This is a genomic window from Lachnobacterium bovis, from assembly GCF_900111325.1.
In the GTDB taxonomy this organism is placed as follows: Bacteria; Bacillota; Clostridia; order Lachnospirales; family Lachnospiraceae; genus Roseburia; species Roseburia bovis_A.
In genome coordinates this window covers 57,672-115,342 of record NZ_FOGW01000009.1, presented here as the reverse complement: position 1 = coordinate 115,342, position 57,671 = coordinate 57,672, and the positions used below count along the sequence as shown (strand labels likewise).

The 57,671-nt window shown below is 31.4% G+C and carries 64 protein-coding genes (2 of these 64 cut by a window edge); 58 read left to right on the top strand and 6 right to left on the bottom strand.

Annotated features, from left to right (window positions below; translation table 11 throughout):
• Both BMY79_RS05065 and BMY79_RS05060 read left to right on the top strand, forming a co-directional pair.
• Positions 1-680: the 3' portion of a cation diffusion facilitator family transporter gene (locus tag BMY79_RS05065; RefSeq protein ID WP_034226329.1), read on the top strand. 496 nt of this gene lie to the left of the window's left edge; the window shows 680 of its 1,176 coding nt (coding positions 497-1,176); its start codon lies off the left edge, out of view; the stop codon is at positions 678-680.
• 26 nt (positions 681-706) lie between these two features.
• On the top strand, positions 707-1,594 hold the full coding sequence (locus BMY79_RS05060; RefSeq protein ID WP_022749261.1) for an Mrp/NBP35 family ATP-binding protein: 888 nt from the start codon (positions 707-709) through the stop codon (positions 1,592-1,594).
• 160 nt (positions 1,595-1,754) lie between these two features.
• On the opposite strand, the gene BMY79_RS05055 is transcribed toward BMY79_RS05060, so the two are convergent.
• From BMY79_RS05055 to BMY79_RS05045, 3 genes are all read right to left on the bottom strand, one after another.
• Positions 1,755-3,851, bottom strand: coding sequence for an LTA synthase family protein (locus BMY79_RS05055; RefSeq protein ID WP_074730504.1), 2,097 nt, complete (start codon positions 3,849-3,851; stop codon positions 1,755-1,757).
• A gap of 276 nt (positions 3,852-4,127) precedes the next feature.
• Entirely contained in the window at positions 4,128-5,471 is a 1,344-nt protein-coding gene (locus BMY79_RS05050) for a butyryl-CoA:acetate CoA-transferase (RefSeq protein ID WP_022749259.1), read from the bottom strand.
• Positions 5,472-5,636: 165 nt separating this feature from the next.
• Positions 5,637-6,656, bottom strand: coding sequence for a glycosyltransferase family 2 protein (locus tag BMY79_RS05045; protein WP_081777979.1), 1,020 nt, complete (start codon positions 6,654-6,656; stop codon positions 5,637-5,639).
• A 163-nt stretch (positions 6,657-6,819) separates the two neighbouring features.
• Here BMY79_RS05045 and BMY79_RS05040 point away from each other — a divergent pair, with 163 nt between their 5' ends.
• Positions 6,820-7,749 (top strand): DMT family transporter, encoded by a 930-nt coding sequence (locus BMY79_RS05040; protein WP_022749256.1) that lies wholly within the window; start codon positions 6,820-6,822, stop codon positions 7,747-7,749.
• A 52-nt stretch (positions 7,750-7,801) separates the two neighbouring features.
• Positions 7,802-9,007 (top strand): class I SAM-dependent rRNA methyltransferase, encoded by a 1,206-nt coding sequence (locus BMY79_RS05035; protein WP_074730503.1) that lies wholly within the window; start codon positions 7,802-7,804, stop codon positions 9,005-9,007.
• Between the two features lie 135 nt (positions 9,008-9,142).
• On the opposite strand, the gene BMY79_RS05030 is transcribed toward BMY79_RS05035, so the two are convergent.
• Positions 9,143-9,526 carry a C-GCAxxG-C-C family protein gene (locus tag BMY79_RS05030; RefSeq protein ID WP_022749253.1) on the bottom strand — a complete coding sequence of 128 codons (384 nt, stop codon included), beginning with the start codon at positions 9,524-9,526 and terminating at the stop codon, positions 9,143-9,145.
• 155 nt (positions 9,527-9,681) lie between these two features.
• Between BMY79_RS05030 and rlmD the strand changes: the two genes are divergently transcribed.
• From rlmD to BMY79_RS04815, 43 genes are all read left to right on the top strand, one after another.
• A complete protein-coding gene (gene rlmD, locus BMY79_RS05025) occupies positions 9,682-10,821 on the top strand; it encodes a 23S rRNA (uracil(1939)-C(5))-methyltransferase RlmD (protein ID WP_074730502.1) in 1,140 nt (379 codons plus the stop codon).
• Positions 10,822-11,189: 368 nt separating this feature from the next.
• Positions 11,190-11,507, top strand: a complete 318-nt coding sequence (rpsJ, locus tag BMY79_RS05020; RefSeq protein ID WP_022749251.1) for a 30S ribosomal protein S10 — start codon at positions 11,190-11,192, stop codon at positions 11,505-11,507.
• 136 nt (positions 11,508-11,643) lie between these two features.
• Entirely contained in the window at positions 11,644-12,324 is a 681-nt protein-coding gene (gene rplC / locus BMY79_RS05015; protein WP_022749249.1) for a 50S ribosomal protein L3, read from the top strand.
• Positions 12,325-12,355: 31 nt separating this feature from the next.
• Positions 12,356-12,976 (top strand): 50S ribosomal protein L4, encoded by a 621-nt coding sequence (gene rplD / locus BMY79_RS05010; RefSeq protein ID WP_022749248.1) that lies wholly within the window; start codon positions 12,356-12,358, stop codon positions 12,974-12,976.
• Positions 12,976-13,275, top strand: coding sequence for a 50S ribosomal protein L23 (rplW, locus tag BMY79_RS05005; RefSeq protein ID WP_022749247.1), 300 nt, complete (start codon positions 12,976-12,978; stop codon positions 13,273-13,275). The genes rplD and rplW overlap by 1 nt, the downstream gene beginning before the upstream one ends.
• Positions 13,276-13,334: 59 nt before the next feature.
• Entirely contained in the window at positions 13,335-14,177 is an 843-nt protein-coding gene (gene rplB, locus BMY79_RS05000) for a 50S ribosomal protein L2 (protein ID WP_022749245.1), read from the top strand.
• Between the two features lie 16 nt (positions 14,178-14,193).
• On the top strand, positions 14,194-14,478 hold the full coding sequence (rpsS, locus tag BMY79_RS04995) for a 30S ribosomal protein S19 (protein WP_022749244.1): 285 nt from the start codon (positions 14,194-14,196) through the stop codon (positions 14,476-14,478).
• Between the two features lie 27 nt (positions 14,479-14,505).
• The gene (gene rplV / locus BMY79_RS04990; RefSeq protein WP_022749243.1) at positions 14,506-14,892 is read left to right on the top strand and encodes a 50S ribosomal protein L22; all 387 of its coding nucleotides are present in this window, start codon (positions 14,506-14,508) and stop codon (positions 14,890-14,892) included.
• Positions 14,893-14,903: 11 nt separating this feature from the next.
• Positions 14,904-15,560 carry a 30S ribosomal protein S3 gene (rpsC, locus tag BMY79_RS04985; protein ID WP_022749241.1) on the top strand — a complete coding sequence of 219 codons (657 nt, stop codon included), beginning with the start codon at positions 14,904-14,906 and terminating at the stop codon, positions 15,558-15,560.
• 2 nt (positions 15,561-15,562) lie between these two features.
• The gene (gene rplP, locus BMY79_RS04980) at positions 15,563-16,000 is read left to right on the top strand and encodes a 50S ribosomal protein L16 (protein ID WP_022749240.1); all 438 of its coding nucleotides are present in this window, start codon (positions 15,563-15,565) and stop codon (positions 15,998-16,000) included.
• Positions 15,990-16,196: a 50S ribosomal protein L29 gene (gene rpmC / locus BMY79_RS04975; protein ID WP_022749239.1), complete on the top strand. Its 207-nt coding sequence runs from the start codon at positions 15,990-15,992 to the stop codon at positions 16,194-16,196. Before rplP ends, rpmC begins: the two co-directional genes overlap by 11 nt.
• A gap of 30 nt (positions 16,197-16,226) precedes the next feature.
• Positions 16,227-16,484: a 30S ribosomal protein S17 gene (rpsQ, locus tag BMY79_RS04970; protein ID WP_022749237.1), complete on the top strand. Its 258-nt coding sequence runs from the start codon at positions 16,227-16,229 to the stop codon at positions 16,482-16,484.
• Between the two features lie 18 nt (positions 16,485-16,502).
• Positions 16,503-16,871, top strand: coding sequence for a 50S ribosomal protein L14 (gene rplN, locus BMY79_RS04965; protein WP_022749236.1), 369 nt, complete (start codon positions 16,503-16,505; stop codon positions 16,869-16,871).
• Between the two features lie 13 nt (positions 16,872-16,884).
• On the top strand, positions 16,885-17,232 hold the full coding sequence (gene rplX / locus BMY79_RS04960) for a 50S ribosomal protein L24 (RefSeq protein ID WP_022749234.1): 348 nt from the start codon (positions 16,885-16,887) through the stop codon (positions 17,230-17,232).
• Between the two features lie 26 nt (positions 17,233-17,258).
• Positions 17,259-17,798, top strand: a complete 540-nt coding sequence (gene rplE / locus BMY79_RS04955) for a 50S ribosomal protein L5 (protein WP_022749233.1) — start codon at positions 17,259-17,261, stop codon at positions 17,796-17,798.
• A gap of 16 nt (positions 17,799-17,814) precedes the next feature.
• Positions 17,815-18,000 carry a type Z 30S ribosomal protein S14 gene (locus BMY79_RS04950; protein WP_022749232.1) on the top strand — a complete coding sequence of 62 codons (186 nt, stop codon included), beginning with the start codon at positions 17,815-17,817 and terminating at the stop codon, positions 17,998-18,000.
• A gap of 115 nt (positions 18,001-18,115) precedes the next feature.
• Positions 18,116-18,517 carry a 30S ribosomal protein S8 gene (gene rpsH, locus BMY79_RS04945; RefSeq protein ID WP_022749230.1) on the top strand — a complete coding sequence of 134 codons (402 nt, stop codon included), beginning with the start codon at positions 18,116-18,118 and terminating at the stop codon, positions 18,515-18,517.
• Positions 18,518-18,693: 176 nt separating this feature from the next.
• Positions 18,694-19,233, top strand: coding sequence for a 50S ribosomal protein L6 (gene rplF / locus BMY79_RS04940; RefSeq protein WP_027422272.1), 540 nt, complete (start codon positions 18,694-18,696; stop codon positions 19,231-19,233).
• Between the two features lie 20 nt (positions 19,234-19,253).
• On the top strand, positions 19,254-19,622 hold the full coding sequence (gene rplR / locus BMY79_RS04935; protein WP_022749227.1) for a 50S ribosomal protein L18: 369 nt from the start codon (positions 19,254-19,256) through the stop codon (positions 19,620-19,622).
• Between the two features lie 68 nt (positions 19,623-19,690).
• Positions 19,691-20,200 (top strand): 30S ribosomal protein S5, encoded by a 510-nt coding sequence (gene rpsE, locus BMY79_RS04930; protein WP_022749226.1) that lies wholly within the window; start codon positions 19,691-19,693, stop codon positions 20,198-20,200.
• A gap of 14 nt (positions 20,201-20,214) precedes the next feature.
• Complete coding sequence (gene rpmD / locus BMY79_RS04925) at positions 20,215-20,400, top strand: 50S ribosomal protein L30 (RefSeq protein ID WP_022749225.1); 186 nt, start codon at positions 20,215-20,217, stop codon at positions 20,398-20,400.
• Between the two features lie 28 nt (positions 20,401-20,428).
• Positions 20,429-20,869, top strand: coding sequence for a 50S ribosomal protein L15 (gene rplO / locus BMY79_RS04920; RefSeq protein WP_022749223.1), 441 nt, complete (start codon positions 20,429-20,431; stop codon positions 20,867-20,869).
• Positions 20,869-22,191, top strand: coding sequence for a preprotein translocase subunit SecY (gene secY / locus BMY79_RS04915; RefSeq protein WP_022749222.1), 1,323 nt, complete (start codon positions 20,869-20,871; stop codon positions 22,189-22,191). The genes rplO and secY overlap by 1 nt, the downstream gene beginning before the upstream one ends.
• Positions 22,192-22,300: 109 nt before the next feature.
• Positions 22,301-22,948, top strand: coding sequence for an adenylate kinase (locus tag BMY79_RS04910; RefSeq protein WP_022749221.1), 648 nt, complete (start codon positions 22,301-22,303; stop codon positions 22,946-22,948).
• Positions 22,948-23,736 carry a type I methionyl aminopeptidase gene (gene map, locus BMY79_RS04905; protein ID WP_027422271.1) on the top strand — a complete coding sequence of 263 codons (789 nt, stop codon included), beginning with the start codon at positions 22,948-22,950 and terminating at the stop codon, positions 23,734-23,736. The genes BMY79_RS04910 and map overlap by 1 nt, the downstream gene beginning before the upstream one ends.
• A gap of 47 nt (positions 23,737-23,783) precedes the next feature.
• Positions 23,784-24,002, top strand: a complete 219-nt coding sequence (gene infA, locus BMY79_RS04900; protein WP_012741348.1) for a translation initiation factor IF-1 — start codon at positions 23,784-23,786, stop codon at positions 24,000-24,002.
• A 108-nt stretch (positions 24,003-24,110) separates the two neighbouring features.
• Positions 24,111-24,224, top strand: coding sequence for a 50S ribosomal protein L36 (rpmJ, locus tag BMY79_RS04895; protein ID WP_022749217.1), 114 nt, complete (start codon positions 24,111-24,113; stop codon positions 24,222-24,224).
• Positions 24,225-24,571: 347 nt separating this feature from the next.
• On the top strand, positions 24,572-24,940 hold the full coding sequence (gene rpsM, locus BMY79_RS04890) for a 30S ribosomal protein S13 (protein WP_022749215.1): 369 nt from the start codon (positions 24,572-24,574) through the stop codon (positions 24,938-24,940).
• 80 nt (positions 24,941-25,020) lie between these two features.
• A complete protein-coding gene (rpsK, locus tag BMY79_RS04885) occupies positions 25,021-25,416 on the top strand; it encodes a 30S ribosomal protein S11 (protein ID WP_022749214.1) in 396 nt (131 codons plus the stop codon).
• Between the two features lie 18 nt (positions 25,417-25,434).
• Positions 25,435-26,025, top strand: coding sequence for a 30S ribosomal protein S4 (gene rpsD / locus BMY79_RS04880; protein ID WP_022749213.1), 591 nt, complete (start codon positions 25,435-25,437; stop codon positions 26,023-26,025).
• A gap of 52 nt (positions 26,026-26,077) precedes the next feature.
• Complete coding sequence (locus BMY79_RS04875; protein WP_022749211.1) at positions 26,078-27,037, top strand: DNA-directed RNA polymerase subunit alpha; 960 nt, start codon at positions 26,078-26,080, stop codon at positions 27,035-27,037.
• 188 nt (positions 27,038-27,225) lie between these two features.
• Positions 27,226-27,747 carry a bL17 family ribosomal protein gene (locus BMY79_RS04870; RefSeq protein WP_022749210.1) on the top strand — a complete coding sequence of 174 codons (522 nt, stop codon included), beginning with the start codon at positions 27,226-27,228 and terminating at the stop codon, positions 27,745-27,747.
• A 775-nt stretch (positions 27,748-28,522) separates the two neighbouring features.
• Positions 28,523-29,941, top strand: coding sequence for a magnesium transporter (gene mgtE, locus BMY79_RS04865; RefSeq protein WP_022748497.1), 1,419 nt, complete (start codon positions 28,523-28,525; stop codon positions 29,939-29,941).
• Between the two features lie 27 nt (positions 29,942-29,968).
• Positions 29,969-31,225: a YibE/F family protein gene (locus BMY79_RS04860; RefSeq protein WP_022748495.1), complete on the top strand. Its 1,257-nt coding sequence runs from the start codon at positions 29,969-29,971 to the stop codon at positions 31,223-31,225.
• Entirely contained in the window at positions 31,222-31,992 is a 771-nt protein-coding gene (locus BMY79_RS04855) for a YibE/F family protein (protein WP_022748494.1), read from the top strand. The genes BMY79_RS04860 and BMY79_RS04855 overlap by 4 nt, the downstream gene beginning before the upstream one ends.
• A 329-nt stretch (positions 31,993-32,321) precedes the next feature.
• Positions 32,322-33,167 (top strand): Rossmann-like and DUF2520 domain-containing protein, encoded by an 846-nt coding sequence (locus tag BMY79_RS04850; RefSeq protein WP_022748493.1) that lies wholly within the window; start codon positions 32,322-32,324, stop codon positions 33,165-33,167.
• A gap of 14 nt (positions 33,168-33,181) precedes the next feature.
• On the top strand, positions 33,182-34,084 hold the full coding sequence (gene panB / locus BMY79_RS04845) for a 3-methyl-2-oxobutanoate hydroxymethyltransferase (protein WP_022748491.1): 903 nt from the start codon (positions 33,182-33,184) through the stop codon (positions 34,082-34,084).
• Positions 34,085-34,096: 12 nt separating this feature from the next.
• On the top strand, positions 34,097-34,963 hold the full coding sequence (gene panC / locus BMY79_RS04840) for a pantoate--beta-alanine ligase (protein ID WP_074730501.1): 867 nt from the start codon (positions 34,097-34,099) through the stop codon (positions 34,961-34,963).
• A gap of 63 nt (positions 34,964-35,026) precedes the next feature.
• Positions 35,027-35,419 (top strand): aspartate 1-decarboxylase, encoded by a 393-nt coding sequence (panD, locus tag BMY79_RS04835; protein ID WP_022748489.1) that lies wholly within the window; start codon positions 35,027-35,029, stop codon positions 35,417-35,419.
• Positions 35,420-35,656: 237 nt separating this feature from the next.
• A complete protein-coding gene (locus BMY79_RS04830) occupies positions 35,657-37,021 on the top strand; it encodes a sodium-dependent transporter (protein ID WP_027422268.1) in 1,365 nt (454 codons plus the stop codon).
• A gap of 20 nt (positions 37,022-37,041) precedes the next feature.
• The gene (locus BMY79_RS04825; protein ID WP_074730500.1) at positions 37,042-38,445 is read left to right on the top strand and encodes a sodium-dependent transporter; all 1,404 of its coding nucleotides are present in this window, start codon (positions 37,042-37,044) and stop codon (positions 38,443-38,445) included.
• A 596-nt stretch (positions 38,446-39,041) separates the two neighbouring features.
• Positions 39,042-39,353, top strand: a complete 312-nt coding sequence (trxA, locus tag BMY79_RS04820; protein WP_022748484.1) for a thioredoxin — start codon at positions 39,042-39,044, stop codon at positions 39,351-39,353.
• A 96-nt stretch (positions 39,354-39,449) separates the two neighbouring features.
• Complete coding sequence (locus BMY79_RS04815; RefSeq protein ID WP_027422266.1) at positions 39,450-39,881, top strand: MarR family winged helix-turn-helix transcriptional regulator; 432 nt, start codon at positions 39,450-39,452, stop codon at positions 39,879-39,881.
• Between the two features lie 252 nt (positions 39,882-40,133).
• Here BMY79_RS04815 and BMY79_RS04810 read toward each other — a convergent pair whose 3' ends face one another.
• A complete protein-coding gene (locus BMY79_RS04810) occupies positions 40,134-42,479 on the bottom strand; it encodes an EAL domain-containing protein (RefSeq protein ID WP_022748481.1) in 2,346 nt (781 codons plus the stop codon).
• 327 nt (positions 42,480-42,806) lie between these two features.
• Here BMY79_RS04810 and BMY79_RS04805 point away from each other — a divergent pair, with 327 nt between their 5' ends.
• The 5 genes from BMY79_RS04805 (at position 42,807) to BMY79_RS04785 (ending at position 48,505) form a co-directional block, all read left to right on the top strand.
• Entirely contained in the window at positions 42,807-43,619 is an 813-nt protein-coding gene (locus tag BMY79_RS04805; RefSeq protein ID WP_022748480.1) for an NAD(P)/FAD-dependent oxidoreductase, read from the top strand.
• A gap of 13 nt (positions 43,620-43,632) precedes the next feature.
• Complete coding sequence (locus tag BMY79_RS04800; RefSeq protein ID WP_074730499.1) at positions 43,633-44,430, top strand: histidinol-phosphatase; 798 nt, start codon at positions 43,633-43,635, stop codon at positions 44,428-44,430.
• A 236-nt stretch (positions 44,431-44,666) separates the two neighbouring features.
• Positions 44,667-46,301, top strand: coding sequence for a helix-turn-helix domain-containing protein (locus BMY79_RS04795; protein ID WP_022748477.1), 1,635 nt, complete (start codon positions 44,667-44,669; stop codon positions 46,299-46,301).
• Positions 46,294-47,430: a phosphoribosyltransferase domain-containing protein gene (locus tag BMY79_RS04790; RefSeq protein WP_074730498.1), complete on the top strand. Its 1,137-nt coding sequence runs from the start codon at positions 46,294-46,296 to the stop codon at positions 47,428-47,430. Before BMY79_RS04795 ends, BMY79_RS04790 begins: the two co-directional genes overlap by 8 nt.
• Before the next feature lie 13 nt (positions 47,431-47,443).
• The gene (locus tag BMY79_RS04785; RefSeq protein ID WP_022748474.1) at positions 47,444-48,505 is read left to right on the top strand and encodes a cysteine protease StiP family protein; all 1,062 of its coding nucleotides are present in this window, start codon (positions 47,444-47,446) and stop codon (positions 48,503-48,505) included.
• 5 nt (positions 48,506-48,510) lie between these two features.
• Here the strand turns inward: BMY79_RS04785 and BMY79_RS04780 are convergent, their stop codons facing one another.
• The gene (locus tag BMY79_RS04780; protein WP_074730497.1) at positions 48,511-49,518 is read right to left on the bottom strand and encodes an HpcH/HpaI aldolase/citrate lyase family protein; all 1,008 of its coding nucleotides are present in this window, start codon (positions 49,516-49,518) and stop codon (positions 48,511-48,513) included.
• Positions 49,519-49,739: 221 nt separating this feature from the next.
• Between BMY79_RS04780 and BMY79_RS04775 the strand changes: the two genes are divergently transcribed.
• The 6 genes in view from BMY79_RS04775 to BMY79_RS04750 are tightly spaced (at most 39 nt apart) and all read left to right on the top strand, a layout consistent with a single transcriptional unit that may run on beyond the window.
• Complete coding sequence (locus BMY79_RS04775; RefSeq protein WP_074730496.1) at positions 49,740-52,064, top strand: YceG family protein; 2,325 nt, start codon at positions 49,740-49,742, stop codon at positions 52,062-52,064.
• 11 nt (positions 52,065-52,075) lie between these two features.
• On the top strand, positions 52,076-53,224 hold the full coding sequence (locus tag BMY79_RS04770; protein WP_022748470.1) for a toxic anion resistance protein: 1,149 nt from the start codon (positions 52,076-52,078) through the stop codon (positions 53,222-53,224).
• Between the two features lie 39 nt (positions 53,225-53,263).
• Complete coding sequence (locus tag BMY79_RS04765) at positions 53,264-53,845, top strand: TerD family protein (protein WP_022748469.1); 582 nt, start codon at positions 53,264-53,266, stop codon at positions 53,843-53,845.
• Between the two features lie 15 nt (positions 53,846-53,860).
• Positions 53,861-54,442, top strand: coding sequence for a TerD family protein (locus BMY79_RS04760; RefSeq protein ID WP_022748468.1), 582 nt, complete (start codon positions 53,861-53,863; stop codon positions 54,440-54,442).
• Positions 54,443-54,457: 15 nt separating this feature from the next.
• Entirely contained in the window at positions 54,458-55,036 is a 579-nt protein-coding gene (locus tag BMY79_RS04755; RefSeq protein WP_029067115.1) for a TerD family protein, read from the top strand.
• Positions 55,037-55,057: 21 nt separating this feature from the next.
• A protein-coding gene (locus BMY79_RS04750; protein ID WP_074730495.1) for a calcium-translocating P-type ATPase, PMCA-type crosses the window boundary here: on the top strand, positions 55,058-57,671 show its 5' portion. It continues 104 nt past the right edge of the window; the window shows 2,614 of its 2,718 coding nt (coding positions 1-2,614); its start codon is at positions 55,058-55,060; its stop codon lies off the right edge, out of view.

Genomic DNA, 57,671 nt, shown 5'->3' with positions numbered 1-57,671 from the left:
TGGATAGTTTAAGTGATTGTGTTGCAACGATGATTGTTCTTATAGTGTCTATTTTAGGAAGATATGGATATGGATATTTAGATGGATATGCAGGTGTTCTTGTAGGAATATTTATTTTATATGCGGGATATTCAGCAGCAAAAGATACAATTAATCCGTTGTTAGGACAACCGCCAGAAGAAGAGTTTGTTGATAAAATAATCGATATAGTAACTCATTTTGATAGAAATATTGTAGGAATGCATGATGTAATGGTTCATGATTATGGCCCAGGTAGGCGCATAGTTTCTTTACATGCAGAAGTACCTGTTGATGGAAATATTATAGAATTGCATGATATTATAGATCGTATTGAGAATAAGTTAAATAAAGAACTAGGCTGTATATCAGTTATTCATATGGATCCAGTTATAACATCAGATGCAGAGGTACTTGAATTAAGAGATACTATTAAAGATATTGTAGCTCGAATAGAATCATCCATAACGATACATGATTTTAGAGTTGTAAAAGGAATGACACATACTAATTTGATTTTTGATGTTTTAGTACCATATTATATGAATGCTAGTGAAGAAGCTTTATCTGAGCAAATTCAGGAGGCTGTTAATAAGGAAATAGGAGAAAAATATTTTATTGTAATTCATATGGATACTGATTTTACAAAAAGCAAAAAGTAAGAGTTAAATGTAATTAGGAGGAAACAATGAGTAAGGAAAATTTTGAAGCATTTTCAAGAACAAAAAGAAACATGGAAAAACAAGGAAAAGAGTGGAAACAAGAAAGCGAAAAAAAACCTCAGCAAACTACAGCTGAAAGTTTAAAAGAGCCAATGAATGCGTTTTCAAATATAAAAAATGTAATAGGAGTAGTAAGTGGTAAAGGTGGTGTTGGAAAATCATTTGTAACATCATCATTAGCCGTTCAGATGGCAAAAAAAGGATACAAGGTTGGTATTCTTGATGCAGATATTACAGGACCATCAATACCTAAAATGTTTGGAATTAAAGAGCAGGTTGTTGGTGATCATAGAGGAATGTTACCAATTGAAACAAAAGAAGGAATTAAGGTTATTTCGATTAACCTTTTGATGGAAAATGAAGAGGCTCCAGTAATTTGGAGAGGACCAGTTATTGCAGGCGTTGTTAAACAATTTTGGAATGAAACATGTTGGGGCGATTTGGATTATTTATTTGTGGATATGCCACCTGGAACAGGTGATGTACCACTTACAGTATTTCAGTCTCTTCCTGTCGAAGGAATTGTAATTGTAACTTCTCCACAGGAATTAGTTCAGATGATTGTAAAAAAAGCCTACAATATGGCAAATATGATGAAAATCAAGGTACTTGGAGTAGTTGAAAACTTTAGTTATTTATTATGTCCAGATTGTGGTAAACAAATAAAATTATTTGGTGAAAGTCATATAGATGATGTGGCTAGTGAACTTAATATAGAAGTTCTTGGAAAATTACCACTTAATCCAGAAGCTGCACAAATTGCTGATGAAGGTAGATTTTTTGAAATCGAAAATGAAGAATTACTTTCTAGGGCAATTGAAGTTTTAGAAAGTAAAGAAAAAATCAATTCATAAGTTGTTAGATTATATTAAGAATGATATCAAAAAATGTATCAAAGATATCTATAGTAAAAACTAAATAAAATACAAAAATATCCCATACACAAACTCATTATATGAGAAAGTATATGGGATATTTTGTTATAAATTATTATTTTGTAGATTTATGTAAGCTTTATTTTCCTGAATATTTGTATTCATTCGAACTTCTGAAAATTGTATTGCTAGAACCAAGTTGGTTAACAACAATTTTATCACCAGGTTTAATATCTTTTGAACTAATTGTCAATAACTTATCTGATGAGAAGTCTGTATCAACTTTTGAACCATTTACGTATACACGGCTCCACTTAGTGAAATTAGAACCTTCTATGATAATTTGCGATCCATCAATTGATTGTTTTGCATTTTTAACGGTAACATCATCTATACCCATAACTAAATTAGCTGCAGGATATAGGTCTTTGCCTTTATATGAGAAGCGTTTACCATAAAGTAAATCGTACTGTAAATTCTCTAAACCATTTTCGTAGTTATCAGAATTCATTTGAGTCTGATGATAGTTAAGTATTGTACCTTCGTGGATACCAAGCTTATTAGTAGTATCAGAAAGAAGTTGATATGCTTTTAAGTCGGCATCTTGCTTAGTAAGTCCAAAATTGTTCCAAGTAATATATTTTGTTTTGTAGATATCACCAGATTTCATATCTGAATTTTGAAGTCCCATTGTTGGTAAATGATCACCAAACATTACTACAATTGTTTTCTCATTACGTTTGCTTAATGCAGAAGTAAGATCAGCAATAAAGTTGTCTACCTGGTGAAGTTGGTTAACGTAGTAAGTATATTGATTAGCTTTTGCTTCATCAGATACACCTGAAACTTTAAATTCAGGATTTGCAATAACAGGTTCTCTTGGATAATCTCCGTGTGAACTTACTGTAATTGTATAAGTAAAGTCTGGTTGATTTGGTGTCGAATCAAGTGTTTTGATTGTTTCGTTTACAAGAATATCATCAGTTGCCCAGCTTCCGTTAGGTGTATAACTTTGAATATTCATAAGCTCTTTACTTGTAAATGAGTTAAAGCCCATTTGAGTAAAGGCATTTACACGGCTATAGAAATTACCACCGTTGTTATGAACTGCATGAGTGCTATAACCAATTTTTGTTAAATCAGAAGCAACACTTTCGCAATCTGTATCTTTAAGAATTGTTTTATAAGGATATTCACCTGTACCAAAATATTTAAGACTCATACCTGATAAAACTTCAAATTCTGTGTTAGCTGTACCAGCACCTACTACAGGAACAGTTAAGTAACCAGTTGTATATTCTTTTTCCAATTTATGGAATGTAGGTATAGGATCTTTATTAGTGTGTAGGAATTTGATTTCTTCCGGATCACAAAAAGATTCTAATAAAATACAAATAACATTTGGTTTTTCGTTATCTGCTAAAGTTGTAGTTTGTTTTTGACTATTCACTTTAGCTTCGATTGAATCAATAGTTTCTTGATTGTAATTATGTGGTTTTTTCATACCACGATCAATTACGCTAGATGAAAAACTATAAACAAAGCCATAGTTTTCATATCCCTGGGCAATATTTGCAAAATAACTTGCAACAACATGACTTTTTTGTGCAGCAGTTGTTATGGTTGGAACACCTGCAAATAAAATAAGTAATACACAGATTGGTGCTATTATGTAATGAATCTTACCTTGGTATTTTGGCCCCATGATAAAAAATAGGGCAAGGAATAAAATAAATAAACCAAGACCAATCACAACTAAAATTGCTTGCGTAATAGTGAAATAATGAGTATTAGTCATTGCAAGCAAATCAGATACCATTTTAAAATCAGTAAAGGCAAATGGAGTTACACGATTTGATAAAATAACGCCATTTGTTACCCCTAGTAAAAACCACACCGAACTAATAATTAATCGGAAGAATGCACGTCTTCTAAATAAGTATACTAATGTTAGTGAGGCGAAAACTAAAAATGCATTGTAGAAGTAAGCAAGTGTATGACCACCTACAAAACCACATGCTGAAATCAAACTACGTCTAGAAATCCATTCGATTACAAATACTAAGCCACATGAAAGTAAAACGTGGAATAGTAAAGAATATTTGTTAAGAAAATCTATACGTTTTTGACGTTCAGGAGAAATAGTTTTCACATTAGAGTTTTCTGTGTGTGCATCATCTTTTTTTCTTGGAAAATTTAATTTTGGGAAATTGAATTTTCTAAATTTAATAGACATCTTTATACCTCCATCTTATAATAATTAGATTAAAAAAAAATAGGTATAAAAACAAGTGGAAAGATTAATAAAAAAAGAACTAAAAAAACAAGAAAAATATAAAAAATAAACAAAAAATAAAATGTGCAGTTCTCTATACTATTAGAATTCTAATTAAATTTTAATGAGATTGTTCAATAATTACAAAAAGCCCGGCATATATTAGCAGGGCTTTGGTGTTATTTATGAAATAAACTATGTTTAAAGTGTGAACATAATGTGTTTAAAGACTAAATATTATTTTTTGTTTGAGCGTCTCCAAATTTTAAGGCGCTCAGCCTCAGAAATAAGTTCATCTCTAAAATCAGGATGTGCAATGGAAATAAGTTTTTCTGCACGTTCCCAAGTTGATGTTCCTTTTAAATTTACAATACCATATTCTGTTACAACATAGTGTGTGTTAGCTCTTGTATCAGTTACAATTGAACCATTAGTTAGTGTCGGTTTAATTCTAGAAAAAGTATTTCCAGAGCGATCAGTAAATGTAGAAGAACAACAGATGAAACTCTTACCACCATTTGACAAGTATGCACCTAATACAAAGTCTAGTTGTCCACCAGCACCACTGATTTGTTTAATGCCGGCTGATTCGGCGTTGATCTGTCCAAATAAATCAAGATCTACACAGTTGTTAATTGAAATGAAGTTATCAAGTGCAGCTATTTGGCGAATATCATTAGTGTAGCTTACTGGCGCACTCATAAGTTCAGGGTTTTCATTTATATAGTCATACATTTTTTTTGTACCGGCACCGAATCCAAATGTTTGACGATAACGGTCTATATTTTTCTTAGAACCATTTATTTTTCCAGCTTTCGCAATGTCTACGAACGCGTCAACGTACATTTCTGTATGAACACCAAGATCTTTTAAATCAGATTGTGCTATAAGAGAGCCTACAGCATTAGGCATTCCACCAATTCCGAGCTGTAAGCATGCACCATTTGGTATTTCATTAACAATTAATTCTGCAACTTTTTGATCAATTTCAGTTGTAGGACCACCTGATGGTAATTCTGGAATAGCATTATTTTCTCCCTCAACAATGTAATCAACTTCTGAAATATGGATACAGTTTTCAGTACCGCCAAGACAAACTGGCATATTTTTATTTACTTCAACAATAATTTTAGCTGAAGAGTCGCAAACTGCTTTTAAGTGAGAAGCATTTGGTCCAAAATTAAAGTAACCATGAGCATCCATTGGAGCAACTGTAAACATTGCAACTGCAGGTTTTACTTCTAAGTCACGATAATATCTAGGTAACTCTGAGTAACGGATTGGCGAATAATATGCACAACCACGCGATACAAGTTTACGTTCAAGACCACTCATGTGCCAACTATTCCATGTGAAGTGTTCCCCAGCATCTTCACGCTCAAAAATAGCAAGTGGTTTTAATAAGATTCCACCACGTAATTTTACGTCAAATAATTCATCAGTTCTTTTAGCAAGAGCTTTATCTAACAAATCAGGTGTACCATTACACCAACCATAGTCAACCCAATCTCCTGAGTGTATAACTTTTACTGCATCATCAGCAGAAACAAGTTTTTCATTATATTCCTTTAAAAATTCCATTTTATCCTCCTTATACAAAAAAGATTGTTATTTTTTTGTCATGCTTTAATCTTACTACTTTTATAAAAAATTTACAATTGTAAAAAATAACACAAATAGTAGGTTGATTTAACAGAAATCGACAAAATTTCATATACATATTGTATAAAAAAGGATAAAGAGATGTCAAATTGTTTCGGGTAAAACAAAGGAATCTCCTTTTTCTTTATAAAGGTTAGCCATTTTTTGGTATTCTTTATTTTTAGGAGTAGATAATTTATAAAGTTTTTGGTAGCAATCAGCTAGTTCGTAAAATGCTTTTTTACCAGAAATCTCAACATCAATTATAGGTCCAACTTCAAAGGCACAATTATAAAACCAAATAATTGCTTCGTTGTAATCTTTTATTTCCTTATAAAAGAGACCAATTTCATAACACATTTCACTGCAAGCATCAGTGGCAAAATCTTTTAATGCATATTTAAAAAAGGAAGTTGAATCTTTTAATATGCGGTAAGAATGAGCTAAAGCACATGATAATTCTTTGAAGCAAACTGTGTTATCTAGAAAATGCAAAAAAATTTCTTTGCTTTTTAAAAAATCTTCATCGGTACCACATTTATATAATTCCTTGATATACATTCGAAGAATTTTATTTGAAAGTGTGTTGCCTCTTTCAAAGGAATCAATAAAAACTGAAAAATCGCGTTTACTGTGATTCCCTTCTGGAAGATGGAGAATCTCAATGTCACTATCAAATATGGTAGGAGTTGTTTTAATGGTTTCATGTATCGGATCAATCCAACTAAAAGTTCGTAAGCGTTTAAATAATTTTGGTCGTAGTTCTTTTTGGGCGTTTTGAACTGTGTTATTAGAAGTTGGAGTGACATAATACATTTGAACAATTTCAACTTCGTCAACAAGAGCATCTTTTAATAATTTAAATTTTTCTTGATTTTCCTTATCTAATACTTCGTCAGCATCTGGTGCATAGATATAATCCATAGTTGCTTTTGAAAAAGAAAAATTTCTAGCAGCGGAAAAATCATTAATCCATTTAAAATCATATATTTTATCAGTATATAAAGAAGCAATAGCCTTAGTGTTGTCAGTTGATCCCGTATCAACGATGATTATTTCGTCCATAAGAGGTGCAATAGAATCTAGGCATCTTTTTAAAATTTTTTCTTCGTTTTTGACGATCATACATAAGCTAATTGTTTTCATATGACATATGAGCATAATAAATGTAGGATGTTACACATTATGCTTTCTCCTTTCCTTTTTGTTGCATATTTACACGCTGAAAGCTATTATTTTTCATGATTTTATGATACAATTATTGAGCTTATATGGAGGTAATACAACCATGAATAAAAATGAATTTTTAAAAAAACCAATAGTTGTTACAATTGGCGCTTTAATTTGTTGTGCACTGTGGGGAAGTGCATTTCCAGCTATAAAAATAGGATATAAAACAATGGGGATTAAGGCTTCGCAAATAAATCATCAGATTTTATATGCGGGAATTAGATTTTTTTTAGCAGGATTTCTTACTATATTAATAGGTAGTATTCTTCAAAAAAAAATATTAAAACCTCAAGTTGAATCATCTACAAAAATTTTAGTATTATCACTATTTCAAACGGTAGGACAATACATTTTCTTTTATATAGGTTTGGCACATACAACTGGAGTCAAGGCATCTATAATAGAAGGAATTAGTGGTTTCGTTGCAATAATTGTATCGGCTATTATATTTAAAACAGAGAAGTTGACTGTTAATAAAATATGTGGATGTTTATTAGGCTTTTCAGGAGTAATAATAGTTAATTTGTCAGGAAAAGGATTAGATTTTAGTTTTTCTCTATTTGGAGAAGGTTTTTTAATATTATCAACGGTTGCATATGCGTTATCTTCAGTATTTTTAAAAGTTTTTTCAGAATCTGAAAATCCAGTAGTACTTAGTGGCTATCAATTTATGTTAGGTGGAATATTGATGATGATGTATGCTGAAGTGTCGGGAGCTCAGATTAGTGATTTTAAATCACATGGTATTTTAATATTAGTATATCTCGCTTTTGTATCAGCAGTTGCATATTCGTTATGGGGAATTTTACTTAAATATAACGATGTTTCTAAAGTAGTAATTTTAGGATTTATGAACCCAGTTTTTGGTGTTGTATTATCAGCTATTTTACTAAATGAACAAAAGGTTATAGGAATTCGCTGCTTAATAGCATTAATTTTAGTAAGTTTAGGTATTTATATTGGTGGTAAAGCAAACGATAGAGTATAGGGAAAGTTTTACAAATAACAAAATAAACAAAGTTTAAGAAAAAGGATATAAAATGAAAAATCATACAATAGTAACATTAAAAAAAGGTCAAGGTAAAATTTTAAAATCAGGCGGTTTATGGGTTTTTGATAACGAAATTGATACAATTGTCGGAACCTTTAAAAACGGCGATGTAGTAATGGTTCACGATTTTGACGGATACCCAATGGGTAGAGGATTCATTAATCAGAATTCTAAAATTAGAGTAAGATTAATGACAAGAAATATTGAACAAGAGATAGATGATGAATTTCTAAAAATAAGATTGCAAGAAGCGTGGGACTATCGAAAGAAAACAGTTGATACAAGTAGCTGTAGAATTGTTTTTGGAGATGCTGACTTCTTGCCAGGACTTGTTATTGATAAATTTTCAGATGTATTAGTTGTTCAATGTTTGGCACTTGGAATGGAACAATTTAAGCTTAGAATAGTAGAACTTTTAAAGAAAATTCTATTGAACGATGGAATTAAAATAAAAGGTGTTTACGAAAGAAGTGATGCTAAAGAGCGTATTAAAGAAGGTTTAAAGAAAGTTAAAGGATTTATTGGAGAAGAGTTTGACACAAATGTTGAAATAATCGAAAATGGTGTTAAATACATAGTAGATGTTAAAGATGGTCAAAAGACAGGTTTCTTTTTAGATCAAAAATATAACAGATTATCAATTCAAAAATTGTGTAAGGGTGCAAAGGTACTTGATTGTTTCACACATACAGGTTCATTTGCTTTAAACGCAGGAATCGCAGGTGCAAAGAGTGTGACAGGTGTTGATGCCTCAGAACTTGCAGTTAATCAAGCTACTGAAAATGCTAAATTAAATGGTTTAGAGAATGTTGTTAACTTTAAATGCGAAGATGTTTTTGAATTGTTACCAGAATTAGAGAAAAAAGGTGAAAAGTTTGATGTTGTAATTCTTGATCCACCTGCATTTACTAAATCAAAAAATTCAATAAAAAATGCAGTAAAAGGATATAGAGAAATTAACCTTCGTGGAATGAAATTAGTAAAAGATGGTGGTTATTTAGCAACATGTTCATGTTCTCATTTTATGGACTATGAGCTTTTTACAAAGACAATAGGTCAGGCTGCAAGAAATGTACATAAACGATTAAAACAGGTTGAATTTAGAACTCAGTCACCAGATCATCCTATTTTATGGGCAGCTGATGAAAGTTATTATTTGAAATTTTATATTTTTCAAGTTGTTGATGAAAAATAAATTAGAGTTTAAAAGAATCCTTTATGGATAAATTCTAATGTAAATAGAAGATATCTATTAATAGGTAGAAACAGAAAAACTGTACTAATCTCTAAAGGCCGTTGCTTGGCTAAACATTGAGACTAGTACAGCTTTTTATTTGTGTAATAATTCGTTTTCAATTGCATAAACAGCGTGTCTTACACAATTATCACAAGAGCATAGCATATTTCCGGATTCAATGCCCTTTATATTTTTACAAATAGTATCACCGCATGCTTGAGAAAAATAACTTAATAGTAATTTACCATTTGAAGGATTTTTAGGATTTACACTTGGGATACAGCCAGCAACAATTGAAGCTCCGATTAAAGCTCCGCAAGTTCCTTCAAAACAGCCCATTCCAATTCCAAAGCTACTTCCGATGTTTCGAACCATAGCATCATCCATATCAGTTAAATCAGAAAAGGCTTTAAGTACAGCCTGGCAACAATTGTAGCCGTCATGTTTATAGGAAACAGCTAGTTCACTTCTATCCATTACGAACCTCCTTTTGTATAGATATAATAAAGAATAATAAAGAATAATAAAATAAGTATAGCATAGTTTTAATAAAAAATTAACTGGATTAACTAAAAAGGCTGTGCTAGAATAGTATGCGCTAGATAATTAAAAATCGTTTAGAAGGAGACAAGATGGAAGCTTGTAAATATAAAAAGAAATGTGGAGGTTGTGATTACCAAGGCATTTCATATGATGAACAATTAAGTAAAAAACAAAAATATATAAATAAATTACTTGGTAAATATGGAAGAGTTCAAAATATTGTTGGAATGAAAAATCCATATAATTATAGACATAAAGTAAGTGCAGCGTTTAGTTTTACTAGACAAGGAAAAGTAATTGCTGGTACATATAAGGAAGGAACACATGATGTGGTTGATATTCCAGAGTGCCAAATCGAAGATTTAGAAAGCAAGAAGATTATAAATGACATTAAGAATTTATTGAAGTCATTTAAAATTAAAACGTATGATGAAGATACAGGTTATGGTTTGCTTCGTCATGTTATGATTAGAAAAAGTTATTATAATAATGAAATAATGGTTGTGTTAGTATTATCATCACCAATTCTACCATCGAAGAATAACTTCGTAAAAGCATTAAGAAAAGATAATCCTAATATAAGCACAGTAGTGATTAATGTTAATGACAAAAAAACAAGTATGGTTCTTGGAGAAAGAAATATAGTAATTTATGGTAAAGGTTTTATAGAAGATAAATTATGTGGAATGACATTTAGAATTTCACCTTCATCTTTTTACCAGGTTAATCCTGAGCAAACAGAAAAAATTTATTATAAAGCAGTTGAATATGCAAAACCTTCTTTAAAGAAGAAAATGATAGATGCATATTGTGGAACTGGAACTATCGGACTTGTAATGAGTAAAAAAGCAAAAGAAGTAATAGGCGTTGAATTAAATTCAGATGCTATAAGAGATGCGATTACTAATGCCAAAAAGAATAATAGTAGAAATATTAAGTTCTATAATGAAGATGCAACAGAATTTATGCTTAAGTTAGCAAGCAAAGGTGAGAAGGTTGACGTTGTTGTTATGGATCCACCTAGAAGTGGAAGTACACCAGAATTTATTGAAGCAGCATCAAAACTTGCACCAAATAGAATAGTATATGTTTCTTGTAATCCTGAAACATTAAAAAGAGATTTGGAATATTTTGAAATGAAAAATTATAAAGTAAAGGAAATGACACCATATGATCAATTTCCATTTACTAAACACATAGAAGTGGTAAGTGTACTTGTAAGAGAATAAATATGTTTTTAAAACAGCATAATTAAAGAATGAAAAAGTGCACAAAAAAGCAAAATATTTTTTGTAAATATTGGTGATAAATTTTAAAAATAAAAACGGAAAATATGTTGCAAAAAAGATGATATTAGGTTATAATATGAATTGCTGTGACATTGATAGCGATGAAATGTGAGGTTGCTACCCGATGTGGTAGGTTTTCCATGGAGCGAATGTCAAGTTAGGAAACTGACGACAAGTCACTGTACAAACAATATGGACTACCAAAGTGTAGGGATAACGTGTGTTCAAATAGATGACACACACGGGGAAGTGTACAGTCACCGCTTGTCGTACTGAAGTAAAAGTGCGAAAAGGAGGCGACTTTTTTTATGGCAAGTCAAGTAATGAGAATTACTCTTAAAGCTTATGATCACGAATTAGTTGATTCATCAGCAAAAAAAATTATCGAAACTGTAAAGAAGAACGGATCACAGGTGAGCGGTCCAGTACCTCTTCCAACAAAGAAGGAAGTTGTTACTATCTTAAGAGCTGTTCACAAATATAAAGATTCACGCGAGCAGTTTGAGCAGAGAACTCATAAGAGACTTATTGATATCACAACACCAACACAGAAAACTGTTGATGCTTTATCAAGATTAGAAGTACCAGCTGGTGTATTTATCGATATCAAAATGAAAGAGAAATAAAATTTCTCAAAAAATAATTAAGATATCCCTGATTAGTTAATATAGATTGACTGCTCTAGGATGAACGGGTCCGCTACTTATTTATTCTATATAATAAGCAAGAAGCGTTCCGCTGTAGAAAACAGGAGGTAAAGAAATGAAGAAAGCGATTTTAGCAACAAAAGTCGGTATGACACAGATCTTCAATGCTGATGGCGTATTAGTACCAGTTACAGTATTACAAGCTGGTCCTTGTGTAGTAACACAGATCAAAACTGTTGAGAATGATGGTTACAGCGCTGTTCAGGTTGGTTTTGCTGACAAGGTAGCAAAAGTTGTAAGCAAAGATGCTAATGGAAACAAGAAAGTTGGTCATAGACATGGCCTTAACAAAGCTCAGATGGGACATTTTGAAAAAGCAGGTGTTTCAGGTAAGAGATTTGTAAAAGAATTCAGATTTGAAAACGCAGATGAGTACAAATTAGCAGATGAAATTAAAGCTGATATCTTCGCAGAAGGCGATAAGATTGATGCTACAGCAATTTCAAAAGGTAAAGGATTCCAAGGTGCAATCAAGAGATTAGGACAGCACAGAGGACCTATGGCTCACGGTTCTAAATTCCACCGTCACCAGGGTTCAAACGGTTCTTGTTCAACACCAAGTAGAGTATTCAAAGGAAAAGGAATGCCAGGACACATGGGTAGCGTAAAAGTTACAATTCAGAATCTTGAAGTTGTAAGAGTTGACGCTGAGAACAATTTACTTTTAGTAAAAGGTGCTGTACCAGGAGCTAAAAAGTCACTTATCACTATTAAAGAGACTTGCAAGGTTAGATAAGCACTTGAATTAAGAAAGGAGGAACTTTACGATGGCTAAAGTAGCTGTTTATAATATGGAAGGCGCTGAAGTTGAATCAATTGAATTAAATGATTCAGTATTCGGTGTAGAAATAAATGAACACTTAGTTCACATGGCTGTACTTCAACAGCTTGCAAATAATCGCCAAGGAACACAGAAAGCAAAAACACGTTCTGAAGTTCGTGGAGGCGGAAGAAAACCATGGAGACAAAAAGGAACAGGTCATGCAAGACAGGGTTCTACAAGAGCTCCACAATGGACAGGTGGTGGAATGGTATTCGCTCCAACACCAAGAGATTACTCTTTCAAAATTAACAAAAAAGAAAAGAGAATCGCTTTAAAATCAGTTTTAACATCAAAAGTTTCAGAAGAAAAATTTGTTGTTGTTGATGATTTAAAATTAGATGAAATCAAAACAAAGAAATTTGTTGAAGTTTTAAATAACCTTAAAACAAATAAAGCTTTAGTTGTATTAGAGGATATGAACAAGAATGTTATTGCATCTGCAAAAAATATCCACACTGTTAAAACAGCTCAGGTTAATGAGCTTAACGTATACGATGTATTAAAATATGATACAGTTATCGTAACTAAAGCTGCTGTTAAAAATATCGAGGAGGTATATGCATAATGGCTGATATTAAATACTATGATGTAATCCTCAAACCAGTAGTAACTGAGAAGAGTATGGGAGCTATGGCTGAAAAGAAATATACATTTTTAGTTCATCCAGAAGCTAACAAAACTATGATTAAAAATGCAGTTGAGAAAATGTTCCCAGGAACAGTTGTTGCAAAAGTAAATACAATGAACTGCTCTGGAAAGAAAAAACGCCGTGGAATGGTTTACGGTAAAACTGCTAAAACTAAGAAAGCAATCGTTACACTTACAGCTGAAAGTGAAGATATTGAACTTTTCGCAGAAGCTTAATAACAGCGAAGAAGAATATGCACAGAAAAGTGCGATAAAAAATCGAAAGGAGAAAGAGAATGGGAATTAAGACATATAACCCATATACACCTTCTAGAAGAAATATGACTGGCTCAGATTTCGCAGAGATTACAAAAACAACTCCTGAGAAATCATTATTAGCACCATTAAAGAAACACGCTGGTCGTAACAATCAGGGTAAAATTACAGTTAGACACCATGGTGGTGGAAACAGAAAGAAATATAGATTAATCGATTTTAAGAGAAACATTGATGGTATTCCAGCAAAAGTTATCGGTATCGAGTATGATCCAAACAGAACTTCAAACATTGCGTTAATCGTATATGCTGATGGTAGAAAATCATACATCTTAGCTCCACAGGGACTTACAGATGGAATGGTAGTTATGAACGGACCAGAAGCAGAAGTTCGTGTTGGTAACTGCTTACCACTTGAAAATATTCCAGTTGGTACACAAATTCACAATATCGAAATCATGCCAGGTAGAGGTGGACAGTTAGTTCGTTCTGCAGGTAATGCAGCTCAGTTAATGGCTAAAGAAGGAAAGTATGCTACATTACGTCTTCCTTCAGGAGAAATGAGATTAGTACCAATCACATGTCGTGCTACAATCGGTGTTGTAGGTAATGCTGAACATAACCTTATTAATATCGGTAAAGCTGGTCGTAAACGTCACATGGGTATTCGTCCTACAGTTCGTGGATCTGTTATGAACCCTAATGACCATCCACACGGTGGTGGTGAAGGTAAAGCTCCAGTTGGACGTTCAGGACCAATGACTCCTTGGGGTAAACCAGCTCTTGGATTGAAGACAAGAAAGAAAAATAAACATTCTAACAAACTTATCATAAGAAGAAGAGATGGTAAGGCAATCAAATAATTAGGAGGTTATTATAATGGCACGTTCACTTAAAAAAGGACCATTTGCTGACGAAAGCTTATTAAAAAAAGTTGATGCGATGAACGCTTCTGGCGAAAATCAAGTAATCAAAACTTGGTCACGTCGTTCAACAATTTTCCCATCTTTCGTTGGACACACAATTGCTGTTCATGATGGTAGAAAACACGTACCTGTATATATTACAGAAGATATGGTTGGACATAAACTTGGTGAGTTCGTATCTACAAGAACTTACAGAGGTCATGGAGCGGATGAAAAGAAATCTGCAGTAGGCAGATAGTAAGATTACTGAAAGGAGGTTCTAACCATGGCAAGAGGACATAGATCACAAATTAAAAGAGATAGAAATGCAGTTAAAGACAACAGACCTTCAGCTAAGTTATCTTACGCAAGAGTATCTGTTCAGAAGGCATGTTTCGTTTTAGATGCTATTCGTGGAAAAGACGTACAGACAGCTCTTGGTATTGTAATGTACAATCCAAGATATGCTTCAAGTCTTGTTGAAAAGTTATTAAGATCAGCTATTGCAAACGCTGTTAACAATAACGGTATGAGAGAAGAGAACCTTGTAGTAGCTGAATGCTATGCTAACAAGGGACCAACAATGAAGAGAATCAAACCTAGAGCACAAGGAAGAGCTTATAGAATCGAAAAAAGAATGAGCCACATCACAATTGTGCTAGATGAAAGATAGGAGGAGAATTCATGGGACAGAAAGTTAATCCTCATGGCTTAAGAGTTGGCGTAATCAAAGACTGGAACTCAAAATGGTATGCAGACAAAGATTTCGCTGATTACTTAGTAGAAGATCATGAAATCAGAACTTTTTTGAAAAATAAGTTATACGCAGCTGGTGTTTCAAAGATTGATATTGAAAGATCATCTGATCGTGTAAAAGTTATCATTTATACAGCTAGACCAGGTGTTGTAATTGGTAAGGGCGGAGCTGAAATTGAGAAAGTTAAAGCAGAAGTTCAGAAATTAACATCTAAAAAACTAGTTATCGATATTAAAGAAGTAAAAAGACCAGACAAAGATGCTCAGTTAGTAGCTGAGAACATTGCATTACAGTTAGAGAACCGTGTTTCTTTCCGTAGAGCAATGAAATCTTGTATGGGAAGAGCTATGAAATCAGGAGTTAAGGGTATCAAAACAACATGTTCTGGACGTCTTGGCGGTGCTGATATGGCTCGTACAGAAAGTTACAGTGATGGAACTATTCCACTTCAGACATTAAGAGCTGACATTGATTATGGATTCGCTGAAGCAGATACAACTTATGGTAAAGTTGGTGTTAAAGTTTGGATCTATAAAGGAGAGGTACTTCCTACAAGAGCTAATAAGGAAGGAGGAGCTAAATAATTATGTTAATGCCAAAGAGAGTAAAACATCGTAAACAGTTCCGTGGTTCTATGGCTGGAAAAGCTACAAGAGGTAACAAAATCACTTATGGTGAGTACGGTATCGTAGCTTTAGATCCATGTTGGATTAAATCTAATCAGATCGAAGCAGCCCGTGTAGCTATGACAAGACACGTAAAACGTGGTGGTAAAGTTTGGATCAAAATTTTCCCAGAAAAACCTGTAACACGTAAACCTATGGGTGTTCGTATGGGTAAAGGTAAAGGATCCCTTGAGTACTGGGTAGCAGTTGTTAAGCCAGGAAGAGTATTATTTGAGATCGCAGGTGTACCTGAAGACGTTGCTAAAGAAGCTTTACGTCTTGCTACACACAAATTACCTTGCAGATGTAAGATAGTTTCTCGTGCAGATTTAGAAGGCGGTGAATCAAATGAAAAATAATTATATTAATGAATTAAAAGCACAGTCTGTTGAAGATTTACAGGCTAAGCTTGTAGAAGCAAAAAAAGAACTTTTCAATTTGAGATTCCAGAATGCAACAAATCAGTTGACTAACACAGCTAGAATTAAACTTGTTAGAAGAGATATCGCAAGAATTCAAACTGTTATTACTGAAAAATCAAAAGTTGCAGAGTAATCGATATCCTACAGAAAGGAGATTTATATCGTGGAAGGAAGAAATCTTAGAAAAACACGTATTGGTGTTGTTGTAAGTGACAAGATGAACAAAACAATTACTGTTGCAGTTCTTAACAACGAAAGACATCCACTTTACAACAAGATCGTTAAAAAGACATATAAATTAAAAGCACATGATGAATTAAACGATGCTAAAATCGGTGATAAAGTAAAAGTAATGGAAACAAGACCTCTATCAAAAGATAAGAGATGGAGACTTGTAGAAGTAATAGAAAGAGCAAAATAATCAAAGGAGGCTACAAGCATGGTACAGCAGGAAAGTAGACTCAAAGTCGCTGATAATACAGGAGCAAAAGAATTACTTGTTATCCGCGTTATGGGTGGATCTACTAGAAGATATGCGAACATTGGTGATGTTATCGTTGCTACAGTAAAAGATGCAACACCAGGTGGCGTTGTAAAAAAAGGTGACGTTGTAAAAGCCGTTGTTGTTCGTACAGTAAAAGGTGCCCGTCGTAAAGATGGTTCATATATTAAATTTGATGAAAACGCAGCAGTTATTCTTAAAGATGACAATACTCCAAGAGGAACTCGTATTTTTGGACCAGTAGCTCGTGAGCTTCGTGAGAAACAGTTTATGAGAATTGTTTCTTTAGCTCCAGAAGTATTATAGGAGGTACTTACAGATGGCTAGCATGAAAATTAAAAAAGGCGATAATGTTGTTGTAATCGCTGGTAGATATACAAATCAAGAAGGCAAAGTTATTGCTGTTAACAAAAAAGATAATTCACTTATTGTTGAAGGTGTTAACATGGTTACAAAACATGCTAAACCTAGCATGGCTAATCAACAAGGTGGTATTATCCAAAAAGAAGGCAAAATCGATGCTTCAAATGTAATGCTTATGCACAATGGCGTTCGTACAAGAGTTGGTTTTAGAGTAGAAGACGGTAAAAAAGTTCGTTATGCTAAAAAAACTGGCGAAGTAATTGATACAGTCATTGACAAGAAAAAAGTAAGAGAATCTAAATAATTACTGGAGAGAGGAGGAAAATTCAGTTGAGTAGACTTAAAGAACAATACGATAACGAGATCAAAGACGCAATGGTCAAAAAATTTGGTTATAAGAATGTTATGGAGATTCCAAAACTTTCTAAAATCGTTGTAAATATGGGTGTTGGAGAAGCTAAAGAAAATAGCAAAGTTCTCGATGCAGCCGTTAAAGATATGGAAACAATCACAGGTCAAAAAGTTGTTAAGACAAAAGCTAAAAACGCTATTGCTAACTTCAAGATCCGTGAAGGTATGCCAATTGGATGTAAAGTTACATTACGTGGAGAAAAAATGTATGAGTTCGCTGATCGTTTAATTAACCTTGCATTACCACGTGTACGTGACTTTAGAGGTGTAAATCCTAACGCATTCGATGGTCGTGGAAACTATGCTCTTGGTATTAAAGAACAGATTATTTTCCCAGAAATCGAATATGATAAAGTTGACAAAGTTAGAGGTATGGATATTATCTTCGTAACTACAGCTAAAACAGATGAAGAAGCACGTGAATTATTGACATTATTCAATATGCCATTTGCTAAATAAGTAGGAGGGAATTTTAATGGCTAAGAAATCAATGAAAGTTAAACAACAACGTCCAGCAAAATTCTCTACTAGAGAATACACACGTTGTAGAATTTGTGGTCGTCCACATTCAGTATTAAAAAAATACGGAATTTGCAGAGTTTGCTTCCGTGAATTAGCTTACAAAGGAGAAATCCCAGGAGTAAGAAAAGCTTCTTGGTAATTTCTAAAAGTAGGTAGTAGAAATCCTAAGTAGGTGGTGAGGGAAGTTATTCCCGAGCCATAGACAGGATTGTAATGATATTAATTTTACTCTCAAGAAGGAGGAAACCTAAAGCATGGTAACAAGTGATCCAATTGCAGATATGCTTACAAGAATTCGTAATGCAAACACTGCTAAACACGATACAGTAGATATTCCAGCTTCTAAAACAAAAGTTTCAATTGCTAACATTCTTGTTGATGAAGGTTGGGTAGAAAAATACGAGATTGTTGAAGATGGAAATTTCAAAAACATCCGTGTTACATTAAAATACAGCGCAGATAAAAGTGAAAGAATTATCACTGGATTAAAGAGAATTTCTAAACCAGGTTTAAGAGTATATACTGGTAAAAACGAAATCCCTAGAGTACTTGATGGATTAGGAACAGCTATTCTTTCAACAAACCAGGGAATCATTACTGATAGAGAAGCTAGAAAGCTTCAAGTTGGTGGAGAAGTATTAGCATTTGTATGGTAGTATTTCAAGGTATAAATCGATAGATTTGTACTTAAGTCTTTAGGTAATGGGCTAAGGACGCTATTTAGTCTGTAAATGACTAAAATGAACTCTAAAAGTATAAACCAATCTTGTTAGGTTGGACATACTATATATTAACGATGAATTTTCATCAATACAAAATAGGAGGTACGGGCATGTCACGTATAGGAAGAATGCCAATCGCAATTCCAGCAGGCGTAACTGTTGAGGTTGCAGAAAATAATCATGTGACTGTAAAAGGTCCTAAAGGAACTCTTGAAAGAACACTTTCTTCTGAAATGAATATTGCTATTGAAGAAGACAAAGTTGTTGTTACTAGACCTAATGATTTAAAGAAAATGAAATCATTACATGGTTTGACAAGAACATTAATTAACAACATGGTAGTTGGTGTAACTGATGGTTATACAAAAACTCTTGAAGTTAATGGTGTTGGTTATAGAGCATCTAAATCTGGAAACAAATTAACATTAAACTTAGGATACTCACATCCAGTTGAAATGATTGATCCAGAAGGTCTTGAAGCAGTAGTTGAAGACAATAAAATTATTGTAAAAGGTATCGATAAAGAACGCGTTGGCCAGTACGCAGCTGAAATCAGAGATAAGAGAAGACCAGAACCTTACAAAGGTAAAGGTATCAAATATGCTGATGAAGTTATTAGACGTAAAGTTGGTAAGACTGGTAAGAAATAATTAGAAGGAGTGGACAAGTAATGGTTAGTAAAAAATCAAGAACACAGGTTCGTGAAAAGAAACATAAAAGAATGCGTAATCATCTTGCAGGTACTGCAGAACGTCCACGTTTAGCAGTATTCAGAAGCAATCAACATATGTATGCTCAGATTATTGACGATACTGTTGGACATACAATTGTTTCTGCATCTACTCTTAATAAAGACGTGAAAGCAGAACTTGAGTATACAAATAACGTTGATGCAGCTGCTAAGCTTGGTACAGTTATTGCAAAAAAAGCTTTAGACAAAAACATTAAAGAAGTTGTTTTTGATAGAGGCGGATTCATTTACCAAGGTAAAGTTAAAGCTTTAGCTGAAGCAGCAAGAGAAGCTGGATTAGAGTTCTAGAAAATTTCTAGACTCTCCGCTTTCTACTTAGAAAAGTGGAAAGATTTAAAATTTTAGGAGGAAATAACATGAAACGTGAAATCATTGATGCAAGTCAATTAGAATTAGTTGACAACGTTGTTGACATCAAACGTGTAACAAAGGTTGTTAAAGGTGGACGTAACATGCGTTTCACAGCTCTCGTTGTTGTTGGCGATAAGAATGGTCATGTTGGTGCTGGTCTTGGTAAAGCAGCTGAAGTTCCAGAAGCTATCCGTAAAGGAAGAGAAGATGCAATCAAGAACTTAATCAACGTTAAATTAGACGATAACAAGAGTGTTACTCATGACGTAACAGGTAAATATACAGGTGCTTCTGTATTATTAAAGAAGTCTCCTGAAGGTACTGGTATCATCGCTGGTGGTCCAGCACGTAGTGTGTGCGAATTAGCAGGTATCGAAAACATTCGTACAAAATCATTAGGATCAAACAATAAGCAGAACGTTGTACTTGCTACAATTGAAGCTTTAAGACAGTTAAAATCCCCAGAAGAAGTTGCAAGACTTCGTGGTAAATCTGTTGAAGAAATCTTGGGTTAAGGAGGAATTGAATAATGGCAGATAAGAAAGTAAAAGTTACACTTATTAAGTCCACAATTGGTGCAGTTCCTAAGAACAAGAAAACAATCGAAGCTTTGGGATTAACAAAATTAAACAAAACTGTTGAGTTGCCAGATAATGCAGCTACACAGGGAGCTCTTCGCAAAGTAGCACCATATGTAAAGGTAGAAGAAGCATAATTTAGTTTTAAGATAAGGAGGTGCAAGTATGGATTTATCAAGTTTAAAAGCTGCTGCTGGTTCAAGACAAAGCAGCAATTTTAGAAAAGGTCGTGGACATGGTTCAGGCAATGGTAAAACAGCTGGTAAAGGACATAAAGGTCAGAAAGCTCGTTCAGGAGCACCAAGACCAGGTTTTGAAGGTGGACAAATGCCTTTATACAGACGTTTGCCTAAGAGAGGTTTCACAAATAGAAACTCTAAAGACATCGTTGCAATTAATATTAGCACTTTAGATAGATTCGAAAATGATACAACAGTTTCAGTTGCTACATTAATCGAATGTGGTATCGTTAAGAATCCAAGAGATGGTGTTAAGATTTTAGGTAATGGAGAATTAACTAAAAAACTTACTGTTCAAGCTGACGCATTCAGCGCAAGTGCTAAAGAGAAAATCGAAGCACTTGGTGGAAAAGCTGAGGTGATCTAATGCTAGAAACAGTCCGTAATGCATTTAAAATTAAAGATATTCGTAAGAAAATTTTATATACTTTTTTTATGCTTATAGTCATCAGAATAGGGAGTCAACTTCCTATTCCTGGTGTAAATGGCAAAGTATTCTCGGAGTGGTTTAAAAACCAGACATCAGATGGATTGGGATTTTTTAATGCAATTACTGGCGGTTCGTTTTTAAATATGTCGGTATTCGCACTGAATATCACACCATACATCACAGCATCTATCATTATTCAACTTCTAACTGTAGCTATTCCACAATTGGAAAAGATGCAAGAAGATGGAGAAGATGGTAGAAAGAAGATTGTTGCGATTACAAGATACTTGACTGTTGTTTTAGGCCTAGTACAGTCTATTGCAATGGTTGTAAGTTTTTACCGTGGCGGATACTTAAATACAAAATTACCAACAGCACTTAATATTGTTATGGTAGTTTCTGTATTAACAGCTGGTTCAGTTATTTTAATGTGGATCGGTGAACAAATTACTGAGAAGGGTATTGGAAATGGTATTTCTATTGTATTAACAATTAATATTATTTCAAGAATGCCAGAAGATATTGGTTCTTTATGGACACAATTTATTTCTGGAAAGAAAATACCTAAAGCAACTTTGGCAGCATTTATTATTGCTGTTATTATAATTGCTATGGTATGGTTCGTAGTTTTACTTCAAGGAGCAGAGCGCAGAATTCCTGTTCAGTATTCAAAGAAAATACAAGGAAGAAAACAAGTTGGCGGACAACATACAAATATTCCTTTAAAAGTAAATACAGCTGGTGTTATTCCAGTTATCTTTGCACAATCATTGTTACAAACACCTGTAATTATTGCAAGTGTTCTTGGAAAAGATAAAGGAACAGGTATTGGAGCAAAGATTCTTAATACATTATCACAATCAAACTGGTGTAAAGCGGAACATCCTGAATATAATATCGGTTTGTTAGTGTATATTTTATTAATTATAGCGTTTGCATATTTCTATACACAGATTACTTTTAATCCATTAGAAATTGCAAATAATATGAAACGTTCTGGTGGATTTATTCCAGGTATTAGACCAGGTAAATCGACAAGCGATTATTTGAATACAATTTTAAATTATGTTGTTTTCACAGGAGCTATCGGATTAGCAATTGTTGCGTTTGTACCAATCTTCTTTAATGGAGTTTTCGGAGCTCAAGTTTCATTTGGTGGAACATCTATTATCATCATCGTAGGTGTTATCATTGAAACAATTAAACAGGTTGAGTCACAAATGTTAGTGCGCTATTACAAAGGTTTCTTAAGCGACTAATTTGAATGCACAATTGGAGATACGGCTTAGACTGTATCTCCTTTCTGTGCAATTATAATAAAATCATAAATTATGGATTATACTGGGTCAGTGTAAAAGGAGAAAAATGATGAAAATTATTATGTTAGGAGCTCCTGGAGCAGGAAAGGGAACTCAAGCAAAACAGATTTCTGCAAAGTATGAAATCCCTCATATCTCAACAGGAGATATTTTTCGTGCTAACATAAAAAATGGTACAGATTTAGGAAAAAAAGCTAAAGAGTACATGGATAAAGGTGCCTTAGTACCAGATGAATTAACATGTGATTTGGTTATGGATAGAATTCAACAGGAAGATTGCAAAAATGGTTTCATTTTAGATGGTTTTCCAAGAACTATTCCACAGGCAGAGGCACTTGAAAATGCGTTAACATCAGCTCAACAGAGCATGGATTATGCAATCAATGTTGATGTTCCAGATGAAAACATTATCAAAAGAATGGGCGGAAGAAGAGCTTGCTTAAATTGTGGAGCTACATATCATATCGAATTTAACCCAACAAAAGTTGAGGGTGTATGTGATGCATGTGGCAACGAAATTGTTTTAAGAGAAGATGATAAGCCTGAAACTGTAAAAAATAGATTAAGTGTTTATCATGATCAAACACAACCATTAATTGATTTTTATAGTAAAAAAGGCATATTAAAAACAGTTGATGGAACACAAAATTTAGATAAGGTTTTCGAAGACATAGTTACAATTTTAGGTGATAGATAATGAGTATTACGATTAAATCTGAACGTGAAATTGACCTCATGCGTAAAGCAGGAGAGATTTTAGCTAATGTACACCAAAGATTAGCGCAAGAAATTCAGGCTGGTATGTCTACATATGAAATTGATCAGATAGGCGAAAATTTGATAAGAGAGTATGGATGTATACCTTCTTTTAAAAATTATCAAGGATTTCCAGCATCAATTTGTATATCTTTAAATGATGAGGTAGTACATGGTATACCTTCAAAGACTAGGATTGTCAAAGAAGGTGACATTATAAGTTTAGATGCTGGTGTAATATATAAAGGATATCATTCTGACGCAGCTAGAACAGTTGGCGTTGGAAAAATTTCAGAAAGTGCAGAAAAATTGATAAAAGTTACAAGAAAGAGTTTCTTTGAAGGAATGAAGAAAGCTTCAGCAGGTAACTATTTGAGCGATGTTTCGAATGCAATTGGAAATTATGCAGAAGGAATGGGATATGGAGTGGTTCGAAGTTTTGTAGGACATGGAATCGGTACAAGTTTACATCAAGAGCCAGAAATTCCAAATTTTGTGTGTACTAATAGAGGCCCTTTATTAAGAAAGGGAATGACATTAGCTATTGAACCAATGATTAATGAAGGAACATTTAAAGTCGATTTGTGTAGTAATGGTTGGACAGCAGTAACGTCTGATATGAAAAATTCAGCACATTATGAAAATACAGTCCTTATTACAGATGGCAAACCTGAAATTTTGACTCTAACAGAAAAAGAAAAAGAAGATGGTTTTCTAGAACTATTTTAAATAAATTAACTAAAATCAAAAATCAATTGACACAGGAGGATAAAGTAATGTCTAAAGCAGATGTAATTGAAGTTGAAGGAGTTGTAGTTGAAAAATTACCAAATGCATTTTTTAAAGTTGAATTAGAAAATGGTCATCAGATTTTAGCAACTATCAGCGGTAAATTAAGAATGAACTTCATTAGAATTTTACCTGGAGATAAGGTAACTATTGAGATGTCTCCTTATGATTTAACTAAAGGAAGAATTATTTGGAGAGATAAATAAAATAGTATTGACTTTCAAAGTGTTTAAAGTTATAATATAAAACGGACACTTTTGGAAAGTATTCCTCGACAAGTTTGGGGAAGCTTGATAGAGAAAGGAGGATTTGCTGTGAAGGTAAGATCATCAGTTAAACCTATTTGCGAAAAATGCAAAGTCATCAAAAGAAAAGGAAGAGTCAGAATTATCTGCGAAAATCCAAAACACAAACAGAGACAGGGCTAATCAATTATATTAACCCTGTTATTTGTGCATAAAAGATATTCTTTTGAAAATCAGTAAATCACTGATTATTATGATTATGTGCGGCTGCAGTGCATTTATGTACTGTTCATAATAAACAGTAGTGTCATCCTACTGTATTTATGCTTATAATACCGAGTAAGTGTAAATTAAAATAGATGTCAAGTAAGTCATTGACTGAAAGAAAATATGGAATATTCGTTGTTGTACACACATTTCAGGACGTGCAACCGTAGCTGTGCAAGAATGAGATTCGGATAAAAGTATATTTTGTTGCAGATATGCTAAGCAAGTTATAAAAAAGAGAAAATATGGAGGTGTAAACACACATGGCTCGTATTGCAGGTGTAGATTTACCAAGAGAAAAACGTGTTGAAATCGGTTTAACATACATTTACGGTATTGGTAGAGTAAGTTCAAATCGTATTCTTGAAGCAGCTGGTGTAGATCCTAGCACACGTGTTAGAGATTTAACAGATGAAGAAGTTAAGAAAATCAGTACAGTTATTGATGAAACTCAGACTGTAGAAGGTGATTTAAGAAGAGAAATCGCTCTTAACATTAAGAGATTACAAGAAATCGGATGTTATAGAGGAATCCGTCACAGAAAAGGACTTCCAGTTCGTGGTCAGAAAACAAAGACTAATGCAAGAACAAGAAAAGGTCCAAAGAGAACTGTTGCAAACAAGAAAAAATAATTAAAAAATAACAATGTAAATACTGAGTACAAGTGGTGTACTTAGAACATAAATTTGAAAGAAAGTAGGTTAGTTTTAAAATGGCTAAAAACGTTGCAAAGAAAACAACTAAAAAGCGTGTAAAGAAAAACGTTGAACGCGGACAAGCACACATTCAGTCATCTTTCAATAACACAATCGTTACAATTACAGATGCTGAAGGTAATGCTTTATCATGGGCAAGTGCTGGTGGTCTAGGATTTAGAGGTTCAAAGAAATCTACTCCATATGCTGCACAGATGGCAGCTGAAACAGCAACAAAGGCAGCTTTAATTCATGGATTAAAGACTGTAGACGTTATGGTTAAAGGACCAGGATCAGGTAGAGAAGCAGCAATTCGTGCACTTTCTGCATGTGGTCTTGAAGTTACAAGTATTAAAGATGTAACTCCAGTACCTCATAATGGTTGTCGTCCACCAAAACGTAGAAGAGTCTAATAGGAGGTATAGATTAAGATGGCAGTTAATAAAGTACCTGTACTTAAAAGATGCAGATCTCTTGGTTTAGAGCCAAGTTACTTAGGATATGATAAAAAATCAAAAAGAAATTTAAAAAGAGGTAGAAAAATCTCTGAATATGGACTTCAGTTAAGAGAAAAACAGAAAGCTAAGTTCATATATGGTGTATTAGAGAAACCTTTCCATAACTATTATGAAAGAGCTGATAGAATGAAAGGTATCACTGGTTCAAACCTTATGACTATTTTAGAGTCTAGACTTGATAATGTTATTTTCAGACTTGGTTTCGCAAGAACAAGAAGAGAAGCTAGACAGATTGTAGGACATAAGTTCGTTACAGTTAACGGAAAATTAGTAAACATCCCTTCATACCTTGTAAAAGCTGGTGATGTTGTTGAAATCAGAGAAGCTAGAAAAAATTCTCAGAGAATGAAAGACGTTGTAGAAGTAGCTGGTGGAAGATTAGTTCCAGAGTGGTTAGACGTTGATGCAGAAAAATTACAGGGAACTGTAAAGAATTTACCAACACGTGAGCAGATCGATGTTCCAGTAGACGAAATGCTTATCGTCGAGTTATATTCTAAATAATAATTAGTATTAAGTAAATTAGCAACGATACCCGAGAAGGAGGGACTTTGTAGTGTTCGATTTTGAAAAACCAAAAATTGAAATCGCTGAAATATCAGATGATAAAAAATATGGCAGATTTGTTGTTGAGCCATTAGAAAGAGGTTATGGTACAACACTTGGTAATTCTTTGAGAAGAATTATGCTTTCTTCATTACCAGGAGCAGCTGTCAGCCAGGTTAAGATCGAAGGTGTTTTACATGAGTTCAGTTCAATTCCAGGTGTTAAGGAAGATGTTACTGAGATCATCATGAATATCAAGAATCTTGCAATTAAAAATACCAGTTCTACAAATGAACCAAAAGTTGCTTATATTGAATTCGAAGGTGAAGGCGTTGTTACCGCAGCTGATATTCAGGTTGATTCTGATATCGAGATAATGAACCCGGATTTAGTAATAGCTCACTTAAACGGTGGCGCTGAAAGCAAATTATACATGGAGCTTACTATAACTAAAGGTAGAGGTTATGTAAGTGCAGATAAGAATAAAACAGATGATACTCCAATCGGTGTTATTGCTGTTGATTCTATCTATACTCCGGTAGAGCGTGTAAATCTTTCAATAGAGAATACTCGTGTTGGTCAAGTTACAGATTTTGATAAGCTCGCTTTAGATGTTTATACAAATGGAACACTTGAACCAGATGAAGCAGTTAGTTTAGCTGCTAAGGTTCTTAGCGAACACTTAAACTTATTCATCGATTTATCTGATGCTGCACAGCAGGCTGAGGTAATGGTTGAAAAAGAAAGTGATGCTAAAGAGCAAGTTCTTGTTATGAATATTGATGAATTAGAACTTTCTGTTCGTTCATACAATTGCTTAAAGAGAGCAGGTATCAACACTGTTGAAGAACTAATTAATAAAACACCTGATGATATGATGAAGGTTCGTAACCTTGGTCGTAAATCATTAGAAGAAGTTTTAGCTAAATTAAAAGAGCTAGGACTTGAATTAAATCACGGAGTTGAATAAAACTCTAATAGTAACTAAAATTACTCATTATTAGGCAGAAACAGTAAGTCCATGTGGCATGGAGTATGTCTATAGTCATGAGTGGCAATTGAAGGGCTCTATGAAATGAAGCTCTTCATTATATAAGCCTGCACTTCTAATAAGTCCAAAGGGCGTAGAAATGTAGGTACCACAGGAGGAAAATTAAAATGGCTAAATATCGTAAATTAAGCAGAACTTCTAGTCAGAGAAAAGCTTTATTAAGAGGACAGGTAACTGCTCTTTTAGCTAACGGTAAAATCGTTACAACAGAAGCTAAAGCTAAAGAAGTTCGTAAAATTGCAGAAGGATTAATTGCAAAAGCAGTTAAAGAAAAAGATAACTTCGAAGAAATCACTGTAAAAGCTAAAGTTCCACGTAGAGATGAGAACGGAAAAAGAATTAAAAAAGTTGTTGACGGAAAGAAAGTTGCATGTTTTGATGTTGTAGATAAAGTTGTAAAAAGAGACTTACCTTCAAGATATCATGCAAGAAAAGAAATTAACAAAGTTTTATATACAGTAACTGAAGGAACTAAAAAGAAAGATAGACACCAGGTTGATCTTTGCGCTAAATTATTTGGCGAGTATGCAGAAAAATATGCTACACGTAACGGTGGATATACTCGTATCGTAAAGATTGGACAACGTAAAGGTGACGGCGCTTTAGAAGTTATTCTTGAGTTAGTTTAATCGGTATAAATTGAGCTATGTGTAATGCTGATGTTACACATAGTTCTTTTTTTATTTATAAAATTTACAAATATTAATTGATATGATACAATTATTAAGAAGAATTTAATCAAGAAAAAGAGAGGTGAGACAAATGGAAAGTGGAGATAATGGAGGGAGTAGGTCAGGATATTCTTCTGGAAAAGAGACTGAAGGGCCCGGTATTAAGTATATAAATAAATTTTACATTTGTCTGACCTTGTTAAAAAATATATAGGGTTATAATAGTTTAGATAATAGGTTTTTATATAAAAATATTTTAAATATTAACTTTAACTATTAGGTTTAAAATAAGATTTCATATGTCAGATAAATATAACTATTTATTTCTTAGAGTTATTCAATTTTTTTCCAATTAATGACTTATAACACATATTTGTGAATGAAATTAAATATTGTTTTAAATTGATTACGATGATTTTGTATAAAGAGAAGATAATGAATTTAAAATATAAAATTCAAGTTTTAATTAATGATTATATTTGTGATTATATTTGTAATTTATATTTATAATTATATTTGTGATTATATTTGTAATTTATATTTATAATTATATTTGCGATTATATTTGTAATTTATATTTATAATTATATTTATATTTATGATTAGATTTACAAGTTTAATTTTTTGTTGATTATTTATGGACTTGATGTTTTTTGTGTGTAAAAAAGGATATGTGTTTCCTTCTGTTCTACATATTAGACCATATTGGCTTTAGGCAGAAAGAGAGGAAAAAATGACAAGTGTAAATGAAGTTTTAAAAGATAATGATAAATTCAAAATTAATTATCAAGATGAAATATTGTCTTTAATTAGGAGTAAAAGTTCCCCAAGAGTAGTAAAAGATAAATTAACGGAATATCATGCAAGTGATATTGCAGATGTAATAGAGGTTTGTAATTTCAAGGAAAGAGAAATGTTTTACAGATTGCTAGATATGCAAAGTTTAGCAGATGTATTTGAATATCTTGAGAATGCAAGTGAATTATTAGAAGAAATTGACATCCAAAAAGCAGCGAGAATTCTTGAATTAGTTGACGCTGATGATGCGGTTGATATCTTAAAGGATGCTGACCCTAAAATGCGCAAGGCTTGGTTAAGTCTTATGAATAAAGAGCATTTGAAAACAATAAATGTTTTTTATTCATACGAAGAGGATGAAATCGGTAGTAGAATGTCTACTAATTTTGTTACTTTATATTGTAAATTATCAATTAAAGAAGCAATGACATCTATTATTAAACAAGCAAAAAGTCATGATAATATTTCTAACATTTTTGTATTAGATGAGAATGAAATTTATTATGGAACAATTAGTTTAAATGAGTTAATTATTGCTCGTGAAGATGATGAGTTAATAGACATTATTTCAACATCATATCCATATGTTTATTCAGATGAAAAAATAGATGATTGTATAGAAAATCTTAAAGATTATTCAGAAAAATCTATTCCTGTTTTGTCGGATGAAAATAAAGTGCTTGGTGTAATTACAGCACAGGATTTAATTGAAGTTGTAGATGATGAAATGGGTGAAGACTATGCTAAATTTGCGGGTTTAACGGCAGAAGAAGATTTAAAAGAACCAATTTTAGAAAGTGTAAGAAAAAGACTACCATGGCTTGTGCTATTATTAGGTCTTGGTTTAGTGGTATCGAGCGTTGTTGGTTTATTTGAGGCGGTAGTATCACAATTGACTATGATTATTTGCTTCCAGTCTTTGATTTTAGATATGTCAGGTAACGTTGGTACACAGTCATTGGCTGTAACAATTCGTGTTTTGATGGACGAGCAGTTAACAGGAAAAAAACAACTTGGCTTGATTTTAAAAGAAATGAAAGTTGGTTTGCTTAATGGTTTATTATTAGGTTCGTTGTCATTTGTAGGGATTGGATTGTATATAGCTTTATTCAAAAAAACAGTGCTTGTTACAGCATTTTCAATTTCAGCATGTATAGGCACGGCGTTATTATTAGCAATGATAATTTCTAGTTTAGTAGGTACAATAATTCCGATTGTCTTTAAGAAGATTGGTGTTGATCCAGCAGTTGCATCAGGTCCATTGATTACAACCGTAAACGATTTGGTGGCTGTTGTTACTTATTATGGATTGACATGGATTTTCATTATTAACATTATGCATATCACATGCTAAAGAGAATTAACATGAAAGGTTATAATAATGTTAGAGCAAAAATTTAAATCTAATTTAAAAAAACAAAATATAGAGTATGGTAAAAAAGATATTCTAAATAAATATAAGAAACATAAAAAGTTTTTGAAAAAAGCTCTTATTGGAGCTTTTTTTGTCATAGTTATTTTTTTATTCGTTAGAAATAATTATTTCCTTTATGATAAAGCAATTGGAACAATAATTGAAAATAAAACTGTCCAAACGAATAAAAATCAAAGTGATGCTATGGAAAAAGAATATGAGCAAACATTAAAAATAAAAATAAGAAATACCTCAAATAAAGGGAAAATTATTAAAGTTAAAAATAGATTTACGTATTCGAAATTTCAAAGTTCAGAATACAAAAAAGGACAGGATGTTTTTTTGCACATGAAATCAACGAATGGTGATAAAGTAGTTGATACACAAAAAGTATCAATTACACAATTGAAATTAGATTATGTGACAATTACGTTGATAGCTGTTTTTGGTGTATTCGTGTTTTCAGTCATTAGTTATAGTGGTTTACTGATAATGTTATCGCTTGCAATAAATGGAATTGTATTTGTTGTTGGACTGAAGGGATTTGCAACAGGTAAAAATCTAGTTTTTTTAACGATTATAATGACATTATTATTCATTGTTAGTGCAATTATAATACTTAACGGTTTCTCCATAAAATCAATTGGAACTATTTTATCGTCAATAGTTACCGTTTCGTTGGTTGCTATAATATACGCACTAGCTTATGTATATTCACCAAAATTAAGTTATGAATATATTCCTTATACCATAGGCTTTGAAGATTTAGAGACTTTGTATCATGCATCTTTAGTATTTGGAATCTTAGGTGCAGTTACGGATGTTGCAATTACAATTAATTCTGCAACGTGTGAAATTTTGAATGTTTCTAAAAAAATTACATTTAAAAAACTAGTTAATTCAATTCAAGAAATTGGGTTTGATATAATGGGTACTATGATTAGTGTTGTATTTTTTAGTTTTATATGTGGTGAGATTCCTTTGTATGTTTTGAAGATGAAAAATGGTTTTTCTTTTTTGGAAATTATGAGGAATGGTGAAGAATTTGAAATAATAAGATTTTTAGTAGGTGCAATCGGCATTGTACTTGCAATTCCAGTATCTGCATGTATTGCAGTATTATTAAATATAAAAAAATACAGAAAAGTCATGGTTAAAGAAGTAGATGCTAAAAATGTAGATCTAAAAAATGTAGATGTTAAAGATAAGGAGGATAAAAAATGATAATGTACATATTAGCAGTTTTCCTCTTTATTATGATGTCTGCCATTGGCGGTGAAAGAGGAATAGTATCAGTTTTTTCTATATTTGGAAATATCGTATTGCTAATAATATTTCTCTATTTGTTAGCAGGAGGTCATAATATTTACGTTGTTACACTATTATGTGGTATTTTTTTCTTATTCATTACATTATTTGCACAAAATGGTGTGAATTTAAAAACATTAGCAGCATTTATATCGATACTAGTTATTATGTGTTTGCTTGGCCTAATTAGCACTGTTGTTGTCAATAATTTTAATCTTGGCGGCTTTGGAGAATTATATACTCTTGATGAAGATATGGCATTTTTAAATAATAAAATTGGAATAGATGCAAATGCGTTACTAGTTAGTTCGTGCTTTTTAGGAGGAATTGGCGCTATTTGTGATACAGCGCTATCGGTAGCAACCGTTGAATTTGAAGTTTATTCTAACAATAAAGATATAGAAGAAAAGAAGCTAATTATCGCAGGTAATAAAGTTGGAAAAGATATATTAGGAACAACAATTAATACGTTACTTTTTGCAGAATTAGGCGATGCTTTTTTTGTTTGGATAATATTTGTGAGAAGACATTATGATTTTGTAGAATTGATAAATTCAAAATCTTTTTTACAAAATATATTAATGCTTGTAATTTCTAATATTGGTTGTTTGACTATTATACCATTAACTGCGTTAATCACAGCAAAATTGTTAATTACAAAACGTGAATATGAAAACAAATAAAAACATAAGCTATAAATAATAACATCCATAAAAAGTTAGTTATATACGCAATATATTAAATAATTAAATTGCGTTATAACTAATTTGCAAAAGAAAAACACAAGACAAATTAAATGACAATTCAAAAAAAACAAACAATTGCACAAAATTCTATTTACAATAATTGAATTAAGTGTTATATTAAAAAACGGATGGTATTCGGAAAGAAACTATACCGTAATTTAGTGATATGTTTTTTTAAATTAAGGGTAGAGTAAACTAAATGACGAAGCTTGCATCATTTTTTAATGAGTGGGACTTGTATTACCTTCGTATTAGGAGGTGGTGTCATGAAAGTTGGATTTATAGGAGCAGGAAAAGTAGGGTGTTCTTTAGGAATGCTACTTAACCTGCATTATAGTAATGTAATTGGTTATTACAGCAAGAGCTCGCAGTCCTCACAGGAGGCTGCCCAATTTACCAAAACAAAGCAATTTTTTAATCTAAGAGATTTAGTAAAGGAATGTGATACACTTTTTTTGACAGTACCAGATGATGAAATTTCTAAAGTGTGGGAATGTCTTAAAGAGTTACCTATCAGGGGAAAAATGATATGCCATTGCAGTGGCTCGTTATCGTCAAAAATCTTTTCAAATATAGAAAATACCGGTGCTTACGGTTATTCTATTCATCCATTATTAGCCGTATCAGATCGATACGCGTCATATAAAGAACTTCCAAACGCTATTTTTACAATTGAAGGAAACAAAGAAAATATTGATGAAATTAAATCTTTATTTAAAAAAATTGGCATTAAAGTTGAAACAATTGATGCCGAGGTAAAGATGAAATATCATGCTGCAGCTGTTATGAGCTCGAATTTAGTAGTTGCTCTTATTGAAAGCGCTCAAAAGGAACTTATGGACTGTGGTTTTACATTTGAATCAGCGTGTAAAGCTTTGACTCCATTAATAAGGGGAAACGTTGAGAAAATAATTAAAGTAGGTACAAAAGAAGCTTTAACTGGTCCGATTGAAAGAAATGATGTTGGAACAGTGGAAAAACATTTGGCGGCTATTGAGGGGATTAATAAAAAAATATATGATATTTTATCGTTAAAAACATTAGAGATAGCAAAAGACAAGCACTCGGATGTAAATTATAGCGAAATGGAAGCAATATTAAAAGGTATTTAAGAAGGAGAATGGGTATGAAAAACACAGTAACAACTTTACAGAAAATGAAAGAAGATGGTCAAAAAATTAGTATGTTAACATGCTATGACTATACAACAGCATGTTTAATGGATGAAGCCGGAATTAATGGTATTTTAGTGGGGGACTCATTAGGGATGACAATGATGGGATATGAAGATACTTTACCAGTAACAGTAGAGGATATTATTCATCATACAGCATGTGTTTCAAGAGGATTAAAAAATACATTTTTAGTAGCGGATATGCCATTTATGTCTTATCAGACATCTGTATATGATGCTGTAAAAAATGCGGGAAGACTTATTAAAGAAGGTCATGCACAAGCTGTAAAATTAGAGGGAGGAGCATCTGTTTGTAAGCAGATAGAAGCTATAGTTAAGGCTGATATCCCAGTTGTTGCGCACATCGGACTTACTCCACAATCAATTAATGCATTTGGAGGATTTAAAGTACAGGGGAAAAATATAGACAGAGCAAAACAAATTTTAGAAGATGCAAAAGCAGTTGAAAAAGCAGGTGCATTTATGGTAACTCTAGAATGTGTTCCAGAAAAATTAGCAACTTTAATTTCAAAAGAATTATCAATTCCAACAATTGGTATTGGAGCAGGAAATGGTTGTGATGGACAGATTTTAGTATACCAAGATATGCTAAATATGTTTTCTGGTTTCAAACCAAAATTTGTAAAACATTTTGCAAATATTGGAGAAGAAATGAAGCGTGCATTCAAAGACTATGATCAGGAAGTTAAATCATTAGCTTTTCCAGCACAAGAGCATAATTTTAAAATAGATGATCAAGTAATTGAAGCATTAGAAAAAGAATGCGAAGGCAAAAATAAAGAAATAGAGGTTATAATTAATAACCAGTTAAATGCAAACGAAGTTAACGCGTAAAGGAGTAAGGAAATGGTAATTGCAAAGGAAATTAGTCAAGTAAAACAAAATGTTAGAGAATGGAAAAAACAAGGACTTTCAATTGGTCTTGTTCCAACAATGGGATATTTACATGAAGGTCATGCAAGTTTAATAAAAAAAGCAAGAGAAGAGAATGACAGAGTGATTGTATCTGATTTTGTAAATCCAATTCAATTTGGACCAAAGGAAGATTTAGCTACATATCCAAGAGATTTTGAGGCTGATTGTAAACTATGTGAAAGTATTGGAGCTGATTTGATTTTCAATCCAGAACCATGTGAAATGTATGAAGATGATTTTCATTCTTATGTTGGCGTAAATACATTATCTGAAGGACTATGTGGAAAAAGTAGACCAATACATTTTAATGGAGTGTGTACAGTAGTAACAAAATTATTTAATATTACAGAAGCCGACAGAGCTTATTTTGGTCAAAAAGATGCACAGCAGTTAGCAATTGTAAGAAGAATGGTAAGAGATTTAAATTACAATATTCAGATAGTAGGATGTCCAATTGTACGTGAAGAGGATGGATTGGCTAAAAGTTCAAGAAATACATATCTTACACCAGAAGAGAGAAAAAAAGCTACTATTTTACATAAAGCCTTAGAAGAAGGAGAGCGAATGGTAAACGAGGGGGAAACTGACGCAAATAAAATAGTAGAAACGGTTAGAAACATTATAGAGTCGGAACCTCTTGCAAAAGTTGACTATGTTGAGATAGTTGATTGGAATGAATTGCAAAAAGTAGAAAAGATTGATGGTCCTATTCTTATGGCGGTTGCAGTTTATATTGGAAAAGTAAGACTTATAGACAATTTTATTGTTGATAATTCAATTGTAATTGAAATGGTATAGTTCATAAGTTTTTCAAATGGGGAAATATAAATAATTAAAAGGTACTATGGAGGCAAGTTAGAAATGAATCTTACAATGTTAAAAGGAAAAATACATAGAGCAGTAGTAACACAAGCTGCCTTAGATTATGTTGGGAGTATTACAATTGATGCAGACTTGTTAGAGGCTGCAGGAATTAATGAATACGAAATGGTGCATATAGCAGATGTTGAGAACGGAAATCGTTTTGAAACATACACAATTGCTGGAGAAAGAGGAAGCGGAATGATTTGCTTAAACGGTGCGGCAGCAAGAGAAGTTCAGGTGAATGATCATGTAATCATTATGTGTTATGCATCAGTTGATGAAAAAGAGGTAAAGGAACATAAACCTCAGGTTGTATTTGTGGATGCAAACAATCATATTACAAGAAAAACATGTTATGAAAAACATGGAAAATTAGAAGATATGGATTAATTTTTGGGTGGAATACTTCTTTAGGTATTCCACTTTTTTTCCAAAAAAAACAAAGAAAAATCTTCTCTATAATACAAATAAATGTAGACATTTAACGCGTTAATGTGTATAATTATTAGATACTAGAGATATAATCTGAAATTATCATATAACAAATTTTCATGAAAAATTAATTATAGTACGTTTTGGTTCATGAATACCTCTGGTATAGGAAGAGATAAAGAGAGGAAAAGAATTATGGAGAAGAAACCCAGAAGTAAGTTTTCGAGCAAGCTAGGATTTGTACTTGCAGCAGCTGGAAGTGCAGTTGGATTAGGTAATATTTGGAGATTCCCTTATCTAGCGGCGAAATACGGCGGAGGAATATTTTTATTAGTATATTTAATTTTAGCATTTACATTTGGTTATACAATGATTATGACTGAATCAACATTAGGAAGATCAACAGAGAAAAGTCCTGTAGGAGCGTTTAAATATTTAGGAGCACCTAAGTGGTTAAGAGCTGGTGGCTGGCTTAATGCAATCATTCCGTTATTAATAGTTCCATATTATTCAGTTATTGGTGGCTGGGTAATGAGATATTTATTTATTTATTTAACAGGACAAGGAAATACAGCATCTAAGGCAGATGCATTTAATAATTTTATAGGCTCAGCACAACAGCAAGTATTTTGGTTTGTGTTGTTTGCAATTTTAACAATGATAATAATTTTTGGTGGAGTTAAAAATGGTATTGAGGCAGTTTCTAAAATAATGATGCCTATATTAGTATTTTTAGCGATAGTAATTGTATTTTATTCAGTAACAAGACCAGGAGCAATCGAAGGTGTAAAATATTTCTTGATTCCAAACTTTAAACAGTTTTCGTATAAGACTGTAGTTGCGGCATTAGGCCAGATGTTTTATTCATTATCAATTGCTATGGGTATTTTATATACATTTGGATCATATATGGAAAAAGATATTGATATTGAAAAAACAACAAAACAAGTTGAAATTTTCGATACAGCAATTGCTATATTAGCAGGTCTTATGGTTATTCCTGCAGTATTTGCATTTGATGGTGGTAAAAATCTTAATGCAGGACCAGGTTTAATGTTTGTTGCGTTACCTAAAGTGTTTAATAGCATGGGATTTGGTAGAGTTATTGGAATTGTATTTTTCTTATTAGTATTACTTGCAGCAGTTACAAGTTCTGTTGCGTTAGCAGAAAGTGTTGTTTCTACTCTTGAAGATGAATTACATTTTACAAGAAAAAGAGCAGCTACAGTTACAACAACAATTATGTTGTTACTTGGTATGTTATCAGCGTTAGGATTTAATGTATTATCAGCTGTTAAAATCTTTGATATGGATATTCTTTCATTTTTTGACTTTTTAACAAACTCAGTAATGATGCCAATCGCAGCGATTGCCACATGTTTATTGGTATTAAAAGTTGTTAAGATTGATAAAATCGAAGAAGAAATTATGGAAACTTCAGAGTTTAGAAGAAGAAGAGTTTATAGATTTGTAATTAAATATGTTGCCATTATATTTTTAATTGTTATTTTGGTAACATCAATACTTGGTGCATTCAATGTAGAGATGTTTAAATTATAATAAAGAGATGGAGATTTAGAATGAAAAATAAGAAAAAAGGTGGATTTTCGGGACAGTTAGGTTTTGTAATGGCTGCAGCGGGAAGTGCAGTGGGTGTAGGAAATATTTGGAGATTTCCTTACCTTACGGCCAAAGATGGCGGTGGATTATTTTTACTTATTTATTTTGCATTAGTACTTACTTTTGGATTTACACTTTTGACTAGTGATTTAGCAATAGGTCGAAAAACCAAAATGAGTTCAATTTATGCATACGGTCAAATGAAATCTGGATGGAAATTTTTAGGTTATATTACATTTTTAGTTCCAGCTCTTATTATGACCTATTATGCAATTATTGGTGGATGGATTACAAAATATATTGTGATTTATCTTACCAATAATAGTAAGGATGCGATAAAAGATAATTATTTTACGGACTTTATCACATCTAAGGCATCGCCAATTATTTTGATGTTATTTTTTATGACATTAACATCCATAATTGTATTTTTGGGAGTTGAAAAAGGAATTGAAAAGTTCTCGAAAATTATTATGCCAGGATTATTTTTGATTATTGTAGGAATTGCAATTTACTCATTGACATTATCTCATGATGTAACCTTAGCCAATGGTAAACATGTAACTAGAACAGGATTAGAAGGATTCAAAGTATATGTTATTCCTGATTTTCACGGATTAACAATTAAGAAATTTTTGCAAATCCTTTTGGATGCAATGAGTCAGTTGTTTTTCTCACTTAGTGTTTCAATGGGAATTATGATAACTTATGGATCATATGTAAAAGATGATATTGATTTAAATAAAGCAGTATCTCAGATCGAAATTTTTGATACAGCAGCAGCATTTTTTGCAGGTTTAATGATTATTCCAAGTATTTATGTTTTCTCAGGAGTAGAAGGAATGTCTGCCGGTCCAGGTTTGATTTTTATATCATTACCAAAAGTTTTTAATGAAATGGGAATTGCTGGAAAAATCATAGGATTAGTATTTTTTGTAATGGTATTTTTCGCAGCACTTTCATCCTGCATTTCTGTTTTAGAAACATTAGTAGCAAATTGTATGGAATTGTTTAAAGTTTCTAGAAAGAAAATAACATTAATTTTAACAGCAATTTACATGATTGCTTCAATTGTTGTTTGCTTGGGCTATAATGTACTTTATTTCGATGTTAAGTTGCCAAATGGATCAAATGGTCAGTTATTAGACATTATGGATTATATTAGTAATAGTTTCTTAATGCCATTAATTTCATGTATTTCAGCAATCTTAATTGGATGGATAGTCGGCCCAGATTGGGTAGTTAATGAAGTTTGTAAAAACGGAGAAAAATTCAGAAGAAAGATTGTTTATCGAGTGATGATAAAATACGTTGCACCAGTTGTAATGTTTATACTATTTTTACAATCAATTGGAATTTTTTAATTAGTACTTACATAAAAAAAGCTGCTCTAGGAAAATTTAAATCCTAGAGCAGTTTTTTGTTTTAAATACTAACACCAGGTTAGTAGAAAAAAGAGCTGGTAAAATAAAAATAAAAATACAAAAGAAAATCCGAAATGACCTACCCCTAAATCAAATCGGATCTTCCATCCCTTATAATATTTATACACCCAAATTTGTAACTATTTTTACTCCCCTATCGTTACTCCTTATGGTTATAATATAGCACAAAATTTTAGCTTGGAATTTTTTTGACGTGAAACTGTCTTTTTTTGTCTTAAAACTGTTTTTTTCTACTTGCATATTAAAAATTAAAAATAAAATAAAGAATCAGTGAAATAAAAGTTAATTTATTAAAATTTAAAAGAAAATATGACTGAATAAACGATAGAATAAAATAAAAATTAAATTAAAATAAATTAAAAAACACAAAACATAGAAAACAATTACCTCAAAAGGGTAGATTTTTAGCGCATTTATGTCGTTATAATACTAGAGAGTGTTGAAAAGAAGTGGAGTTGACAACAAAGAATTAATTGTATACAATTTTTTTACAAGATATTGTTCGGAGGTAATAAATGAAAGAGTTAATTATAAAAAAATCAAATTTTGAAGAGGAAGTAATAAATTCAGATAGCCCTGTTTTAGTAGATTTTTGGGCAGATTGGTGCGGCCCATGCAAAATGCTTTCGCCAGTTTTATCAGAAATCGCAGAAGAAAATGATACATTTAAAATTGGAAAAGTTAATGTAGATAGTGATCACGTATTAGCACAAAAATATGTTATTACAAATATTCCATGCTTAGTTTTGTTTAAAGATGGTAAAGAAGTGGATAGACTAGTAGGTTTTCACAGTAAAGAAGAAATCATTGAGTTCGTAAATAAGTAGTTAAAAATATAAAATGTAACGACTAGTTATAATATACCGAAAAAAGATAATATATACAGATAAAGTTTTTAAGGTAGTAAGAAGTCGAGGTACAGAATGAGTGATAAATATGAATCATTAAAAATTGAAAATCAGCTATGTTTTCCCTTGTATGCATGTTCAAAAGAGATAATAAGACGTTATAATCCGATACTTGAGAAACTTGATTTGACATATACACAATACATTACGATGTTGGTTTTGTGGGAAAAGAAATCATTAAATGTTAAAACATTAGGGGAGTGTCTTTTTTTAGATTCGGGGACACTTACACCAGTTTTAAAAAAGTTAGAAGCAAAAGGATTATTAACAAGAGAAAGATGTAAAGAAGATGAGCGTTTGTTAAATGTTAACATAACTCAAAGTGGCTTAGCATTAAGAGATATAGCGGTAGAAGTTCCACAGAAAATGAAAGGTTGTATCAATTTAGAGCCAGAAGAAGCGAGAATGTTATATAAAATATTGTACAAGATGTTAGAAGAATTCTAAAATCGGAGCTGATAAAATTCAAAAAAAGAAGCTAAGAAGAGTTCTAAAAATAGAAGTATAGAGATAAAAATAGAAGTATAGAGAACATGGTAGAAAGTTATAAAGTTATAAAGTTATAATGTCATAAATCAAACTATATAAGTTTATAATATTGTGTGAATATAAATTAAGGTGCAAGAGTAACAACAACTTGCACCTTTTTGTAATGTTTTCGATAATTAGAAATAATATCAATAAAAGTAGTGATAAAGTTTATAATTCTTTTTCATCAGAAGGTAAAACTGCATTTTTAGTTGAAATAGTATATTTAGCTTCAAATTCATCTGCAGGTAGAGGTGTTGAAAAATAAAAACCTTGGAACAAATCGCAGCCCATTTTTGATAAAAATGGTACCTGTTCTTTTACTTCAATACCTTCTGTAATTACAGTTAGCCCTAGTTCGCGAACAAGATGTATTAGATGTTCTAAAATAGAGTGGTTTTTTTCTGGTTCTCTTGTTTCATATAAAAATGACATTTCTAGTTTTAAAACATCGATAGGTAAGTCTTTTAAAATATTTAAAAAAGTATAGGAATTTCCAAAATTATCAATTTCAATTGTAAATCCATCGTTTTTAAGTTTTTGAACGACAGAAATCTTTCGATCGATATCCTTCATCAAAACATCCTCAGTAATTTCAAGACGTAGTGTATGAGGCGATAAATCGTATTTTTTTGTTAAACGAATAAATTCACTATGAACATCTAAAAAGTAAAAATCCATAGGAGAAATGTTAAGCGAGAGATATAAATCGTCACCTAATTGGTTTTTACGGCCTTCTTTTTTCCAATCTGATAGTAATTTACAACTACTTTCCCACATAAATTTATCTAATTCGATAATTGTTCCTGTCTTTTCCAATATAGGAATAAATTGATTAGGATAGAGTAAGCCTTTGATAAGATGTTGCCATCTAACTAGTACTTCGGCACCGACCACTAAATCATCTTTTGTAACCTGAGGTTGAAGATACAATAGGAGTTCGTTATTATTAATGGCATTTGTAATGCCTTCACTAACTTCTTTTTCCCAAAGTAACTGTCTATCAAGATGTTGACTATATTTTGTTATTTGGTGATTGTAATTATTTTTCAAACTTTCAATAGCCTGAATACAATGCTCAAACATCAAGGTAATAGGAATTCTATCATCTGTTATTTCGTAAATTCCTATTTTATAAACGATAGGGTAATATATTTTGTTATAGTTGTCAGCTAAATTTGTAAAAAGCTCTTTAATTTCAAGGTCTTTAAATTCATTTCTTTTTATTAAAAATCCGAATTTATTACTACTTACTCTTCCGTATAAAATTTCATGTTTTTTACTAAGTTTTTTTAAACCAGTAGCTGTCATATGTAAGACATCATCGCCGATGAATGAGCCAAAAACATCATTTATAAGTTTGAATTGATTGATTGAAACAACAACGGCAAGATATCTAAATTGAGGGAATTCTTCAATATAGTCTCTAACAACCTTAAAAAAATGAGTTGTATTATAAACGCCAGTTACAGTATCGTGAATAGCAAGATAGCGTTGTTTTTCCAAAATATCAACAGATTCAGTTTTATCTATAATTTGATAGTAAGAACTTATGCGTTTGTTTTTATTGTTATAAACGTTGTGGTAATCTATTTGTAGATGCAAAAGTTTATTATTAACCATTCGAGAACAAAAACAAGTAAAATCATCTGAAATTTCCCCAAGGTGTGGATTGTTAACCCATATTTTTAAAATTTCTTGGCTAAGATAAATCTTATTTTCAGTAAGACCAAGTAAATTTAGAGCGGCATCGTTCATGTATATGCAAGTATTATCAATATCACAGAAAATCATAGCATCAGAAAAATTGGATATTACTTGTGAAAGCATATATTCAAGTAATCTTTTTGGAACATAAAAAAACGAAAAATAATAAACTAATAACGCTGAAAAAGAGTATCCAATTATTGGTAAAATGGGATCAGATGACTCAAAAATATGTAATAAATCAAAAATTATAGAGATAAACACAAACAATCCAATAAAAATGTACTTGTGAAAATATGAAAATGGAGTGCTTATTATTTTATATATTAATATTCCAAATGAGAAAGCTAAAATGATGAAAATTATGGTAAAATGCAAAGTAAATCCCCAATAAGTTGTTATATAAAGCTCACCACGGGTAAAAATAAGTTGAGCATTTGTTATTTTAAAAACATGATGAAATTTAAAATTAAAAAGCAATGAAATAGAATCTAGTATAGTGAGCGTGGTTAAAACTTTATGAACAGCATCTTTGTAAAAAATGTATTTTGTATATGTGGAACAAAAGAAAAATAGTGATAACAAGGTCCAATCAATTGCAATAAAGTAAAGAACAAAAGCAATATTGGCAATACAATCAGAGTTATATGCAATTAATAAAAAGGTATCAATGTGTATAAAAAGTACAGCTGCAATAAAAGGGCGTACGCTACTTGCAGCTTTTTTTTGAATTTTAAATGTACTTATTAAACAGACTGACAATATTAAAAAAGAAAAAAATAAAATGCCTATATTTATATTAAAGTTCAAAATAGTTCACCTACATTCATATTTTCATTTCACATTATATTTTTCGGTAATTTATAAACAAATATAAACAAAGTAGAAATAATCTTGACATATAAAAAGAAATAAAGTAATCTAAAAAAAGATTGTGCACAATTGAATTTTAAGTAGTAAAAGGTTTATGGAGAATAATACGACGATTGAGTAATATTTATAGTAAAATATTACGATAAACAAACCCTAATAGATGTAATAATTAAGGATGCTTTATAGCATGAATTGAAAGATAACATAAATTGAAAGAAAAAAATAACAAAATATGAAAATTAAGAGATTAGGAGGAAACAAAACATGTATGATGTAATTATTATAGGATCAGGACCAGCTGGACTGTCAGCTGCAATAAATGTTAGACAACGAGGCGGAAGCGCATTAGTTTTGGGAACTAGTCTAGAAGAAAATCCATTGATGAAAGCAGAAAAAATAGATAATTATTTAGGCTTACCAGGAAAAACAGGAAAGGAATTGATGGATATCTATGTTTCGCATGCTAAGGATATGGGGGTAGAAATTAAAGAGGCAAGAGTCTTAAATACGATGAAAAATGGTAAGTCTTGGATGGTTAGTGCTGGAAGCGATTTTTATGAAGGGTATGCAATTGTTCAAACAGGTGGAATTGTTAGAGGCAAGAAGTTTGAAGGTGAAGAAGAAAAAATAGGTAAAGGTGTTAGTTATTGTGCAACTTGTGATGGAATGTTGTATAGAGGAAAAGACGTAGCAGTAATTGGATATGGAAAAAGTGATGAGAAAGAAGCAGAATTTTTAAAAGGTATTGGATGTAATGTAGAATATTTTGAAAATCCTAAAAAAGTTGTAATTGAAGGCAAAGATAAGGTTGAAAAAATCAAAGTATCCGATGTAGAATATACGGTGGATGGAGTGTTTATTTTAAGACCAACAATTGCGCCAAACGAGCTTTTTCCTAATATAGAATTAGATGGCAATTATATAAAAGTGGATAGGAAAATGCAGACCAATATAGAAGGATTATATGCAGCAGGTGATTGTACAGGTTTACCACTCCAAGTTTCAAAGGCTGTAGGAGAAGGACTTGTTGCAGGTCAAAGTGCTATGGCTTATGTGACTAAGATAAAGAATAGTTAAAAGAGGTTACGTAATGCAAAGTGAACAAATAAAGAATTATTTAAAAGCAAATCTACATGCACACACATACAGATGTCAACATGCTTATGGAACAGAAAGAGAGTATGTTGAGACTGCAATTGAAATGGGAATCAAGGAGTTTGGTTTTTCGGATCATATTTTTTGCCCATTTAAAAATGGTGAAGTTTCTACAATGAGAATGAAGTTAAGTGAAGTAGAAGGATATGTTGATACTCTCAATAAGCTAAAAAGGGAGTATAAAAACGACATTGATATTTTAATTGGATTTGAAGCTGAGTATATAAGAGAATTCTATGAAGAACAAATGAATATTTGTCGAGAATATGATATTGATTATCTTATTTTAGGACAACATTTTATTGGAACAGAATTTAATGGACCTTATTCAGGAGCGCAAACTACTAACGAAGAAATTTTGAAAGGATACGTTGAATTAGCTATTGAAGGTGCTAAAACAGATAGCTTTACATACATGGCACATCCAGATTTGATTTATTACACAGGTAGTAAAGAAATTTACTATAAACATATGAGACATTTGTGTGAAGAAATGAAAAAACTAAATATTCCTTTAGAATTTAATATGTTAGGAAAGGCAACGAACAGAAATTATCCAAATGAATTTTTCTGGCAAATTGCTGGAGAAGTAGGAAACAAAGCAATTGTAGGAATTGACGCACACGATACTACAATTATTCAAGATGTTGCAACTTACAAAGAATGTTTAGCGCTTGCTAAGAAATTTAATATAGAAATTTTACCAAAGGCTGAAGAAAAAAAAGCACCATAACATTTTGTTATGGTGCTTTTTTTGTTCTGTTTACGACAGAACGAATCAAAAGGGGGGTATATATTTATAAGGGGAATAAAGGAAAGGGTTACAATATATAGTCAAATACTTAGAGTTTCTAAGTACCTATAAATCATTGTCATTTGTTTCCAACAGTTGTATAATAACATGGTGAATTTAAAGCGACAAGGTGCAATAATTGCAAAACAAAAATGACCATGGAATTGAGAGGAAATATGGAAAAATTACAAATATATGTAAAAAATATAATTCACACACAATTAAAAAATTTAGAGTGTTTTTCGCCATATGAAATAGAAATTAAAGATATATCCTTTACAAACGAGTTTATTAAACAAATTGTAGAAGATGAACCGACAATTTATACATTTAGGTTGAATCAAGAAGAAACAAATAATCCAGAGAAGATTTTAAGATTTATTGATTCTATAAAATTAAAAACAAATTTAGCACGCTTCTTAATTATTATAGAAAATAAAAACTTTGATTGTGCTTATGGTTGTATAAAGCATGGTATTGACGCACTTTTGGTAGAACCAGTAGATAATGTGGACCTGGCAATACAATTAGCGCAGTTGACAGGTAATCTTAGAAAAACGCAAAAAGACTATAAAGAACGAATGCGTTTAGAAGAGTACGAATTCAAAAAAAGGTCTATAATTATGGGAAGAATGGTTAAAAATATTCTTGAAAAGCCTAAGGAATTCGAATTTTTACTTCCAGAAATTAATAATCGATATAAACTAAATCTAGAAGAGAACAGATATAGAGTCGCAATTATTGGTTTGGGTAAATATAGTATTTATCAAAGCAATATGTCATTTATTCGTGCGATTTATAAATTGTCAGTCAAAACTCTTAATAATGCAAATGAAATTATAGCAACGAGTGAACCTTCAATAGGTCTAATTGGAATTATCAATTATTCTGAAAAGTTTTCAAAAGAACTAGCTCAAATGGAATTGCATCGTTTAAAAAATTATTTGGATCATGAATCAATGTATAGATCCGATGGACCAATTTCATTAACAGTTGGGCCTATAGTGAGTAGTATAAGTGAAATAGGTAAATCACTTGAAAAGGTAATAGATGCTCAAGAATATAGGATGATCAAAAATGATAATGTTATTTTTGCAGAAGATGTGTGTAAAAATCAAATAGAACTTTATGATATAATTCCGCAAAGAGCTATAAAAGAGTTAGTGCGTTATGTGGCGCTTGGAAATATTGGAGCAGTAAATAACTGGTTTGCATACTTTTTTAAAAAATATGAACCAGATTTTAAACAGTATCCACCAGCGTATAGGAAATTGTGTGGAGAAATATATGAAAATATAAAACAATTAGGTGAAAATAATAAGTTGACTATGTTTCCCAAAGCACGTTTTAATGCGATAGGAAATGTATTTGACGGAACAAAAAGAATGGAAGAATTACAAATTTTATTAGTTGAAATGTGTCATATAGTATTAGATGAGACAGATAATGGAAAAGAAATAGCGCATAGAGCGATTGCATATATGAAAGTTCATTATAAAGAACCACTAACGCTTGATGTTTTAGCTGAAAAATGTAATTTGAGTACAAGTTATTTTAGTAGAAAATTTAAAGAGCAAACAGGTGAAAACTATATTGATGTTTTAACGGAAATTAGAATAAAAGAAGCTGAACAGCTCTTAGTAGATACTAAAAAACCAATTATTGAAGTGTTGACCGATGTAGGTTATTGTGATGATAAACATTTTAGAAAAGTGTTTTTTAAACATACAGGATTGACACCAAGTAAGTATAGAAAAGAAAAAACGCAACTAGTAAATGAAAAGGATGGGAAAATAGGGGAAGATGAATAATCAAAATTACAAGCAAGATGATTTGGTTGTTATTGCAAAACGACAAAATAATCAAAAAAGAACATATTTGGTGGTTAATAAATTGCAAGGTAAACATATACCTGTTAAACCTAAAAATGCACTTGATATGTTTGATAGTTTAGCACAAATTTTAAAAGAAAAATATAAGAATGAAAAAGTGCTATTCGTTGGATTTGCCGAGACAGCAACAGCTATTGGTGCAAGAGTAGCAATTACTTTTGGAGGAACTTATATTCAAACAACAAGGGAAAAAATTCCAGGCGTTGAATATTTATTTTTTACAGAATCACATAGTCATGCAACTGAACAAAAACTTGTTGAAAATGATATTAGAAAGTGGATAACTAAAGTTGATAGAATTATTTTTGTGGAAGACGAAGTAACCACGGGGAATACTATTAAAAAAATAATAGATATCATAAAAAATAAATATCAAGAAGAAGTTAAATTTGCTGTGGCATCTATTTTAAATGGTATGGATGAGCTAGCAATTCAAAAATATCAAGAGGCAAAGATAGATTTGAATTATTTAGTAAAAACAAATCATAAGGAATTTGAACAAGTCGTACTTGATATTGTAGAAGATGGTGAATACATTGTCTCAAGTGATGAAATTAAAAAAGATGTCTTAGCAGAAATAGTTGAGATAGAAGGACTTATTGACACAAGACGTGCAGTAGATTCGAAAGAATATCAAGAAGCATGTCGTAAATTAGCAGAGAATATCTTTGAAATTATTAATTATAATAGCAACAAAAATAATAACAATATTTTAGTACTTGGAACTGAAGAGTGCATGTATCCGGCTATTTTTACAGGAGCATTTTTACAGGAAAAGGGAATAGAAGTAAGAACTCATTCAACAACAAGAAGTCCAATTGCAGTCAGCAAAAAGGAAGGATATCCTTTTGAAAAAAGATATCAATTAAGTAGTTTTTATGATGAAGATAGAATTACATTTATTTATAATTTAAAGAAATATGATAAAGTTGTTATTGTAACAGACGCTAAAAATTTAGAAAAAAATAAAGGCTTAACAACATTAGTTAGCAGTTTGAAATCGAATGGTAACGATCATATTCTTTGCGTTAATTGGATAAAAAAGTAAAAAAGGGGAAAATATGAGAAGTTCATACAATATAAATGACGTAGAATTACTATTAAAAGACATTACAGGGTTAGTAGAACCACAACCGACAGAAGAAAGAGAAAAGCTAATTCAACAGGGAAAACATTATTCAGAAATGTTACCAATTGAATATGTACCAACTGAAAAATACATGCAAATTTATGAAGAATCACTTCAACAATTTGCAAAAGTTAATGCAAAAGCGATTGGAATTTTATCGGATAAAATAATATCTCAAAAAGGAAAAGATGTTGTTTTAGTTTCACTAGCTAGAGCAGGAATTCCAGCGGGAATTTTAATTAAAAGATATATTCAAAAAAAATACAATTTTGAGGTAAAACATTACTCAATTTCAATTATAAGAGGACGTGGAATTGATAAAAATGCCATTAATTACATTTTAAAAAGATATAAGGCAAATCAAATAGTATTTGTAGATGGCTGGATTGGAAAAGGAGCCATTTTAAAAGAGCTTAAAAAAGATGTATTAGAGTTTGAAGGATTATCAAGCGAATTGGCGGTAATTGCTGATCCGGCTGGAGTATCTAGTTTATATGGTACAAGAGAAGATATTTTGATTCCAAGTTCATGTTTAAATAGTACGGTTTCGGGACTTATAAGTAGAACATTCCTTAGGGAAGATATTATCAAAAAAAATGATTTTCATGGTGCAGTATATTATGAGAATTTGGAAAACTCGGATTTATCATATGAATTTATAGAAGCAATAGAAAAAGAATTTGTTTTTTCAGATTGTGTTCAAGAAAAAGAAATAATATACAATAAATATAGATATGGTAAAGATGAAGTTGAAGCAATTGCAAAAGAATATGGAATTGATGATATTAATTTAGTTAAACCTGGAATTGGAGAAACAACAAGAGTACTTTTAAGGAGAGTACCTTGGAAAATATTGATTGATGAAAAGGTAAAAGATGAGCCTGAATTAAGTGCTTTAAAAAGACTTGCAAAAGAAAAAAATGTCCCAGTGGAATTTCATCCACTAGAACATTATAAGGCTTGTGGTATTATAAAAAAATTAGCTGATGCATAAAATTATTATTTGATAGTGTGTTTGCTAGTAGAAGGTGGTGTTATGTCAAATGATGATGTAACACCATATTCTTTTGCTAAAAACCATATTTTTTGAGCCCATCGATAGTGCGTTTTGTATTCGTTCATTCGAGTTTGGCTACCTTTTTTTGAAACCAATTGAGAAGATTTGAGATCATAGTTTAATATGCTGCATGCGTCTAAGTAGTCTTGATGAGAAACTTTAAGGGCATTATTTACAGCAGATATTTGTTTTGGGTGTATAACAGTTTTTCCGATGAAACCAAAATTTAAATCACGTCTTAGTTCATTTTTTAAACCTTCTTCCCAATTATATCCATCAAAATATTCCCAAACAGGACCGGAAATAACATAATCTGTTCCAAAAATTGTAACAATATTGGCAAGTATATTTGCAATAGGAACAATATCATAAATTGTTTCGTCGCTATGTCGTCTAAAACCATAATTATTACATAAATCGTTTCCGCCAACACGAATATTTAATACATATTTTTCAATAGGATTGAGTAAGTCTTTTAATTTATATAAAATTTTGACACGCTCAAGCTCATTTGTAAGGGTAGAATCCTCTAATATTGGTAAAACATAAAAAGTTTGTTCATAATCAGAATTAATTTTTTTGATTTCTGAAATATAGTTTTGAGCATTTTCTAATGAAAATTTTGGTATTATAAATCCTTTCACTAAAGTACGTGATTCTCCTAAACGTTTAGTTAAATCAGATATTTGTTTGGGATTACGTACACGTATAAAAATTTTAGGTATATAAAAATTATTTTTTTTAGAAGCATCATATATATCATTTAAAGATTTAATCATTATAGTTTCTGCTTCACTGACAAAATTATCATTTATCGTATCTTCTAAACATAAAGCAAGTGAAAATTTATGACCAAAATCCTCGTTTATAAGTTTGCGTGCTATATTAGATTTATTAGCAGGAGAATACAATAAAGCTCCTACACTGTAGTATAGTTCTGAATTTTTCATAATTACTCCTTTAAATTATAGTATCTAAAAAGAATTATAAGTTTTTTAATGATATATTTCAAGAAAAGTATCTGAGATAAGTAGGTAAAAAAATAAAAAGAGAGGAATGTAAGATTTAAATAACTAATTTAAAGGAAAAAGTAGAAAAATTAATAATGTTGTTTGAAAAGATAAAGTGTGATAATATTATAGTTAAGATTCCTTCAGAGAGGTACAATACTATGTATAGATGCGGAAAAATAAATCAATTAAATGATTTTTTTAAGGATATAACTATCCGAGAAAAAGATACAATTTTTCGTTGTAGAATAGAAGATTATAATCAAGATATTTTCGAATTTTTAAAAAAATATTTTGATGAGGCATATAAAAAAGGAGCTGTTTTAGAAGACGGAATAGCGAACCCAACAGAGCAAAATTTAGAGTATTTTTATTCAATTCATGGAAATGAATTTCAAAATTCAATCGAATTTTTTGCTGAAAAATTAAAAGTGTGGATGCCAAGACTAAATGATTATCAGAAAGATATTTTAGCAAAGTCAATTTACGACGAGTTATCAGGCTTAAAAAAAGCAGGTAAAAATGATAATATGCTAAAAAATGCTTACATTAAATTTATGTGCTGGTTGTATTATAAGTTTGAAAAAGTCGTTAATCAATCGAGTGATTTTTTTATACCTAAAATTTTATATATGGGAACATTTAGTAAGCATGAAATGCAATTTTTGAGTATGATTTCAAAAATTGGTTGTGATGTTGTGTTAGTTTTTAAAGATAAAGGACAAAGTTATAAAAAAATTGATCCAAGTGATAATTTTTCGTTTAAATATGAAGTTGAAAATGGAATTGATTTTCCAAGTGATTTTTCAGTAAAAAAATTAGCTGAAAAACCTGTAGTAAATGTGACAAAAATTAAAATGACAAATCGAGCGAACCAGCCGGTAAATAAACAAAAACAACCTATAAATAAACAAAAACAACCTATAAGAAAATTAGAAAGCGTATATATAAATGCTACAAATGTATGGATTGAGGGAGAGGGATTAAATGAAATTTTAAAACCTTATTCACAGCGTGGCGAAGATGAAAAATGTTTGTATACTTCATTTATTAGAATAAACGGAGTTGAGGATAAACAAACATATAGTAATGAATTATTTAATTTTACTGAGAAACTTAAACAAAATAATAGAAAATATGTGATACTAGAGAATGAAATTGAAAAACCGTCAGTGCAAGATATTTCTAAAATTCAAAGAGGAAATTATGCTGATGTTATTCAAATGGTAAATGGTTTAGCAAGAAACATTAATTATGCTAGTAATTTAGAATTACAAAAAATCATTTATGTAGAGTTTATTAATTTCTTTCTAGAAGAATCGCAAAAATTTGACAGCAATATGAATAAACTTATGAATAAAATGGTTTATAGTTTATGTTGGCTAAAAAAATATGGAGATATTTTATTTCATGATTGGAAGAAGGAAAATATTGGATGTCTTATATATTTAGGTGGTTGTAGAGATGAAAATGAGGCTTTATTTATCAGATTTTTGTCACATCTACCGTTAGATATTTTAATATTAGTTCCAAATTTAAACAATAAATGTGTATTGACAGATGAAAAATTATATGAAATAAATTATACTCAAAGTATAGAATTAAATAGTTTTCCAAAGCATGGTGGTGGATTGAGTTATAATACAGTTGCATATAATGCTGAAAAAGAGCTAGATACACTTATGTATCAGGACTCTGGATTATATAGAGTTAAACAATTTAGTAAAGCAAATGTTATTTTTCTTAAAACCATGTTCGAAGAAATTGAGTTGTTATGGGATGAAGGTGTTAAATTTAGACCAGGGTTTGATACTATAAATGATACAGTTAATTTGCCGGTTATTTCGGCTAAAGTTTCTGGTGTGAAGGATAAAAATGTAAAAGAATATCTTGCATTGATTAATAAATTGAAAGCATCAGAGAACGTATTAGTAGTACAAAACGGCAATTATAATATATCTGATTCAAAAAATCAAATTAAACAATATGCAACAAGTTTCTTTAAAAACGGTAGATTACTTAAGGAAAAGATTAAAACACATAATTCGTATAAATATGGACTTTTACGTGAAGATATGCAAGATTATATGTTAGAAAAATTGCAAATTCTTATAGAACAATGTATAATCAAAGGCACATATCAAAATGGGACTGAGTATACTATCATTTCGGTTGCTTTAAATTTGAATAATGATGTTATACGATTGATACAAGATTTTGATTTTACAGGGAAAAATCCAAAGGTGTTATATTTCAATACCACAGAAAGAACTTGCACACTAGAGGAAACAATTTTCTTTGCATATTTAAACTTGTTGGGATTTGATGTTGTATTTTTTGTACCAACAGGTTATCAATGCATAGAACAATTTTTAAATAAAAAGTATTTTTCAGAATATCAAATTGGTGATTATATGTTTGATATTCCAACTAATCAAGTGGACAATGTACTAACTTCGATTACGAATAAACTATTTAGAAGATAAGAGGAGAAAAAATGGGATTAAATTTTAAAACAAATGAAGCACAAACAACTGTAGGAACAGTTCCTTCTACAACAACAGATATTGTGGAGGTTAAGCCATACGATATTGTAGAGGACAGAAAAAAGATGAATGAGACATTGGTGGCATCTAAAGAAGTAGATGATTTAGTTAGCAAAATTGAAATTGCGGATCTAAATACAATAGTATCTTTTGGTGCAGAAGCAGCAGATGAAATTGCTAAAGCTTCGGATGTTGTATTAAATGGAATGTCACTATCTCAAATTGAAGAGTCTAGCGAGATGCTTAATACTTTATCAAAAATTATGTCAAAATTCGACATAGAAGAAATCAAGCAAGAACCAGGATTTTTAAATAAATTATTTGGAAATTTCAAGAAACAATTAGAGAAAATCTTAGAAAAATACCAAACAATGGGTGGAGAAGTAGATAAAATTTACGTTCAGCTTAAAAAGTATGAAGATGAAATAAAAGAATCTAATAAGAAGTTGGATAAGATGTTTGATGCTAATGTAGAATATTATCATTTATTGGTTAAATATATATTAGCTGGAGAACAAGGCTGTCAGGAAATCAAAGACTACATCGAAAAAAGACAAGCTGACTTTGAAGCAACTGGGGATAATTCTATACAGTTTGAAATTCAAAATCTTAATCAAGCGTTAATGATGCTTGAACAAAGAACACAGGATTTAAGAATTGCTGAAAATGTTGCTATGCAATCAATTCCAATGATTAAAACAATGGAATTTTCTAATTTAAATTTAGTTAGAAAAATTAATTCAGCGTTTATTATTACATTACCAGTATTTAAACAGGCATTGGCACAGGCAATTATGCTTAAACGTCAAAAGATTCAGGCTGAAGCTATGGCTGCATTAGATGAAAAAACTAATGAATTATTAATTAAAAATGCAAATAATACAGTTGAACAGTCTAAGATGACAGCAAGACTTGCGTCAGGAAGTTCTGTTAAAATTGAAACTCTTGAATCAACATGGAGAACTATTGTTAATGGTATTGAAGAGACAAAGAATATTCAAGAGAGTGCAAGAGCTAAGCGAATTGAAGATCAAGCAAGACTTGAGCAAATAAAAAAAGACTTCAATGAAAGATATCATATGCCTGATAGCAAAAGATAAATTTGTTATTAAAAGCAAGGGAAATAGGGAGGAAAGAATATGCCAATTAACTTATCAAAAGGACAAAAAATTGATTTAACAAAAGAAAAACCAAGTTTACACAAAATTAGAGTTGGTCTAGGTTGGGATGTAAATGAATTTGATACAGGTGGAAGTTTCGACTTAGATGCATCAGCTTTTTTAGCTGGATCAAATGGAAAATGTTCACAAGAAACAGATTTCGTTTTTTACGGAAATCTAGAACATCCATCAAAAGCTGTTGTTCATACAGGAGATAATAGAACTGGTGAAGGCGAAGGTGATGATGAAGTTATTAACGTTGATTTAGCACTAGTTCCAGATAGAATTGAAAGAATAGCTTTTACAGTTACAATTTATGAAGCAGAAAAGAAAAACCAAAATTTCGGTCAGGTTGCGAATGCCTATATTAGACTTATCGATGAAGAAACAAACGAGGAAATAGTTCGTTATGATTTAGGAGAGGATTTCTCAATTGAAACAGCCATTGTTGTTGGAGAATTATACAAAAATAATGGAAATTGGAAATTTAATGCAATAGGTAGTGGATTCCAAGGTGGACTTGCAGCGTTATGTGGTCACTTTGGTTTAGAAGCAGAATAATGAGGAGGAAAGATTATGCCAGTTAATTTAACAAAAGGACAAAAAGTAAGTTTAACAAAAGATAATCCAGGTTTAAGTAAAATAGTAGTAGGATTAGGATGGGATGCTAACAAATACGATACAGGTTCACAATTTGATTTAGATGCATCAGCTTTCGTTTTAGGAAGTAGTGGCAAAGTTAATTCATCTAATGATTTTGTATTTTATGGAAATAAAAAAGATCCTTCAGGCGCAGTAGAACACCTTGGAGATAACAGAACAGGTGCAGGTGAAGGCGATGATGAACAGATTAGAATTAATCTTTCTGCAATGCCAGCGAATGCAGAAAGAGTTGCTTTTACAGTTACAATTTATGATGCAGAAACAAGAAATCAAAACTTTGGACAGGTAAGTAATGCTTACATCAGAGTTTATAATGAAGAAACAAATGAAGAAATTGTTCGTTATGATTTAGATGAAGATTTTTCTATTGAAACAGCAGTTATTTTTGCTGAAGTATACAAACACGGTAATGAGTGGAAAGTTAATGCAATTGGCAGTGGATATCAAGGTGGATTAGCAGCACTTTGCGCAAACTATGGTGTAGAAGTAGAATAATGGGAGGATATGATTATGGCTATTAATTTATCAAAAGGACAAAAAATTAATTTATCAAAAGAGAAACAAGGTTTAGATAAAATAATTGTAGGTTTAGGTTGGGATGCAGCAAAAAAAAGATTTGGTATATTCGGCCAAGATATTGATTGTGATGCATCAGCAATATTATTAAGAGATGGTAAATTTGTTAACAAGAAAGACTTAGTCTATTTTGGAAACTTAAAACATAAATCAGGTGCAGTAAAACATTGTGGAGACAACTTAACAGGCAATGGCAATGGTGATGATGAACAAATTATTGTTGAGTTAAGTAAAGTACCAAATGATGTTGACAGAATCGTTTTCGTGGTTAACATTTATGAATGTTTATCTAGAAAACAGCATTTTGGAATGGTTAAAAATGCATTTATTAGAGTTGTAGATCAAAACACTCAAGGCGAAATATGTAGATATAATTTATCTGAAGATTATGCCGGATGCACAGCAATGATTATGGGAGAAGTATCTAGAGAAGGAAATGAATGGCATTTCCACGCATTAGGACAAGGTACAAACGATGCAGGAATCGGTGATCTAGTTAACAGATTTAACTAAAATATAGGGAGAAAAGATAAAATGAAATTTGAAGGTTTAAATAACTCTCAAGTTGAAGAGTCTCGTAAGAAATTTGGTTCAAATGTAATACCTGATTCAGAGCCAACAACTTTTTGGGATGAATTTAAGGAAACATTTAGTGATCCTATGATAAAAATATTGTTAGCGATTGCTGCGCTAATGATTGTTATGTTTTTCTTAGGATATGCAGAAATTTATGAACCAATTGGAACTATTGTAGCGGTATTAATTGTAGCTGTAGTTTCAGCAAAAACTGGAGTCGCTAGTGATACAAAATACAGAGAACTAAAAGACAGTACTAAAAAAGATACATGTAAAGTTCATCGTGAAGGAAAATTAGAAGTAATTTTAGTTGACGATGTTGTTGTTGGAGATAAAGTGTTACTTCAATCAGGAGATAAAATTCCTGCAGACGGAATTTTAATCGATGGAAAATTAAGAGTTGATAACTCTGCTCTTAATGGTGAAGCTGAAGAATGTAAAAAAGAAGCTGCTCCAATTGAAACAGAATTAGCCGAGGATATCACAGGTGATACATTTGTTGATAAACACTCATTGTTTAGAGGAGCTGTAGTATTCGATGGTGAAGGATACTTAGACGTTAGAAAAGTCGGCTTAAAAACTATGATGGGTAAAATGGCTGAAGAAATGCAAGAAGATGAGCCAGATTCACCACTTAAAGTTAAACTTGGAATTTTAGCAAAACAGATTTCTACATTTGGATATATCGGAGCTATTGTAATTGCAGCATTTTATATGATTCACACAATTACATTAGCACATGGTTTAGGCGCATTTTTGGCACAGGGACCAGAAGTTGTAATCAAAAGTATTGTTGATGCAGTTTCATTAGCTGTTGTAATTATTGTATGTGCAGTACCAGAGGGACTTCCACTTATGATTTCTCTTGTACTTATGCAAAATACAAGTAAGATGTTAGACCACAATGTATTAGTTAGAAAAGCTGAAGGTATTGAAACAGCTGGATCATTAAATATTTTGTTTAGTGATAAAACTGGTACAATTACAAAAGGTTCATTAGAAGTAGTTGATTTCTTTACAGCTGATGGAAATAGTATTGCTATTAGTGAATTAGATAAACATGAAAAAGTTAAAAGTTTAATTAACTTTGCAATTGGTAAAAATACTCAGTCACTTTTTGATGCAGAAGGTAGAGTAGTTGGTGGTAATGCTACAGATCAAGCATTAATGAAATTCTTAGGAATTGATGTATTCAATGAATTAGAAAATGATGATGTACATAAGATTACAGCAAACCAAGGATTTAACTCAACAAACAAGTTCTCACAAGCTAGAATTGATAGTTTAGGAAAAACATTCTACAAAGGTGCACCAGAAAGACTTTTAGCAAAAGCTAAAAAATACTTAGATGCAGATGGTAATGTAAAAGATTTAAATCTTGAAGTTTTAAACAAAAAGATTGATGACTTAGCTGTTAAAGCAATGAGAGTATTAGCTTTTGGATATTCTGAAAAAGATTTAACAGAAAATAGTATTAATGATGACCTTGTTTTAATTGGTTTAGTAGGTATTAGAGATGATGTTCGTGCAGAAGCTAAAGAAGCTATTCACGAAGTTAGAAAAGCTGGAATTCAAGTTGTAATGATTACAGGTGATAGATTAGAAACAGCTGTAGCTATTGCAAAAGATGCAGGACTTATTGAATCAGATGAAGATAAAGCAATTTCATCAGCTCAACTTAATGAAATGTCTGATGATGAAGTAAAAGCAATTATTCCACATATCAGAGTAATTGCAAGAGCTTTACCAACAGATAAATCAAGAATGGTAAGACTTTGTCAGGAAATGAACCTTGTTGTAGGTATGACAGGTGATGGTGTTAACGATTCTCCAGCTCTTAAACGTGCAGACGTAGGTTTTGCAATGGGTAGCGGTACAGAAGCTGCAAAAGAAGCTGGTAAGATTGTTATTTTAGATGATAACTTTAAATCAATTAAAGATGCTATTTGGTATGGTAGAACAATTTATCATAACATTTTAAAATTCTGTAAATTCCAGTTAGTAATTAACGTTACAGCTGTATTAGTAAGTGCTATAGCTCCTTTCTTTGGAGTTGAAGAACCACTTAAAGTAACTCACTTGTTATTTGTTAACTTAGTAATGGATGGACTTGGCGCTATTATGTTAGGTAATGAGCCAGCACTTGAAAAATATATGTCAGAAAAACCAAGACGTAGAGATGAAAGCATCATTAGTAAAAAAATGATGGGTCAGATTGTAACAATGGGTCTTTGGTTGACAGTAGTAAGTTTTATTTACTTAAAACTTCCATTTTTCCAGAACTTATTTGTTAAAGCAGGAGAAAAATATAAAGTTGCTGATAATAATTTACCATATGTAAGACATTTGACAGGTTACTTTGTATTATTTATTGTTGCTGCATTATTTAACGGATTCAATGTAAGAGATGACGGATTTGGAATCTTTAAGAACTTAGTTTCAGGCAAAGATAAGAATACAGGTTTCTTAAAAGTATTTGTTGCAATTTGTGCAGTTCAATGCCTAATTGTTAATGCAACAGTAGTACCAAATGAAGTATTTAAATTTATCGGTAAGATGTTTAGCTGTGAAA

Bases quoted from the DNA above. Each gene is read 5' to 3' on its own strand.
- BMY79_RS05060 (WP_022749261.1), top strand. From the start codon at position 707: ATGAGTAAGGAAAATTTTGAAGCATTTTCAAGAACAAAAAGAAACATG.
- BMY79_RS05055 (WP_074730504.1), bottom strand. From the start codon at position 3,851: ATGTCTATTAAATTTAGAAAATTCAATTTCCCAAAATTAAATTTTCCA.
- BMY79_RS05050 (WP_022749259.1), bottom strand. From the start codon at position 5,471: ATGGAATTTTTAAAGGAATATAATGAAAAACTTGTTTCTGCTGATGAT.
- BMY79_RS05045 (WP_081777979.1), bottom strand. From the start codon at position 6,656: ATGATCGTCAAAAACGAAGAAAAAATTTTAAAAAGATGCCTAGATTCT.
- BMY79_RS05040 (WP_022749256.1), top strand. From the start codon at position 6,820: ATGAATAAAAATGAATTTTTAAAAAAACCAATAGTTGTTACAATTGGC.
- BMY79_RS05035 (WP_074730503.1), top strand. From the start codon at position 7,802: ATGAAAAATCATACAATAGTAACATTAAAAAAAGGTCAAGGTAAAATT.
- BMY79_RS05030 (WP_022749253.1), bottom strand. From the start codon at position 9,526: ATGGATAGAAGTGAACTAGCTGTTTCCTATAAACATGACGGCTACAAT.
- rlmD (WP_074730502.1), top strand. From the start codon at position 9,682: ATGGAAGCTTGTAAATATAAAAAGAAATGTGGAGGTTGTGATTACCAA.
- rpsJ (WP_022749251.1), top strand. From the start codon at position 11,190: ATGGCAAGTCAAGTAATGAGAATTACTCTTAAAGCTTATGATCACGAA.
- rplC (WP_022749249.1), top strand. From the start codon at position 11,644: ATGAAGAAAGCGATTTTAGCAACAAAAGTCGGTATGACACAGATCTTC.
- rplD (WP_022749248.1), top strand. From the start codon at position 12,356: ATGGCTAAAGTAGCTGTTTATAATATGGAAGGCGCTGAAGTTGAATCA.
- rplW (WP_022749247.1), top strand. From the start codon at position 12,976: ATGGCTGATATTAAATACTATGATGTAATCCTCAAACCAGTAGTAACT.
- rplB (WP_022749245.1), top strand. From the start codon at position 13,335: ATGGGAATTAAGACATATAACCCATATACACCTTCTAGAAGAAATATG.
- rpsS (WP_022749244.1), top strand. From the start codon at position 14,194: ATGGCACGTTCACTTAAAAAAGGACCATTTGCTGACGAAAGCTTATTA.
- rplV (WP_022749243.1), top strand. From the start codon at position 14,506: ATGGCAAGAGGACATAGATCACAAATTAAAAGAGATAGAAATGCAGTT.
- rpsC (WP_022749241.1), top strand. From the start codon at position 14,904: ATGGGACAGAAAGTTAATCCTCATGGCTTAAGAGTTGGCGTAATCAAA.
- rplP (WP_022749240.1), top strand. From the start codon at position 15,563: ATGTTAATGCCAAAGAGAGTAAAACATCGTAAACAGTTCCGTGGTTCT.
- rpmC (WP_022749239.1), top strand. From the start codon at position 15,990: ATGAAAAATAATTATATTAATGAATTAAAAGCACAGTCTGTTGAAGAT.
- rplN (WP_022749236.1), top strand. From the start codon at position 16,503: ATGGTACAGCAGGAAAGTAGACTCAAAGTCGCTGATAATACAGGAGCA.
- rplX (WP_022749234.1), top strand. From the start codon at position 16,885: ATGGCTAGCATGAAAATTAAAAAAGGCGATAATGTTGTTGTAATCGCT.
- BMY79_RS04950 (WP_022749232.1), top strand. From the start codon at position 17,815: ATGGCTAAGAAATCAATGAAAGTTAAACAACAACGTCCAGCAAAATTC.
- rpsH (WP_022749230.1), top strand. From the start codon at position 18,116: ATGGTAACAAGTGATCCAATTGCAGATATGCTTACAAGAATTCGTAAT.
- rplF (WP_027422272.1), top strand. From the start codon at position 18,694: ATGTCACGTATAGGAAGAATGCCAATCGCAATTCCAGCAGGCGTAACT.
- rplR (WP_022749227.1), top strand. From the start codon at position 19,254: ATGGTTAGTAAAAAATCAAGAACACAGGTTCGTGAAAAGAAACATAAA.
- rpsE (WP_022749226.1), top strand. From the start codon at position 19,691: ATGAAACGTGAAATCATTGATGCAAGTCAATTAGAATTAGTTGACAAC.
- rpmD (WP_022749225.1), top strand. From the start codon at position 20,215: ATGGCAGATAAGAAAGTAAAAGTTACACTTATTAAGTCCACAATTGGT.
- rplO (WP_022749223.1), top strand. From the start codon at position 20,429: ATGGATTTATCAAGTTTAAAAGCTGCTGCTGGTTCAAGACAAAGCAGC.
- secY (WP_022749222.1), top strand. From the start codon at position 20,869: ATGCTAGAAACAGTCCGTAATGCATTTAAAATTAAAGATATTCGTAAG.
- BMY79_RS04910 (WP_022749221.1), top strand. From the start codon at position 22,301: ATGAAAATTATTATGTTAGGAGCTCCTGGAGCAGGAAAGGGAACTCAA.
- map (WP_027422271.1), top strand. From the start codon at position 22,948: ATGAGTATTACGATTAAATCTGAACGTGAAATTGACCTCATGCGTAAA.
- infA (WP_012741348.1), top strand. From the start codon at position 23,784: ATGTCTAAAGCAGATGTAATTGAAGTTGAAGGAGTTGTAGTTGAAAAA.
- rpsM (WP_022749215.1), top strand. From the start codon at position 24,572: ATGGCTCGTATTGCAGGTGTAGATTTACCAAGAGAAAAACGTGTTGAA.
- rpsK (WP_022749214.1), top strand. From the start codon at position 25,021: ATGGCTAAAAACGTTGCAAAGAAAACAACTAAAAAGCGTGTAAAGAAA.
- rpsD (WP_022749213.1), top strand. From the start codon at position 25,435: ATGGCAGTTAATAAAGTACCTGTACTTAAAAGATGCAGATCTCTTGGT.
- BMY79_RS04870 (WP_022749210.1), top strand. From the start codon at position 27,226: ATGGCTAAATATCGTAAATTAAGCAGAACTTCTAGTCAGAGAAAAGCT.
- mgtE (WP_022748497.1), top strand. From the start codon at position 28,523: ATGACAAGTGTAAATGAAGTTTTAAAAGATAATGATAAATTCAAAATT.
- BMY79_RS04860 (WP_022748495.1), top strand. From the start codon at position 29,969: ATGTTAGAGCAAAAATTTAAATCTAATTTAAAAAAACAAAATATAGAG.
- BMY79_RS04855 (WP_022748494.1), top strand. From the start codon at position 31,222: ATGATAATGTACATATTAGCAGTTTTCCTCTTTATTATGATGTCTGCC.
- BMY79_RS04850 (WP_022748493.1), top strand. From the start codon at position 32,322: ATGAAAGTTGGATTTATAGGAGCAGGAAAAGTAGGGTGTTCTTTAGGA.
- panB (WP_022748491.1), top strand. From the start codon at position 33,182: ATGAAAAACACAGTAACAACTTTACAGAAAATGAAAGAAGATGGTCAA.
- panC (WP_074730501.1), top strand. From the start codon at position 34,097: ATGGTAATTGCAAAGGAAATTAGTCAAGTAAAACAAAATGTTAGAGAA.
- panD (WP_022748489.1), top strand. From the start codon at position 35,027: ATGAATCTTACAATGTTAAAAGGAAAAATACATAGAGCAGTAGTAACA.
- BMY79_RS04830 (WP_027422268.1), top strand. From the start codon at position 35,657: ATGGAGAAGAAACCCAGAAGTAAGTTTTCGAGCAAGCTAGGATTTGTA.
- BMY79_RS04825 (WP_074730500.1), top strand. From the start codon at position 37,042: ATGAAAAATAAGAAAAAAGGTGGATTTTCGGGACAGTTAGGTTTTGTA.
- trxA (WP_022748484.1), top strand. From the start codon at position 39,042: ATGAAAGAGTTAATTATAAAAAAATCAAATTTTGAAGAGGAAGTAATA.
- BMY79_RS04815 (WP_027422266.1), top strand. From the start codon at position 39,450: ATGAGTGATAAATATGAATCATTAAAAATTGAAAATCAGCTATGTTTT.
- BMY79_RS04805 (WP_022748480.1), top strand. From the start codon at position 42,807: ATGTATGATGTAATTATTATAGGATCAGGACCAGCTGGACTGTCAGCT.
- BMY79_RS04800 (WP_074730499.1), top strand. From the start codon at position 43,633: ATGCAAAGTGAACAAATAAAGAATTATTTAAAAGCAAATCTACATGCA.
- BMY79_RS04795 (WP_022748477.1), top strand. From the start codon at position 44,667: ATGGAAAAATTACAAATATATGTAAAAAATATAATTCACACACAATTA.
- BMY79_RS04790 (WP_074730498.1), top strand. From the start codon at position 46,294: ATGAATAATCAAAATTACAAGCAAGATGATTTGGTTGTTATTGCAAAA.
- BMY79_RS04785 (WP_022748474.1), top strand. From the start codon at position 47,444: ATGAGAAGTTCATACAATATAAATGACGTAGAATTACTATTAAAAGAC.
- BMY79_RS04780 (WP_074730497.1), bottom strand. From the start codon at position 49,518: ATGAAAAATTCAGAACTATACTACAGTGTAGGAGCTTTATTGTATTCT.
- BMY79_RS04775 (WP_074730496.1), top strand. From the start codon at position 49,740: ATGTATAGATGCGGAAAAATAAATCAATTAAATGATTTTTTTAAGGAT.
- BMY79_RS04770 (WP_022748470.1), top strand. From the start codon at position 52,076: ATGGGATTAAATTTTAAAACAAATGAAGCACAAACAACTGTAGGAACA.
- BMY79_RS04765 (WP_022748469.1), top strand. From the start codon at position 53,264: ATGCCAATTAACTTATCAAAAGGACAAAAAATTGATTTAACAAAAGAA.
- BMY79_RS04760 (WP_022748468.1), top strand. From the start codon at position 53,861: ATGCCAGTTAATTTAACAAAAGGACAAAAAGTAAGTTTAACAAAAGAT.
- BMY79_RS04755 (WP_029067115.1), top strand. From the start codon at position 54,458: ATGGCTATTAATTTATCAAAAGGACAAAAAATTAATTTATCAAAAGAG.